Origin of the sequence: Paraburkholderia sp. D15 (assembly GCF_029910215.1) — a bacterium.
GTDB lineage: Bacteria > Pseudomonadota > Gammaproteobacteria > Burkholderiales > Burkholderiaceae > Paraburkholderia.
Genome location: NZ_CP110395.1, coordinates 3,330,525 through 3,387,427 on the forward strand (window position 1 = coordinate 3,330,525; position 56,903 = coordinate 3,387,427).

General features: G+C 64.2%; 52 protein-coding genes and 2 tRNA genes (2 of these 54 cut by a window edge). 34 read left to right on the forward strand and 20 right to left on the reverse strand.

The window, feature by feature from the left end:
* The 8 genes from fdxA to LFL96_RS14375 form a co-directional block, all read left to right on the forward strand.
* A protein-coding gene (gene fdxA / locus LFL96_RS14340; RefSeq protein WP_280995880.1) for a ferredoxin FdxA crosses the window boundary here: on the forward strand, positions 1 to 166 show its 3' portion. The gene continues 158 nt to the left of window position 1, outside the view; 166 of the gene's 324 nt are visible here — the last part of the coding sequence; the start codon falls outside the window, past its left edge; it ends in the stop codon at positions 164 to 166.
* Between the two features lie 140 nt (positions 167 to 306).
* A tRNA-Asn gene (locus LFL96_RS14345) sits at positions 307 to 382 on the forward strand.
* Between the two features lie 62 nt (positions 383 to 444).
* A tRNA-Asn gene (locus LFL96_RS14350) sits at positions 445 to 520 on the forward strand.
* Between the two features lie 265 nt (positions 521 to 785).
* The gene (locus LFL96_RS14355; protein ID WP_280995881.1) at positions 786 to 1,274 is read left to right on the forward strand and encodes a CreA family protein; all 489 of its coding nucleotides are present in this window, start codon (positions 786 to 788) and stop codon (positions 1,272 to 1,274) included.
* A 162-nt stretch (positions 1,275 to 1,436) separates the two neighbouring features.
* Positions 1,437 to 2,267: an AraC family transcriptional regulator gene (locus LFL96_RS14360; RefSeq protein WP_280995882.1), complete on the forward strand. Its 831-nt coding sequence runs from the start codon at positions 1,437 to 1,439 to the stop codon at positions 2,265 to 2,267.
* A 196-nt stretch (positions 2,268 to 2,463) separates the two neighbouring features.
* Positions 2,464 to 3,225: an AzlC family ABC transporter permease gene (locus LFL96_RS14365; RefSeq protein ID WP_280995883.1), complete on the forward strand. Its 762-nt coding sequence runs from the start codon at positions 2,464 to 2,466 to the stop codon at positions 3,223 to 3,225.
* A complete protein-coding gene (locus LFL96_RS14370; RefSeq protein WP_280995884.1) occupies positions 3,222 to 3,545 on the forward strand; it encodes an AzlD domain-containing protein in 324 nt (107 codons plus the stop codon). The genes LFL96_RS14365 and LFL96_RS14370 overlap by 4 nt, the downstream gene beginning before the upstream one ends.
* A gap of 265 nt (positions 3,546 to 3,810) precedes the next feature.
* Positions 3,811 to 4,581: a DUF4088 family protein gene (locus LFL96_RS14375; protein WP_280995885.1), complete on the forward strand. Its 771-nt coding sequence runs from the start codon at positions 3,811 to 3,813 to the stop codon at positions 4,579 to 4,581.
* A 45-nt stretch (positions 4,582 to 4,626) separates the two neighbouring features.
* Here the strand turns inward: LFL96_RS14375 and LFL96_RS14380 are convergent, their stop codons facing one another.
* From LFL96_RS14380 to LFL96_RS14390, 3 genes are all read right to left on the reverse strand, one after another.
* Complete coding sequence (locus LFL96_RS14380; protein ID WP_281000758.1) at positions 4,627 to 6,897, reverse strand: ATP-dependent helicase; 2,271 nt, start codon at positions 6,895 to 6,897, stop codon at positions 4,627 to 4,629.
* Positions 6,898 to 7,240: 343 nt separating this feature from the next.
* Positions 7,241 to 7,504: a hypothetical protein gene (locus tag LFL96_RS14385; RefSeq protein ID WP_280995886.1), complete on the reverse strand. Its 264-nt coding sequence runs from the start codon at positions 7,502 to 7,504 to the stop codon at positions 7,241 to 7,243.
* A 44-nt stretch (positions 7,505 to 7,548) separates the two neighbouring features.
* Positions 7,549 to 8,010 (reverse strand): hypothetical protein, encoded by a 462-nt coding sequence (locus LFL96_RS14390; RefSeq protein ID WP_280995887.1) that lies wholly within the window; start codon positions 8,008 to 8,010, stop codon positions 7,549 to 7,551.
* Positions 8,011 to 8,323: 313 nt separating this feature from the next.
* On the opposite strand from LFL96_RS14390, the gene LFL96_RS14395 reads away from it, so the two are divergent.
* The 5 genes from LFL96_RS14395 (at position 8,324) to fumC (ending at position 14,778) form a co-directional block, all read left to right on the forward strand.
* Positions 8,324 to 8,542: an RNA-binding S4 domain-containing protein gene (locus LFL96_RS14395; protein WP_281000760.1), complete on the forward strand. Its 219-nt coding sequence runs from the start codon at positions 8,324 to 8,326 to the stop codon at positions 8,540 to 8,542.
* A gap of 290 nt (positions 8,543 to 8,832) precedes the next feature.
* Positions 8,833 to 10,254, forward strand: a complete 1,422-nt coding sequence (locus LFL96_RS14400; RefSeq protein ID WP_280995888.1) for an MATE family efflux transporter — start codon at positions 8,833 to 8,835, stop codon at positions 10,252 to 10,254.
* A 309-nt stretch (positions 10,255 to 10,563) separates the two neighbouring features.
* Entirely contained in the window at positions 10,564 to 11,523 is a 960-nt protein-coding gene (locus LFL96_RS14405; protein WP_280995889.1) for a bile acid:sodium symporter family protein, read from the forward strand.
* 237 nt (positions 11,524 to 11,760) lie between these two features.
* Positions 11,761 to 13,362: a phospholipase D family protein gene (locus LFL96_RS14410; RefSeq protein WP_280995890.1), complete on the forward strand. Its 1,602-nt coding sequence runs from the start codon at positions 11,761 to 11,763 to the stop codon at positions 13,360 to 13,362.
* A 15-nt stretch (positions 13,363 to 13,377) separates the two neighbouring features.
* A complete protein-coding gene (fumC, locus tag LFL96_RS14415; protein ID WP_280995891.1) occupies positions 13,378 to 14,778 on the forward strand; it encodes a class II fumarate hydratase in 1,401 nt (466 codons plus the stop codon).
* A gap of 149 nt (positions 14,779 to 14,927) precedes the next feature.
* Here the strand turns inward: fumC and LFL96_RS14420 are convergent, their stop codons facing one another.
* On the reverse strand, positions 14,928 to 15,434 hold the full coding sequence (locus LFL96_RS14420; RefSeq protein WP_280995892.1) for an acyl-CoA thioesterase: 507 nt from the start codon (positions 15,432 to 15,434) through the stop codon (positions 14,928 to 14,930).
* 132 nt (positions 15,435 to 15,566) lie between these two features.
* On the reverse strand, positions 15,567 to 15,707 hold the full coding sequence (locus tag LFL96_RS14425; protein WP_280995893.1) for a hypothetical protein: 141 nt from the start codon (positions 15,705 to 15,707) through the stop codon (positions 15,567 to 15,569).
* Positions 15,708 to 16,038: 331 nt separating this feature from the next.
* Here LFL96_RS14425 and LFL96_RS14430 point away from each other — a divergent pair, with 331 nt between their 5' ends.
* Positions 16,039 to 16,752: a helix-turn-helix transcriptional regulator gene (locus tag LFL96_RS14430; protein WP_280995894.1), complete on the forward strand. Its 714-nt coding sequence runs from the start codon at positions 16,039 to 16,041 to the stop codon at positions 16,750 to 16,752.
* 321 nt (positions 16,753 to 17,073) lie between these two features.
* The gene (locus tag LFL96_RS14435; RefSeq protein WP_280995895.1) at positions 17,074 to 19,593 is read left to right on the forward strand and encodes a DUF6600 domain-containing protein; all 2,520 of its coding nucleotides are present in this window, start codon (positions 17,074 to 17,076) and stop codon (positions 19,591 to 19,593) included.
* Positions 19,594 to 19,793: 200 nt separating this feature from the next.
* On the opposite strand, the gene LFL96_RS14440 is transcribed toward LFL96_RS14435, so the two are convergent.
* From LFL96_RS14440 to LFL96_RS14455, 4 genes are all read right to left on the reverse strand, one after another.
* On the reverse strand, positions 19,794 to 20,399 hold the full coding sequence (locus LFL96_RS14440; protein ID WP_280995896.1) for a Fic family protein: 606 nt from the start codon (positions 20,397 to 20,399) through the stop codon (positions 19,794 to 19,796).
* A 22-nt stretch (positions 20,400 to 20,421) separates the two neighbouring features.
* Positions 20,422 to 21,408: a cell filamentation protein Fic gene (locus LFL96_RS14445; RefSeq protein ID WP_280995897.1), complete on the reverse strand. Its 987-nt coding sequence runs from the start codon at positions 21,406 to 21,408 to the stop codon at positions 20,422 to 20,424.
* A 240-nt stretch (positions 21,409 to 21,648) separates the two neighbouring features.
* Positions 21,649 to 22,620, reverse strand: a complete 972-nt coding sequence (locus tag LFL96_RS14450; RefSeq protein ID WP_280995898.1) for a thymidylate synthase — start codon at positions 22,618 to 22,620, stop codon at positions 21,649 to 21,651.
* 122 nt (positions 22,621 to 22,742) lie between these two features.
* Positions 22,743 to 24,137 (reverse strand): sigma-54 dependent transcriptional regulator, encoded by a 1,395-nt coding sequence (locus LFL96_RS14455; protein WP_280995899.1) that lies wholly within the window; start codon positions 24,135 to 24,137, stop codon positions 22,743 to 22,745.
* A gap of 537 nt (positions 24,138 to 24,674) precedes the next feature.
* Here LFL96_RS14455 and LFL96_RS14460 point away from each other — a divergent pair.
* The 9 genes from LFL96_RS14460 (at position 24,675) to LFL96_RS14500 (ending at position 33,529) form a co-directional block, all read left to right on the forward strand.
* Positions 24,675 to 25,223, forward strand: coding sequence for a hypothetical protein (locus LFL96_RS14460; RefSeq protein ID WP_280995900.1), 549 nt, complete (start codon positions 24,675 to 24,677; stop codon positions 25,221 to 25,223).
* A gap of 102 nt (positions 25,224 to 25,325) precedes the next feature.
* On the forward strand, positions 25,326 to 25,877 hold the full coding sequence (locus LFL96_RS14465) for a hypothetical protein (protein WP_280995901.1): 552 nt from the start codon (positions 25,326 to 25,328) through the stop codon (positions 25,875 to 25,877).
* Positions 25,878 to 26,014: 137 nt separating this feature from the next.
* A complete protein-coding gene (locus LFL96_RS14470) occupies positions 26,015 to 26,614 on the forward strand; it encodes a hypothetical protein (protein WP_280995902.1) in 600 nt (199 codons plus the stop codon).
* Between the two features lie 25 nt (positions 26,615 to 26,639).
* The gene (locus tag LFL96_RS14475; RefSeq protein ID WP_280995903.1) at positions 26,640 to 28,031 is read left to right on the forward strand and encodes a hypothetical protein; all 1,392 of its coding nucleotides are present in this window, start codon (positions 26,640 to 26,642) and stop codon (positions 28,029 to 28,031) included.
* A gap of 158 nt (positions 28,032 to 28,189) precedes the next feature.
* A complete protein-coding gene (locus LFL96_RS14480) occupies positions 28,190 to 28,903 on the forward strand; it encodes a C39 family peptidase (protein WP_280995904.1) in 714 nt (237 codons plus the stop codon).
* A gap of 7 nt (positions 28,904 to 28,910) precedes the next feature.
* Complete coding sequence (locus LFL96_RS14485) at positions 28,911 to 29,726, forward strand: peptidase C39 (RefSeq protein WP_280995905.1); 816 nt, start codon at positions 28,911 to 28,913, stop codon at positions 29,724 to 29,726.
* Positions 29,727 to 29,829: 103 nt separating this feature from the next.
* Complete coding sequence (locus LFL96_RS14490) at positions 29,830 to 31,278, forward strand: hypothetical protein (RefSeq protein WP_280995906.1); 1,449 nt, start codon at positions 29,830 to 29,832, stop codon at positions 31,276 to 31,278.
* 267 nt (positions 31,279 to 31,545) lie between these two features.
* Complete coding sequence (locus tag LFL96_RS14495) at positions 31,546 to 32,949, forward strand: sigma-54 dependent transcriptional regulator (protein WP_281000761.1); 1,404 nt, start codon at positions 31,546 to 31,548, stop codon at positions 32,947 to 32,949.
* A gap of 79 nt (positions 32,950 to 33,028) precedes the next feature.
* Positions 33,029 to 33,529: a dihydrofolate reductase gene (locus LFL96_RS14500; protein ID WP_280995907.1), complete on the forward strand. Its 501-nt coding sequence runs from the start codon at positions 33,029 to 33,031 to the stop codon at positions 33,527 to 33,529.
* 167 nt (positions 33,530 to 33,696) lie between these two features.
* Here LFL96_RS14500 and pmbA read toward each other — a convergent pair whose 3' ends face one another.
* The gene (gene pmbA / locus LFL96_RS14505; RefSeq protein ID WP_280995908.1) at positions 33,697 to 35,067 is read right to left on the reverse strand and encodes a metalloprotease PmbA; all 1,371 of its coding nucleotides are present in this window, start codon (positions 35,065 to 35,067) and stop codon (positions 33,697 to 33,699) included.
* A 293-nt stretch (positions 35,068 to 35,360) separates the two neighbouring features.
* On the opposite strand from pmbA, the gene yjgA reads away from it, so the two are divergent.
* The gene (gene yjgA / locus LFL96_RS14510; protein ID WP_280995909.1) at positions 35,361 to 35,972 is read left to right on the forward strand and encodes a ribosome biogenesis factor YjgA; all 612 of its coding nucleotides are present in this window, start codon (positions 35,361 to 35,363) and stop codon (positions 35,970 to 35,972) included.
* The gene (gene mog, locus LFL96_RS14515; RefSeq protein WP_280995910.1) at positions 35,953 to 36,621 is read left to right on the forward strand and encodes a molybdopterin adenylyltransferase; all 669 of its coding nucleotides are present in this window, start codon (positions 35,953 to 35,955) and stop codon (positions 36,619 to 36,621) included. Before yjgA ends, mog begins: the two co-directional genes overlap by 20 nt.
* A 63-nt stretch (positions 36,622 to 36,684) precedes the next feature.
* Here the strand turns inward: mog and orn are convergent, their stop codons facing one another.
* On the reverse strand, positions 36,685 to 37,293 hold the full coding sequence (gene orn / locus LFL96_RS14520; protein ID WP_280995911.1) for an oligoribonuclease: 609 nt from the start codon (positions 37,291 to 37,293) through the stop codon (positions 36,685 to 36,687).
* A 198-nt stretch (positions 37,294 to 37,491) separates the two neighbouring features.
* Between orn and LFL96_RS14525 the strand changes: the two genes are divergently transcribed.
* The 5 genes from LFL96_RS14525 to LFL96_RS14545 all read left to right on the forward strand — a co-directional run bounded on the left by LFL96_RS14525 (position 37,492) and on the right by LFL96_RS14545 (position 45,583).
* The gene (locus LFL96_RS14525; RefSeq protein WP_280995912.1) at positions 37,492 to 38,751 is read left to right on the forward strand and encodes a M48 family metallopeptidase; all 1,260 of its coding nucleotides are present in this window, start codon (positions 37,492 to 37,494) and stop codon (positions 38,749 to 38,751) included.
* Positions 38,748 to 39,737 (forward strand): ribosome small subunit-dependent GTPase A, encoded by a 990-nt coding sequence (gene rsgA / locus LFL96_RS14530; RefSeq protein WP_280995913.1) that lies wholly within the window; start codon positions 38,748 to 38,750, stop codon positions 39,735 to 39,737. The genes LFL96_RS14525 and rsgA overlap by 4 nt, the downstream gene beginning before the upstream one ends.
* A gap of 1 nt (position 39,738) precedes the next feature.
* A complete protein-coding gene (locus LFL96_RS14535; RefSeq protein ID WP_280995914.1) occupies positions 39,739 to 40,059 on the forward strand; it encodes a DUF2007 domain-containing protein in 321 nt (106 codons plus the stop codon).
* Between the two features lie 254 nt (positions 40,060 to 40,313).
* Positions 40,314 to 42,920 carry an antiviral RADAR system adenosine triphosphatase RdrA gene (gene rdrA, locus LFL96_RS14540; RefSeq protein WP_280995915.1) on the forward strand — a complete coding sequence of 869 codons (2,607 nt, stop codon included), beginning with the start codon at positions 40,314 to 40,316 and terminating at the stop codon, positions 42,918 to 42,920.
* A gap of 2 nt (positions 42,921 to 42,922) precedes the next feature.
* Entirely contained in the window at positions 42,923 to 45,583 is a 2,661-nt protein-coding gene (locus LFL96_RS14545; RefSeq protein ID WP_280995916.1) for a hypothetical protein, read from the forward strand.
* Between the two features lie 105 nt (positions 45,584 to 45,688).
* Here LFL96_RS14545 and LFL96_RS14550 read toward each other — a convergent pair whose 3' ends face one another.
* From LFL96_RS14550 to rpsP, 6 genes are all read right to left on the reverse strand, one after another.
* A complete protein-coding gene (locus LFL96_RS14550; RefSeq protein WP_280995917.1) occupies positions 45,689 to 46,627 on the reverse strand; it encodes a CobD/CbiB family protein in 939 nt (312 codons plus the stop codon).
* Positions 46,628 to 46,741: 114 nt separating this feature from the next.
* Entirely contained in the window at positions 46,742 to 47,479 is a 738-nt protein-coding gene (locus LFL96_RS14555) for a CoA pyrophosphatase (protein ID WP_280995918.1), read from the reverse strand.
* A gap of 91 nt (positions 47,480 to 47,570) precedes the next feature.
* Positions 47,571 to 47,957, reverse strand: a complete 387-nt coding sequence (gene rplS, locus LFL96_RS14560) for a 50S ribosomal protein L19 (protein WP_020069334.1) — start codon at positions 47,955 to 47,957, stop codon at positions 47,571 to 47,573.
* A gap of 156 nt (positions 47,958 to 48,113) precedes the next feature.
* Positions 48,114 to 48,881 (reverse strand): tRNA (guanosine(37)-N1)-methyltransferase TrmD, encoded by a 768-nt coding sequence (gene trmD, locus LFL96_RS14565; protein WP_280995919.1) that lies wholly within the window; start codon positions 48,879 to 48,881, stop codon positions 48,114 to 48,116.
* 24 nt (positions 48,882 to 48,905) lie between these two features.
* The gene (gene rimM / locus LFL96_RS14570; RefSeq protein WP_280995920.1) at positions 48,906 to 49,631 is read right to left on the reverse strand and encodes a ribosome maturation factor RimM; all 726 of its coding nucleotides are present in this window, start codon (positions 49,629 to 49,631) and stop codon (positions 48,906 to 48,908) included.
* A gap of 120 nt (positions 49,632 to 49,751) precedes the next feature.
* Complete coding sequence (gene rpsP, locus LFL96_RS14575; RefSeq protein ID WP_006050280.1) at positions 49,752 to 50,006, reverse strand: 30S ribosomal protein S16; 255 nt, start codon at positions 50,004 to 50,006, stop codon at positions 49,752 to 49,754.
* 301 nt (positions 50,007 to 50,307) lie between these two features.
* Here rpsP and LFL96_RS14580 point away from each other — a divergent pair, with 301 nt between their 5' ends.
* Complete coding sequence (locus tag LFL96_RS14580) at positions 50,308 to 51,405, forward strand: PQQ-dependent sugar dehydrogenase (RefSeq protein WP_280995921.1); 1,098 nt, start codon at positions 50,308 to 50,310, stop codon at positions 51,403 to 51,405.
* A gap of 162 nt (positions 51,406 to 51,567) precedes the next feature.
* Complete coding sequence (locus LFL96_RS14585; protein ID WP_280995922.1) at positions 51,568 to 52,035, forward strand: TM2 domain-containing protein; 468 nt, start codon at positions 51,568 to 51,570, stop codon at positions 52,033 to 52,035.
* A 50-nt stretch (positions 52,036 to 52,085) separates the two neighbouring features.
* Here the strand turns inward: LFL96_RS14585 and LFL96_RS14590 are convergent, their stop codons facing one another.
* A complete protein-coding gene (locus LFL96_RS14590; RefSeq protein ID WP_280995923.1) occupies positions 52,086 to 53,270 on the reverse strand; it encodes a PA0069 family radical SAM protein in 1,185 nt (394 codons plus the stop codon).
* A gap of 130 nt (positions 53,271 to 53,400) precedes the next feature.
* Positions 53,401 to 53,889 (reverse strand): Lrp/AsnC ligand binding domain-containing protein, encoded by a 489-nt coding sequence (locus LFL96_RS14595; protein ID WP_007180908.1) that lies wholly within the window; start codon positions 53,887 to 53,889, stop codon positions 53,401 to 53,403.
* Positions 53,890 to 54,057: 168 nt separating this feature from the next.
* Between LFL96_RS14595 and LFL96_RS14600 the strand changes: the two genes are divergently transcribed.
* A complete protein-coding gene (locus LFL96_RS14600) occupies positions 54,058 to 55,344 on the forward strand; it encodes a D-amino acid dehydrogenase (RefSeq protein WP_280995924.1) in 1,287 nt (428 codons plus the stop codon).
* A gap of 129 nt (positions 55,345 to 55,473) precedes the next feature.
* On the opposite strand, the gene LFL96_RS14605 is transcribed toward LFL96_RS14600, so the two are convergent.
* A protein-coding gene (locus LFL96_RS14605; protein ID WP_280995925.1) for an acyl-CoA dehydrogenase crosses the window boundary here: on the reverse strand, positions 55,474 to 56,903 show its 3' portion. It continues 361 nt past the right edge of the window; only the last 1,430 of its 1,791 coding nucleotides appear in the window; the start codon falls outside the window, past its right edge — the gene reads right to left on this strand; it ends in the stop codon at positions 55,474 to 55,476.

The following is a 56,903-nucleotide window of genomic DNA, read 5'->3' on the forward strand; positions in this document are numbered from 1 at the left end:
TGCCATTTATGCCGAGGAAGACGTGCCGGGCGACCAGCAGAACTTCATCGAACTGAATGCCGATCTGGCGAAGAGCTGGCCGAGCATCACGAAGACCAAGGCGCCGCTGCCGGAAGCCGACGAGTTCAAGGACATCAAGGAAAAGCTCGCCCTGCTCGCACGTTGAGCATGACGGTCTGCCCTGCGCATGGTTCGATCCAGTAAGTTCGGCCCGATAAAACGGGATACGAAAACGAGCTGCGCAGGGTATTGACAGGGTTCGAAGCTGCTTCTACAATTTCGTTTCTCTGCTGTTTGTTGTTCTGTTCCTCGATAGCTCAGTCGGTAGAGCGCCGGACTGTTAATCCGTAGGTCCCTGGTTCGAGCCCAGGTCGAGGAGCCAAGAATTGCAAAGGCCCGTTAACCAAGACGGGCTTTTTTATGTAGATCAAGTTGTACTGCTGTTCCTCGATAGCTCAGTCGGTAGAGCGCCGGACTGTTAATCCGTAGGTCCCTGGTTCGAGCCCAGGTCGAGGAGCCAAAATTTTGAAAGGCCCGCATCCGTGCGGGCCTTTTTGTTTTTACCTTGCGTGTTCTTCGTCGTGCGTTTTTGCGTCGTGCGTTTTTGTAGCGCGCGTCCCGCACGTCTTCGCGCTGCCGCTCGCGGATCTGCCACGCCTCGTCACTACGCCATCGCGCCGTTCGCCAGGTCAGCGCGCCGTTATACGATGTCGATTCCCGGCGCGCGCCGCACACGCGGCTTCGCGCCTCACCCACGCGCTCGTTTCCCGTCGCCACCATCGCCCATGAAACCGATCCTGTCGCGCATCGTTCTCGCCGCCGCTACCGCCGCCGTTGCCACTTCGATTCTGCCCGCCGCTCATGGCGAGGAAGTGGGCAGCGTCAACACCAACTTCCGCATCACCGGTTCCGACCGCGTGGTGGTCGAGGCCTATGACGACCCCATCGTGCAAGGCGTGACCTGCTATGTGTCGCGCGCCCGGACCGGCGGCGTCAAGGGCACGCTGGGCATTGCGGAAGATCCGACCGAGGCGTCCATCGCCTGCCGGCAGGTCGGCGCGATTCATTTCACCGGCCCCGTGAAGCAGCAGGCGGACGTGTTCTCGGTCAGCATGTCGCTGATCTTCAAAGCGCTGCACGTGGTGCGGGTGGTTGACGCGAAACGCAATACGCTCGTGTATCTGACTTACAGCGACCGGGTCGTCAGCGGCAGCGCGAAGAACAGCGTGAGCGCAGTGCCGATGCCGGCCGGCACGACGATCCCGGTCAAGTAACGGCTCGCGAACGTCCGTCCGCCTGCCCGTCTGCGCGTCCACCCGCTCATCCACTCGCTCCCCCACCTATCCATTCACCCGCCGACGCCCGCGCAGCCCTCGCCCAGCGGACCCGCCGCACTGGCGTCGCGCTACACTGAGCGGTCACGCAGAACCTTCGTCATGACCGCCGCCCATCGCTTCCAGGATTCCGCCCGCTACTGGCGCACGCCGCTTCTGCCCGGCGCGGATCTGCTCACCGCCGAATATCGCGACCACCAGTTCGCGCCGCATTGGCACGACGCTTACACGATTCCGGTGATCGTCGCGGGGGCCGAGGAGTACCGGTATCGCGGCTCGCACTACGTCGCGGAGGCCGGCAGCGTGCCGATCATCAACCCCGGCGAGCTGCACACGGGCTCGAAGGCGGTCGAGGACGGCTGGCGTTATCGCGTGATGTACGCGCCGGTGGCGTTCATTCACGATCTGGCCAGCGAGATCGCCGGCAAGCCGCACAGCCTGCCGTGGTTCGAGCCCGGCGTGATCCGCGATCCGGATCTGGCGCGCCGGCTCGCGCACGCGCACCGGCTGCTGGAAGCCGGCGACGATCCGCTCGCCGCCGAGGCCGCGATGCTCGACGCGCTGTCCACGCTGCTCGTCCGTTTTTCGCGGACGCAGCCCGAGCCCTCCCGCCTCGCCGCCGACGACACCCGCGTCGCCCTGATGCAGGAGCGGCTGACCGGCGACCTCACCACCGCCGTCGCGCTGGCCGACGTCGCGCAGGCGGCGGGGCTCTCGCCGTTTCATGCCGCGCGCCTGTTCACGCAGACGACCGGGCTCGCGCCGCACGCGTGGCGCAACCAGGTGCGCTTGCAGCGGGCGCTCGCGCCGTTGCGCGCCGGCGTATCGGTGACGGAAGTCGCCGCGGCCAGCGGTTTCACCGACCAGAGCCACTTCACGCGCCATTTCCGGCGGATGTTCGGCGTGCCGCCGGGCCGCTGGCAAGGCGATTGAGCGGGTGCTCCTGCTGACGGGTTGCGGGTTGCCGACGCGACCAGCGCGACCTGCGAGTTAGTTCGACCACGCGCATTCGGCCTGCAAGCGCATTCGATCCGCAGATCCGGCCTGCCGTCCGACGTCTTTCATAGCAAGAACGTACAAGCCCCACTCGCCGCCCTGCCGTTATGCTTCCCGCACCAAGGAGGCAAGATTGACCCATTCCACCCCAGGCCAGCCCACTAGCACCGGCCATCTCAAGGCATTCACCGCCGGCGCGCGCGACATCATTCCGATGATGGTCGGCGCCGCGCCGTTCGGCGTCATTTTCGGCACGCTCGTCGCATCCGGGCCACTGCATCTCTGGCACGGCCAGTTGATGTCGCTGGTCGTGTTCGCCGGCTCCGCGCAGTTCATCGCGCTCGGCCTGATCGCCGGGCACGCGAGTTTCGCGGTGATCCTCGCGACCACGCTGGTCGTCAACCTGCGGCACGTGCTGTACAGCGCGACGCTCGCGCCGCACGTCGCGCATCTGTCGACCCGCTGGCGCTGGGCGCTCGGCGCGCTGCTCACCGACGAAGTCTTCGCCGTCGCGTGGGAACACTACCGGCATCGCGAACCCGGCACGGTCGGTCCGCATTACTTTTTCGGCGCCGGTCTGGCGATGTATCTGAACTGGCAGCTCTGGACCCTCGCCGGCCTGCTGTTCGGCGCGGCATTCCCCGGCCTGCAGTCGCTGGGCCTCGATTTTGCGATGGTCGCGACCTTCATCGCGATCGTCGTGCCGCAGCTCGTCGCGCTGCGTTATCTGGCGGCGGCCGTCACGGCGGGCACGCTGGCGTTTTTCTGGCAGGCGTGGCCGTACAAGCTGGGCCTGCTCGGCGCGGTGTTCGCGGGCGTCGCGATCGGCGTGCTGCTGTCGACCTCGCGTCCGACCCTGCGCGGCACGCGCCATACCGCGGGGGCATCGCGATGAACTACGTTGCCTTGATTCTCGGCATGGCGCTGATTACGTGGGTGATCCGCGCGGCGGTGTTCGTGCTCGGCGACCGGCTGGTGTTTCCGCCGCTGGTGCGCACCGCCCTCGGTTTCGTGCCGGTGACGGTGCTCACCGCGATCATCGTGCCGATGGCGGTGTCGCCGCACGGCGGCGGCGCCGAACTGACCTGGCGCAATCCGCAGCTGGTCGGCGCGCTGGCCGCCGTGCTGGTGAGCGCGCTGACGCGCCGTCCACTGCTGACGATCGCGGTCGGCCTGGTGGTGTTTTTCGTCTGGCAATGCGTCGTGCTCCGGTAACGGTGCACCGGCCGGGGCGCGTATCGGCCAACCCGTCGAACGACGCGCCCCTCTAATCCCCCCGCCCCTCCCCGCCACACCCTTAAGTTTTCCCTGAATCCGCCGATATGAAGTCGAGGTCCGCTCACCGGGATATGACGTCCCGCTGATTTCGCGGCAACAGGCAGGAAGCAACCGCGCCGGCATCACGGGTCGCGTTTCATCGGGCTCGCGTGTGGCCGGATGACACGACGGGGCCGCGCGGCGGGACCAAACGGGATAACACATGGGTCAAATCACCCTCACGCTCAAAGACGAGACGATCGCGTCGCTGCGCAAGGATTTCGATGCGTTTCTGCGGGTATCGCTGAAGCTCGATCCGCAGTTCGCGACGCCGTCGTTCGAGGATTTCTTGCGCGCCAAGCTGCTCGACAACATGGTGCCGCTGACGGAACACGCGGTGCAGCGGATGTTGCAGGGCGGTCAGTACGCATGGGCGAAACGCACGCTGGACAAGGAATTCCCGGACGTCGTCGCGATTCTGATGCGGCAGGCCGGCGAATTCGGCTTCGGCTTCGCGGCGCGCTCGGAATGGACGCCGGAGGAACTGGCGAAGCAGTGCCGCGACTGGGCGGCGGCGATCGTCAAGGAAGCCGAGGGCGACGCCGCGCTGGTCGATCCGCTCGCCGCGCAGATCAAGAGCGCCGCGCAGGACATCCAGGCGCTGGAAGAAGTGATGCAGACGCCCGCGTGGCGGCTGGTGGAATCGCTGCGTCAGCGCGTCTACGAGGCGAAGGTCGCATGCGAGACGAGCGTGGGCAGCACCGCGCGCGAAAAGCTGGGCGAACTGCGCGGGCTGTTGCGGCTCGGCATTTCGCATGGCTCGTTCCAGAAACAGGAAGCGCAGCAGATCATGGAATATCTGCGTCTGCTCAAGCCGGAAATTTTCGTCGAGGAGCCGTACGACGTGTTTTCGCGGCTGGCGGCGTGGCTGCGCAATTTCTTCGTGCCGCCGCGTCCGGCGCCGCAACAGCAGCAACGGCAATCACGCGGTTGATCGCTCGCCAGGCGCCCGTTCTCTCCGGCCCTGGCCGCTTCCCGCTCAGTCCCACATCTTTCTGAGCTTCGCCCCGATCTCGATCTTCGCCCGCGCGGCGGCCGCCAGGCCCGCCGCGGTCGGCGCGCCCGGCAGCGTCACGCGCGGCCACGCATAGGCGTCGAACAACGGCATCAGATGGGCGGGGATGAAGCGCGTGCGCGACGCCCACACGTGGCGGTCGCCCATGTGCGTCTGGTTGTGCACGTAAAAGCGCTGCGGCACGACGATATGCAGATCCTCCCTGGCACGCGTCATCGCGACGTAGAGCAGCCGGCGCTCCTCGTCGAGGTCTTCGTCGCTGCCCGTGCCCAGATCGGACGGGATGCAGCCGTCGACACCGTTCAGCACGAACACGTTGCGCCACTCCTGCCCCTTCGCGGAATGGATGGTGGACAGGATCAGGTAGTCCTCGTCGAGCAGCGGCACACCGGATTCGCCGCTGGTGGCGTCGGGCGGATCGAGCGTCAGTTCGGTCAGGAAACGTTCGCGCGACGCATACGTACCCGCGATGCTCTCCATCTGCAGCACGTCCGCGTGACGGATCGCCGCGTCCTCGTGATTACGTTCGAGATGCGGCTCGTACCAGCGCCGCACCATTTCGAATTCGGCGGGCCACGGCGTCTGCCGGCCATACACGCTCGACATCAGCTTGACGAACGGATGCCAGTCCTCCTGCGCCCGCGCGGGCGGGGTGAACGCGGCTAGCGCGGCGGCGGCGGTGTCGATGGGATGGGTGGCCAGACCGCCGGTCGGATCGGTGGCGGCGTTGGCGTTCATACCACCACCCACACCACCCGCACGCGCGGCGATCTCGTCGAGCACTTTCGCCGCAGTCGCCGGCCCCACGCCCGGCAGCAGTTGCACGACGCGAAAACCCGCGACGCGGTCGCGCGGATTTTCCGCCCAGCGCAGCACGGCGAGCACATCCTTGACGTGCACCGAATCGAGAAACTTCAGTCCGCCGAACTTCACGAACGGGATGTTGCGCCGGGTCAGCTCGACCTCCAGCGCGGCGCTGTGATGCGCGGCGCGGAACAGCACGGCCTGCGACTTGAGCTTGACGCCCTGCTCGCGCGCTTCGAGCACCTGTTCGACGACGTAGCGCGCCTGATCGGCTTCATCGGCGACGGTGACGAGGCGCGGACGCTGCGCCGACGCCTTGTCCGTCCATAAATTCTTCGTGTAACGCTCGCTGGCCAGCTCGATCACCGCGTTCGACGCCGCGAGGATCGGCTCCGTCGACCGGTAATTGCGTTCGAGCGTGATCTGCCGCGCGGGCGGATCGAACTGCGCCGGGAAATCGAGGATGTTGCGCACCGTTGCGCCGCGAAACGAATAGATCGACTGGGCGTCGTCGCCGACCACGGTCAGACCGCGGCCGTCGGGCTTCAGCGCGAGCAGGATCGACGCCTGCAGCCGGTTGGTGTCCTGATATTCATCGACCAGCACATGGTCGAAGCGCGCCGACAGATCCGCCGCGATCGCCGGCTCGGCGGCCATATGCGACCAGTAGAGCAGCAGATCGTCGTAGTCGAGCACGCTCTGCTTCTGTTTCGCATCGACGTAGGCGGCGAACAGGCGGCGCAGATCGTCCTCCCATTCGCGGCACCACGGGAACGCGTGGTCGAGCACGTGCGTCAGCGACGCTCCCGTATTCACGACGCGCGAATAGATCGCGAAGCAGGTGCTCTTGGCCGGGAAGCGCCGCTCTTTGGCGGACAAGCCGAGCTCGTGTCGCACCAGGTTCATCAGATCGGCGGAATCCTCGCGGTCGTTGATCGTGAAGGCGGGCGCGAGACCGATCAAGTCCGCGTATTCGCGCAGCAGGCGCGCGCCGACGCTGTGAAACGTGCCCGACCACGTGAGCCCCTGCGCGAGCGCGGCGCGCGCGCCGAGTGCCGCCCCGGCGATGCGCGTGACCCGGCGCGTCATTTCCAGCGCGGCCCGGCGCGAAAAAGTCAGCAGCAGGATGCGGCGCGGATCGGCGCCCTTCACCACCAGATTCGCAACGCGGTGCGCGAGCGTATTGGTCTTGCCGGAGCCCGCGCCCGCGATCACCAGCAACGCGCCGGACGGCGCGTTCGGCGTGTCGGCGCCGTATTCGGCAGCCTCGCGTTGCGCGGCGTTGAGTTTGGCGAGCCAGTCGGCGGCGGGGTTGGCGTTGTCCGTGGCGCTGTGGGGTGCGTCGGGTGTTTCGGACGCACCCGCGGCATGGGTTGCGTTCGCCGTACGGGCGCTGGCGGACACGTCGAGCGTATCGGCCAGATTGGCCATATCGGCGGATGGCAGCGAGGGATTGGCGACGGGATGCACGTGGATTCAGGCGCGGGCGTGATTTCGGGATAGCGACGCACACTGTATATCCATACAACCCCGGCAGACAAGCGACCCTTATTTTCGCGATGCTGCGGCACATACTTCCGCTTCAACCGTTGGCCTAAAGCGGCCACGGCCGGCGCCTCACCACTCGATCAACCACTCGACCGCCCACGCTTCGCACAAGCATCCACGCAAAAAATGGCCCGTCACGCTTGCGCGTGACGGGCCATTTTTCTTTCCACCGGACACAAGGCAGTGTGCGAAGCGCACTCACATCATCCGCCCTGCTACCGCCGTCTTACTGCTTCTTCGCATCCTTCACGTTGGCGTCGGCGTTCGCCTTGTCGGCGTCAGCCTGCGCGTCCGTTTTCTTCTTGTCGGCCTTGGCCTGCGCGACGGACGACTTCTTGTCCGCCTTCGCCTGTTCCTTCGCGGCCTTCTTGTCCGCATGCGTGACCGGCGCGGCGGCCGGGTCGCTCGCCTGCGCGAACGCCACGGACGACAGACACCCCGCGATCAGCGCGGCGCAGATCTGGTTTCGGGTCGATTGAATCATGCTCATGCGGCACCTCCGTTCAAGGCCTTATCGATGACTAACAACGGCGATCAATGCTTCACATCGCTGCCGTCGGACTGGTCGCCCGTCTGGCCTTGCATGTTCATCTTCATTTCATTGTTGGCGGTCTGCTTGTCCGCCTTCTGGTTGATCTTGGCGTCGCGCACCTGCTCCTTGTACTGGGTCTTGGCGGCCTTCTGCTGATCCTTCAGCTCGGCCTTCGACGCCTTCTTCGACGCGCGGTAGTCGGCATTGGCCTTGGCGTTCGCTTCGCGCTTCTGCACCAGCGGATCGGTCGAGCCCGGCGCCGTCAGACGGGTCGGAGCGGGCGTCGGCGGCTGCACGCCGGCGGCGGCGGGCGCCATGGTCGTGGCGTCGGCGCCCGGCGCCTGCATCTGGGTTTGCGCCTGCACATCCGCGCCGGCGGCGGGTTGCGCGGTCTGCGCGACAGCCGCGGTCGCGGCGAAAGCGGTCACGGCGGTACCGATCAGGAGCGTACGAATCTGGGTCATGGTTCAATTCCTCTCTAAAGTTGTTGTGACCGGGGCGTCGTATCCGGCGCGGCGCGGCTCGATGACGACAACGCCTTGCCCTGCCTCGCCCGGTCTTCTCGCTTCGGAACATATCCAGCAAGCTTGCCTACAGAACCGAACTTTACGAGTGAATTTCCAAAGCAGCGATCGCTGTTACGGAAGGTTTCACTTTCCGACAATTGCACAACATCTGCTTGCAATTGCCTACACGTCGTCTGTCGTGCGGACGGGTTTCGTCCGCGGACAGCTTCTGGCTTATGATGCGAACCCTTTGCCTGAAGGTGCAAACGCCATGCCCAACCTCGATTTCACGCTGACCGGCGACTACGTCGAACTGCACAATCTCCTGAAGATAACGGGCCTCGCGGAGAGCGGCGGCCAGGCAAAAATGATGGTCGCGGACGGCGCGGTGACCGTCGACGGCCAGGTCGAAACGCGTAAAACCTGCAAAATCCGCGCGGGCCAGGCGGTGTTGATCGGCGATACGCGCATCGCGGTTCACGAAGGCTGAGGGCGCGGTTGCGCTCGCGAGGCTTCGGCCGTCCCGTCCGGAAATTCGGAGGACCGCGCGCACCAAAATCGTGCCTCGGTCATCGACAGCGCCGCGCGCAGGCAATAAGCTGTCTGTTTCGACAGATGACAAACGGCTGACACGATCGGCTCGCGACTGTCCGACGCTTCGCTGACGTGCCACGCGCCGGCCTTGCCGGGTCGCTGCCGCTCCTGCTGGCGCTGTCTTTCGCTGTCTTTCGCTGTCTGTCGCTGCCCCCCGTTCAGACGCTTTCGCCGCCAGGCGTTCCCATGACTCAATCCAGCTTCTCCCGGGCCGCCGCCCGGCCGCCGACGCTTTCCCGCCACGCCGCCGACACTGCGCGGCTCGCCGCTCCGCTCGCCATCGCGCAGCTCGCGCAAATGGCGATGGCCGTCACCGACACGATCCTGCTCGGCTCGCTCGGCCCCGACGCGCTCGCCGCCGGCGGTCTCGGCGCGAACCTCTTCTTCGTCGTGGTGACGCTGCTGCAAGGCGTGCTGACCTCGGTCAGCGTGAGCGTGTCGCACGCGCGCGGCGCGCAGGACGAAGGCCGCGTGCCGCATATCTACTGGACCGGCTTCGTGCTGTCGGTGCTGCTGTCGGTGCCGGCCTTCGCATTGCTGTCGTTCGCCACGCCGGTCCTGCTCGCCTTCGGCGAACCCGCGCTGCTCGCGCACAACGTCGGCGAATACGCGTCGGTGCTGCGCTGGGGCTCGCTCGGCAGCCTGATCGGCGTCGGTCTGATGCGCTCGTTCCTGCCGGCGATCGGCGCGGCCAGGCGCCTGCTGTGGGTGTCGCTGATCAGCGTCGGCGTGAACGGCTTTCTCAACTACGGGCTGATTCACGGCGCGTTCGGCTTGCCGCGGCTCGGCTTTCTCGGCTCGGCGGCGGCCACGTCGATCACGGTCTGGCTGAGCGCGTTGCTGCTGATGGCGCTGCTGCATCTGCGGCCGCGCTATCGGCATTTCGTCGTCGCGACGCGACCCAACGTGCCGCTGATGGGCGAGTTGTTCGGCATCGGCTGGCCGGTGGCGATCACTTATGGCGTCGAATCCACGCTGTTTCTCGCCACCGGCCTGATGGTCGGCCTGCTCGGCGAGTCGCAGCTGGCCGCGCATCAGATCGCCTTGAACGTGGCGTCGGCGGCGTTCATGGTGCCGCTCGCGATCGGCCAGGCGGCGAACGTGCGCGTCGGCTTCTGGTCCGGCGCCGGACAGCCGCTCGCCGCGCGTCACGCGGGTTTCGTCGCGCTGGCGCTGGGCGTCGGCTTCATGACGCTGTCGGGCATCGTGCTGATCGCGGCGCCGCACTGGATTGTCGGCCTGTATCTGCATCTCGACGATCCGGCCAACGCCGCCACCATCCAGCTGGCGAGTTCGCTGCTCGGCGTGGCGGCGATTTTCCAGATCGTCGACGGCATGCAGACGGTGGGCTCCGGCTGTCTGCGCGGCCTGAAGGACACGCGCGTACCGATGATCGCCGCCGCGTTCGGTTACTGGGTGATCGGCTTTCCGACCGGGTACACGCTCGCGTTTCACTTCGGGCTGGGCGCGCGCGGTTTGTGGTGGGGACTGGCCGCGGGGCTCGCGAGCGTCGCGTTGCTGATGACGCTGCGCTTTCACAGGCTGAGTCTGCGGCGTGTGCCGGATGCGGCGCAGACGGCCGGCACGCCGCCGAACGCGTCTACTTGAGTGAAGCGGACGGATCGGTGAAAGCGGCGGCTTGCCGGTCCGGACAGCAGTGCATCGGTGTAAGCGGGACCACGCCGGCATTAACGAACAGAACGCCATCTGGTTGCACGCGCAACCGTCCGCACACGGCAACCGCACGACAACCACACAGCAAGCGCACGGCAACCGCACCGCGCCAGCTAAAATGCGCGCTCGGCCGCCGCCGCGCCCACTCACGCCAACGCCAACGCCCCGTCATCCGACCGACCTCACTTCGCGCGATGAATCCATCGCGGCAAAGCGATAAAAAAGAATCAAGGACCACCCGTCATGCTCGCCCGCGTCACCCGTCTGTTTCCGCTCTGGGCCGTGCTCGTCTCGATCGCCGCCTACACCTCGCCCGCGTCGTTCGCCGGCATCGCGCCACACGTCACCACGCTGCTCACCATCATCATGCTGGCGATGGGCGTCACGCTGTCCGTCGCCGATTTCCAGCGCGTCTTCACGCGTCCCGCGCCGGTGATCGCCGGCATCGTGCTCCACTATCTCGTGATGCCGCTCGCCGCGTGGGTCATCGCCCGCGCGCTGCGCATGCCGCCCGATCTCACCGCCGGCATGGTGCTGGTGGGCAGCGTCGCGAGCGGCACGGCGTCGAACGTGATGATCTATCTGGCGCGCGGCGATGTCGCGTTGTCGGTGACCATCAGCGCGCTGTCGACGCTGGTCGGCGTGTTCGCGACGCCCCTGCTCACGCGTCTGTACGTGGACGCGTCGATCGTCGTCGACGTGCACGGCATGCTGATGAGCATCCTGCAGATCGTCGCCTTGCCGATCGTGGTCGGCCTCGTCGTCAACCATCTGTTCGGCAAGGCGGTGCGCAAGGTCGAACCGGTGCTGCCGCTGATCTCGATGGTCGCGATCCTGCTGATCATCGGCGCGGTGGTGGGCGGCACGCAGAAGAGCATCGCGTCGGTCGGTCTCGTGGTGATGGTCGGTGTGGTGCTGCATAACGGCATCGGCCTGCTCGGCGGCTATTGGGGCGGCCGTCTGCTCGGTTTCGACGAAGCCGTCTGCCGCACGCTCGCGATCGAGGTCGGCATGCAGAACTCCGGCCTCGCGGCGACCTTGGGCAAGCTGTATTTCACGCCGATCGCCGCGTTGCCCGGCGCGCTGTTCTCGGTGTGGCACAACCTGTCGGGCTCGCTGCTGGCGGGCTATTGGGCGGGACGTCCGGCGAAGGGCTCGACGCATCCGGATGGTGAACGCGCGTTGAACGCCGAACGCGGTTGATGAAAAAGCGCGGAGCGGGAATGACGCCCGCCCCGCGCACCCGCCTCGCCGGCCGGCGAACGAAACCCGCCGCCGTAATTCCCCTTAGAATGCTTTTCTCGACAGCGTCGGCCCGTTTTCGCACGCTGCCGCCATGAGAAGTCCGCCAACCAGGGAGAAGCGAGCGTGCCGTGGCATCGACAGCAAAATCACAATGAGAGTCGGGCTGCACTGCATCGGCAGCCAGCATTTAACGCGGTGCGCCACACCACCCGGCAATTTTTCCTGCTGTGCTTCGCAACGGCATGCCTGACCGCCTGCGCGACCCGGCCGCCCGCCACCGCCTTCGACCGTCAGGTCACCCACGCACTCTCTCCCACCGAGACCACGCCGCTGCGCACCGCGCTCGCGCCGCTCGAAGCCGCGCATCCTGACGAGTCCGGCTTCCGTGTGCTGTCGAGCGGCACCGACGCGTTGCAGATGCGCATCGCCCTCGCGCGCGCGGCGACCCGCACGCTCGACATGCAGTACTACATCGCCAACGAGGACACCACCGGCAAGCTGCTGCTCGGCGCCGCGCTCTACGCGGCCGATCACGGCGTGCGCGTGCGGATGCTGGTCGACGACCTGAACTTCAAGGACATCGATCAGATCATGGCGGGCCTGAACTCGCACGACAACATCGAAATCCGCGTGTTCAATCCGTTCGGCAGCGCGCAGGGCGGCGTGTTCGAACGCACCACCAACCTGTTCACGCAGATCGGCCACTTCACGCGCCGCATGCACAACAAGGCGATGATCGCGGACAACCAGCTGGCGATCGTCGGCGGCCGCAATCTCGGCGACGAATACTTCAGCGCGAGCGAAACGCTGCAATTCCGCGACCTCGACGTGCTCGCCGCGGGCCCGATCACCGCCGACGTCTCCGCGAGTTTCGACGACTACTGGAACAGCAGCATCGCGTATCCGCTGCGCGTGCTGAACAAGCAGAAGTTCGACCCGAAAGTGCTCGACCAGACGCGCGACGACCTGCGCAAGCACTGGCGCGAAAACGCCGACCCGTACAACGCGAAACCGCTGAACGCGACGCCGCTCGCCGCGCAGATCAGCGGCGATCAGCTCGGCTTGACGTGGGCGCCGGCCGAGTTCAAGGCGGACCTGCCGGAGAAGATCGCGCGCCCGTCGCCGGATTATGTGAGTCCGCCGATGCAGCGCCTCGCCGATCTGATGCGCGACGCGCGCCAGGACTTCCTGATCATTTCGCCGTACTTCGTGCCGCACGAATCCGGCGTGAAGGCGGCCGGCGAACTCACGCATCGCGGCGTCCGCATCGCCGTGCTGACCAACTCGCTCGCCGCCACCGACGCAGTCGCCGTGCAGGCCGGCTACAGCCCGTTCCGCGTGCCGCTGCTGAAGCAAGGCGTCGAGCTGTACGAGTTCAAGCCGCAGCAGAACACGCCGCGCGCGGGCATCGCCGGTTCGCGTTCGCGTGCCAGCCTGCACGCGAAAACCTACGTGATCGATCACAAGATTCTGGTGATCGGCTCGATGAATCTGGACCCGCGCTCGGCCAACCTGAACACCGAACTCGCGCTGGTGATCCACAGCCCGGCGCTCGCCGACCAGGTTGCGCAGATTTTCGCGCGCGCGACCTCGCCGGACGCGAGTTATCGCGTGACGCTCGCCGACAGCGCGCAACTCGCCTACCTGCGGTCGATCGGCGCGCCGCTGTCGCCGCTGGTGTGGACCGACGTCGAAAACGGCCAGCGCCGCACCTACATTTTCGACCCGCAAGCGGGGCTGTATCGCAACGCGCTCACGGGTCTATTCTCCCTATTGCCTGTCAACGCAGAACTTTGAAAAGCGGAGTGGATGATGACCGAAGACGTACGAATGGAGCGTGACACGTTCGGCGAAATCGCCGTGCCGAACGCGCGTCTCTGGGGCGCGCAAACCCAGCGCTCGCTGCAGAATTTCCGTATTTCGACCGAGAAGCAGTCGCCCGAGCTGATCAATGCGCTGGCCGTCATCAAGCGCGCCGCCGCCGAGGTCAACCAGGGGCTCGGCGTGCTCGACGCGAACAAGGCGAAGGCGATCGTCGAGGCCGCCGACGAGATCATCGCCGGCAAGCATCCGGGCGAATTTCCGCTGGCCGTCTGGCAGACCGGCTCGGGCACGCAGACCAACATGAACCTGAACGAGGTGATCGCGAACCGGGCGAGCGAACTGCTCGGCGGCGAGCGCGGCGAAGCCCGCAAGGTGCATCCGAACGACGACGTGAATCGTGGCCAGTCGTCGAACGACGTGTTCCCGACGGCGATGCACGTGGCCGCCGCCGACGCGATCGTCAAGCACCTGCTGCCGGCGCTGAAGACGCTGCGCGACACGCTCGACGGCAAGGCGAAGGCGTTCGCCGGGATCGTGAAGATCGGCCGCACGCACCTGCAGGACGCCACGCCGCTCACGCTCGGCCAGGAGTTTTCGGGTTACGTCGCGCAGCTCGAACACGGCATCCGTCACGTGGAAACGGCGCTGCCGCATCTGTACGAACTCGCCCAGGGCGGCACCGCGGTCGGCACGGGCCTGAACGCGCATCCCGAGTTCGCGGACAAGGTCGCGGCGGCGATCGGCAGACAGACCGGCCTGCCGTTCGTGTCGGCGCCGAACAAGTTCGAGGTGATGGCCGCCGCCGACGCGCTGGTGTTCGCGCACGGCGCCCTGAAGACGGTCGCCGCGAGCCTGAACAAGATCGCCAACGACATCCGCTGGCTGGCAAGCGGTCCGCGCTGCGGGCTGGGCGAGCTGTCGATTCCGGAGAACGAACCGGGCAGTTCGATCATGCCGGGCAAGGTCAATCCGACCCAGTCCGAAGCGCTCACCATGCTGTGCGCACAGGTGTTCGGCAACGACGTCGCGGTGAACATCGGCGGCGCGAGCGGCAACTTCGAGCTGAACGTGTTCCGGCCGATGATCGCGCACAACGTGCTGCAATCGGTGCGTCTGCTCGCCGACGGCGCGCTGAGCTTCAACGACAACTGCGCGGTCGGCATCGAGCCGAATCACGAGCGCATCGACACGTTGCTGAACGAATCGCTGATGCTGGTGACGGCGCTCAATCCGCACATCGGCTACGACAAGGCCGCGCAGATCGCGAAGAAGGCGCACAAGGAGGGCACGACGCTGAAGGCGTCGGCGCTCGCGCTCGGTTACGTGACCGAACAGCAGTTCGACGAGTGGGTGCAGCCGAAGGACATGGTCGGGCACACGGCCAGCTGAAAACGCGGGCCGAAAACGAAAAAGCCGGTCGAACGACCGGCTTTTTTTCTGACTCGTTGCGTCGACGCCTCAGAGCGGATTCGACATGAATTCAAAGCGAATTCGACGTGGACGCAACGCAATCTCAACGCCAGCGCATCACGCCCCGTTCACACCTTCCCCTGCGCCACCTCTTCCGGCTTCAGTTCGACGATCGCGTCGAGCGCGGCCTTCACGTCCATCGCGTATCTGGCGAGGCGCTTCTGCTCCTCCGTCTCCGGCACGAAGGCCGGCACCGGCACCGGATGCCCGTTCTCGTTGACGGCGACCATCACCACCAGACAGTCCGTGGTTTGCAGCAATTCGCCGCCTTTCGGATCCCCAGCCTGCACCGACACGTGGATGTGCATGCTGGTGCGGCCCGTCGCCACGACGCGCGCGCGCAGTTCGACGAGGTTGCCCACCAGAATCGGCCGGCGAAAACGGATGTTGCCGACGCTGACCGTCACGCAATAGCGACCCGACCAGACCGCCGAACACGCGTACGCGGTTTCGTCGATCCACTTCATCAACGCGCCGCCGTGCACCTTGCCGCCGAAGTTGACCGAAGTCGGTTCGGCGAGGAAACGGAAGGTGGTTTCGGATCGGTCCAACGGCGCTGCGGGAAGGGTGCTCATCTTGACTCCGGTCAATCGGACGCATTGAAAGGAGGCGATTATACGAGCGCAATATTGACTGCGGCGCGGGTTGAGTGCGCTTTTGGGGCGCTTACCGGCGCGTCCGGATGGACTTTTAATCGTTTTCGGCGCTTATTTCCGCACGGTGACGCCTTCGTCGATCGTGCCGTACATCGTGATGCTGCCCGTACCCGCGCCCGACGAATCGGCGCCGCCCTGCGCGCACGCGCCGAGCAGCAGTGCCGCGGTCAGCACGGCGAGAAGAATTTTCATGACTGCGTGTTCCTGCAAGGACGAGCTTCGATTCTAGCCTGGCGGGTCTGACGCGCTCCGCAACGCTCGGAGGATGCGCCGGCGATCATGGACGCATCCCGCGTCGAACCTGAGACCAAACCCAAGGGCGAAGCCTGCGCCGTCTTATCCGCCGGGATTCCGTAGCGGCCGCACGGTACATTTCACGCTAAGCTGAAACATCGAATGCGATGAGTGCGTAAAGTGGTTCGCATGCCGCGCCATGCCGCCCCTGCATGCCGGCCGTGAAACCCATCGCACGGCCGACGAGCCGGCGTGAACCGCTGACGCCCCGAGCCGACAGGAGATCCCGATGACAGCCCGACTCAACGACGAACAGAACCATTTCCCCGGCCTCAGCCGGATCGGCGCGCTGCTCGCCGACCCCGGCCGCGCCGCGATGCTGTGGGCGCTGATGGACGGCAGCGCCCGCCCCGCCGGCGAACTGACGATGATCGCCGGCCTCTCGCCTTCGGCGGCCAGCGCGCATCTTGCGCGCCTCACCGACGGCGGTTTGCTCGCGCTCGAAGTGCGCGGCCGGCATCGCTATTTCCGGATCGCGTCGCCGGATATCGCCGCCTCCATCGAAGCGCTCGCCAACGTCGCGCAGGTCAGCGCGCCGCAACTCGCGGTGCCGCGTCCGGTGCGCACTGTGCCGCTCGAGATGCGCTACGCGCGCACCTGCTACGACCACATGGCGGGCGAATTGTCGGTGCGCGTGCTCGAGCGGCTCGTTCAGCGGGGTCTGCTGACCGTGGATGGCACGTCGCTGGAAGCGACCGGCAGCGGGACCGCGCGCTTTGCTGAATGGGGCATCGACACGTCCGCGCAGAAGAGCCGCAAACGCCGCTTTGCCTGCACCTGCCCCGACTGGAGCGAACGGCGGCCGCACCTGGGCGGCGCGCTCGGCGCGGCACTGCTCGATTCGTGGTGCGCGCACGGCTGGGTCGAGCGGACCGAGCGGCCGCGTATTCTGCGCGTCACGCCGTCCGGGCAACGGCAGTTCGACGCGTTTCTGGCGGAGTGACGAAGACGAATCGCGATCACGTCGAACGACGCGCGAGCCGCCCGGATCGCGCGTCTTGTCCTGCTCTCCTGAACACGTGACATAGCGCGGCTGATGTCTCACCCGGCCACCGTCTCCCAAGCGGTCTCCCCACCCCCTTGTCCGCCCGTAACCGCCTGATCCGATTACAAAAAATCCCCAATCAGCTTACGAATCGCCTTATCGAGACCTTTTGTTACACGCTGTGGAGAGGGCCTTACAAAAGTGGGGCTCTTGAAACATGGCAGGCAGGTAAAGTGGGCTCCGGATGAAGCAAAATGCCGCGTCCGCCGGAGATAAAACATGAGAACACTGACCACACATCAAAACTCGAAACGCCGCAGCACGGGCTATACCCTCATCGCGGCCGCCGCGTTCCTGTTCGCCGCGCAGGCGGGCATCGCGCAGGAAATGCAGCAGCCGGCGCCGCAGGTCGCCGCCAGCCAGAACACCGATCCGCCAGGACGCGTCGCGCGTCTGAACTACATGGCCGGCACCGTCACCACCGAGCCGGCCGGCGCGACCGACTGGTCGTACGCGCAGGTCAACCGCCCGCTCACCACCGGCGACCAGTTGTGGAACGACCAGAACTCGCGCTCCGAATTGCACATCGGCTCGACCGCGGTACGCCTCGATCAATCGACCAGCCTCGACATCCTCAACCTCGACGACAACAGCGCGCAGCTGAAGGTCGCGCAAGGCACGTTGTCGATGCGGGTGCGCGAACTCGCGCCGGGCTCGTCGTATGAGATCGACACGCCGAACGCGGCGCTCGGACTGAATGGCCCCGGCGACTATCGCGTGGATGTCGCGCCGGACGGCAGCAGCACGCTCGTCACCGTGCGCAGCGGCAACGTGACGGTGTACGGCGACAGCGGTCAGGTGCAGGTCGCGGCCGGCCAGCAGATCCGCTTCGGCGGCACGAATCTGCAGCAACTCGCCGACAACGGCGTGCCGGGCCTCGACGGCTTCGACCAGTGGGCCGCCGCGCGCGATGCCGCGGAAGACCGCTCGGTGTCGGCGCGCTATGTGTCGCGCGACATCCCCGGTTATCAGGATCTCGACGCGAACGGCACGTGGCGCAGCAGCCCGCAGTACGGCGAGGTGTGGGTACCGCGCGCCACGCCGGTGGGCTGGGCGCCGTATCACGAAGGTCATTGGGTCTGGCAGGCACCGTGGGGCTGGACCTGGGTCGACGATGCGCCGTGGGGCTTCGCGCCGTACCACTACGGCCGCTGGGCCCAGGTCGACGACAGCTGGGCGTGGGTGCCGGGCCCGCTCGTGGTCAGCGCGCCGCCGCCCGTGTATGCGCCGGCATTGGTCGCGTTCGTCGGGGGCGGCGGTGGTGGCGGGATCAATTGGGGCGTGAGCCTGGCGATCGGCGGTGCGGTCGCGGCCGGTGTCGCGTGGTTCCCGCTTGGCCCGGGAGAAGCGTGGCATCCGCAATGGGGCGGCCACGATCACTGGAGCCCCGGCTACTACAACCGCGTCAACCAGACGACGGTGGTCAACAACTACAACCGCAACATCAACGTGACGAATGTGAATGTGACCAACATTCACAACACGTACATCAACTACCGCGCGCCGGGCGCGGTGACCGCCGTGCCGGCGACCGCCTTCGTGCACGGTCAGCCGGTCGCGCGCTTCGCGCAGAAGGTCGATCCGCAGCAATGGCGCAATGCGCGGATCAACCCGGGCGGCGTGGGCATCGCGCCGGTCAAGGAAAGCTTCGGTCCGGGTCTGCGCAACGCGAATTACCGGCCGCCGGCCGCGGTCGCCGCCCGTCCGGTGGTGGCGACGCGTAATCCGGCGATGCCGGCCGCGTATCACGACAGCCTCGCGCAGAATTTCGCGCAGAATGGCGGCCGGGTGGCGGGTGCGGGGCAACCGATCGTGCGGACCTCGGTGCCCGCGCATATGGCGGGTGGGCCGGGCGCGTTGCCGGTGCAGAACGTGCGCGTCGTGCAGTCGCATCTGGCGGGTCGCACGCCGGGCGCGGCGCCGGGCGCGCCGGGTGCGGGTGCGCCGGGTGGGGCTCACCTGCCCAACGGGATGCCGCAGACGGCACAACGCCCGGGTGCAGTGCCTGGCGCGCCCGGTCAGCCGCCGCGTGCCGGCGAGCCGCAGGCGCGGCCGGGTACCCCGCCGGCGATGGCCAACGCACGTCAGCAGCCTAACGAGGCTGGGCATCCGATGAACGGCGTGCCGCGTCCGCCGCAGGCGAGCTTCGGCAATCCGCAGGCCAATGCGCAGCAGCATGGTGCACCGATGCAGGCCGGTCAGCAGGCCGCCGCGAACGAGCGTCACGAACCGGCGTGGACACAGCCGCACACGCCGATGGCGCAGCAACGCGGTCAGCAGGAGCCGATGCATCAAGCGGGTCAAGCGGGTCAGCCTGGCCAGATGGAAGGCCGGCCGCAGGGACAGCCGCAGGCGCAAGCGATGCCGCGCCCGCAACAGGCCGAGCGGCAACCGGAAGCGCCGCGCGAAGCACAGCGTCCGCAGGAACCGCGTCCGCAGCCGATGCAGCAGGCTCAGCAACCGCGCGAGGAGGTTCATCCGCAGCAGGCGCAACAGCCGCGGCCCGAAGCCCGGCCGGAGCCGCGCCCGCAACCGATGCAGCAGCCGCGTCAGGAGCCTCGCCCGGAACCGCGTCCGCAGCAGGTGCAGCAACCGCGTCCGGAACCGCGCCCGCAGGCCGCGCAACCCCGACCGGAACCGCATCCGCAGCAGGCCCAGCGCCCCGAGCCGCATCCGCAACAGCAGCACGCGGAACAGCATTCGGGCGGTGGCAATCATGAGGAGCGCCACAAGGGGTAAGCGCGGTTGAACGCGTCAACCCTTCCCGACGGTGCGTGTGCGGACGCTGGATTCAGTTTCCGCACACGCACCGTCGGGAAAAGCAGCGATCGATTTATCGATCGAAAAAATCCCGCTGTCTTTTTAATGCAGCGGGATTTTTTTCATACGCCGAACGTTCGACCGAGAAACGCTGCCGCAGCTAACGTTGCAGGCTCGCGTCATGCCGCCAGATTGGCTGGTGGTGCAGTCCATTCGCCCGACTCCGGACGCTGTGTAATACGTTCGAGAGGCTGTGCCGCCTGAGATTGCACAAGTCCGCCGATCAGATCCGCAAAAGGGACGATATTCCCGTACGTACTCGCCTGCTCGAGCGCGGCAAGATAGAGACCGCGCGATTGAACCGTCACAATCGTCCACGGATACCCGCCAGTCGCAAGCATGAAGTTCATCAGGAAACGGCTAAGCCGTCCGTTTCCGTCCATATACGGATGGATGAAAACGAAGATGAAATGGCCGAGTACTGCCCGCACCGCCGGATTTTCTTCGGCGATGAGCAACTCGAACAACGCGGGCATGCAATCTCTCACTGCCTCGGGCGCGAGCGGTACATGCAAGGCATTTCTAATGAACACCTGATTGCTACGATAACCGGCAAGATCCGCTGGCTTGAGAATACCGGCTGCAACGCTTGGCGAGAACAACGTCACATACCACTGAAAGAAGTCTTGCTTAAGCGCATCAGCGGGGCTTTCCGAACGCGTCGCCACGCGCCGGATCAAATCGCGGACACGTTGGTGAGTTTCCGAATACCCTTTGGCTGCCATGGCCTCCTGGGTTTCCTTGTCCTCAATTGGTTAGCGGGTTCCAGTTACCGTTACGCACATTTTCGATAAGCGCTGCGTTCACCCGATAGCCCTCGATGGAAAGCGAGTGATACGCGTCGGCGACGTAGCGTGCAGAAATGTCGTCGATCAACGCGTCAACGTCGACTGGCACTTGTATCGGTATGTCCGCAAACCGGTCGATCACGGCGCTACGCATCGACACCCACATCGCCTGGATCCGTTGCACATAGGGCGATTCGTTACGCCTTCCGGAAATAGGCGCGAGAGGTTGTTCGAAGGGGTTAGCTTCGGAGACGACATAGTCTGCTGCGCTCAAGGTAGCAACAAGCTGGCTGGCGTCGTCTTCGCGGCCCACGGCGCGTAAAGCACCGGCCATTCTGCCGCCGATCACGCTATGACCACCCGCCAGTAACGCGGAAATGAGATCTGTCACGTCGACCTGACGCATAACGATCTGCGCCGCAAGCGGATGCTTCTCAAAAAATGACGGTCCCACTCGAACTAACGCTTCGGCGACGGGCACGAGGAGCAGGCCACTTGGGCTCGGGGTCCGGCGAGCGGCCAGAGCCGGACGCTTTACCTGATAGAGAAAAACCGAGCAGTCATGTGGAAGCTGCAAAAGCTGGTTGTTTGCCTTCGTCGCGTGCAGCACGATCTGCTTGCCAACACTGGCATGGCCGCTGTGACGCAGCAGAGAAAGCTCCGGACTGACCTCCCACTCGCTGCCAAAACGGGCGTTGGCATAAGCCGCGATGAACGTCTCCATACTCGCGTACCAAAGTGTCGAGTCGCCGGCATCGTCCGCGGGGTTGCTTGCCAGATACCATCCGGGAATAACCGCCTTAAGAAAATTCGCTCGAACGAGCCTTTCCCGATGGACCCGGGTGAGATCAGGCAATGCGCTCGCCTGGAAAACGTTGATGCCACGGTCCTGTATCTGCTTCAGGACCGAGAGCGAGGACGCGAGCTTTTCGTTGGTTGTCGCCATGAGCAATGGATAGGTGGCGCGCTATCGCAATAGTTTGATGACTTATCATAGCAATAATTTTATGCTTTGCCATCGCAATACTTTATTGCATTGTTATCGCAATAATTTGCCGCCCTCTACATACGTCATAAAAAACAAAATCCCCCGGCGACAAGACGCCCCGGGGGATTCGAAAACCATGCACTGTGTCGGAGACGCGGGACAACTCATACGCTCGCGCCCGGTACCGCTAGCCCTCGCTCAAACCGCCATCGACGCCGTCAACGGCTCATGATGCCGATACCCCACCAGCGAGAAATCCGCCGGTTCGATCTTCTCCAGCCACTCCGGCTCATACACGCCGGTCTTCGCATATTCCGGCACCCGGTCCGAAATCGCGAACGCCGGGCTTTCGTACGGCTCGCGCGTCAACTGCTGCTGCAGCATATCGAGCTGGTTTTCGTAGATATGCGCGTCGCCGATAAAGTACGTGAACCAGCGCGGCGTATAACCCGTCAACCGTCCGACCAGATGCAGCAGCGCCGCGCCCTCGGTCAGATTGAACGGCGTGCCGAGCCCGATGTCGTTGCTGCGGATGTACAGACACAGCGAAATCTCGCGCCGCGCGGCATTCGGCAGGAATTGGTAAAGCAGGTGACAGGCCGGCAACGCGATCTGATCCAGCACCGCGGGGTTCCACGCATGAAACAGAATCCGCCGGTCGCCGGGGTTCTGCATGATCGTGTCGAGGCATTGACGCAACTGGTCGATCGCCTTGTAAAGCAGCACCTTCGGCGCGCCGTTCTCCTCGAACTCCGTCACTACCTGGAAGCCACGCGAGGCCGCGTCGGCGAGCTGCGCGCTCGCGCCCGCGTCGAGCACCTTGTAGGCTGGCCACTCGCGCCACTGCACACCGTACACATCGCCGAGATCGTCGACACCCGTGCGGTACGGATTGGCCAGCCACTGCGCATTCTGGTTCGCGTTCGCGTCCCACACCTTGCAGCCGAGCGCGCGGAAATCGGCGGCGCTGCGCGACGCGCGCAGAAAGCCGACCAGCTCGCCGATCGCGGATTTGAACGCGAGCTTCTTCGTGGTGACGGCGGGAAAGCCTTGCTGGAGGTCGAAGCGCAACATCGCGCCCGGCATGCTGATGGTGCGGATGCCGGTGCGGTTCTCCTGCCACGTGCCAGTGTCGAGAATCGTGCGGACGAGGTCCAGATATTGTTTCATGCGGGTTCCTTCGACGACGCGCGCCGCGCAACGCGCCTCGCGCGCCACGGAGATTGAGAACGAAACCCGGATTTTAGCAAGGGCGGCCGGAGCACGTCCGGACGCCTCCCCGCTGCTGGTATTTACAGATGCGGCACCGACGCCGGCAAGTCCCCATGTGGCGTGGCGAGTGGCTCGCCTTCCATGTGCCGCATGCCATGCGAACACAACAGGCGATACAGCGTGACCCGCGAAATGCCGAGCTCCTGCGCCGCATCGCCGAGACGTCCGCGATGGCGCAGCAGCGCCAGCTCGATCGCCTGCCGTTCGGCCGCCTCGCGCGCCTGCGCAAGCGACACCGGCACGATCTCGACATACTCGGCCAGCTCCAGATCGCGCGCCGTGATCGCGCGCCCTTCCGACATCACGATCGCGCGCCGCACCCGATTGATCAGCTCGCGCACGTTGCCCGGCCAGCCGTAGTTATGCAGCGCCGCGATCGCGTCCGGCGCGAAGCCGCGCAAACGGCGGCTCGCATCTTTCTTGAAACGCTCCAGCATGTGCCGCGCAAGCAGCTCGATGTCCTTGCCGCGCGCGCGCAGCGGCGGCTCGTCGATCTGCAGCACGCACAGACGATGATAAAGATCGGAGCGGAAGCGCCCTTCGATCATCGCCGCCGTCATGTCCACGTGCGTCGCCGAGATGATGCGCACATCGACATCGATCGCGCCGTGGCCGCCGAGCCGTTCCACCTTGCGCTCCTGCAGAAAGCGCAGCAGGCTCGCCTGGCTTTCGAGCGGCAGATCGCCGATCTCGTCGAGAAACAGCGTGCCGCCGTTCGCCGCTTCGACCCGGCCGATCTTGCGTTGATTGGCGCCGGTGAACGCGCCGCGCTCGTAGCCGAATAGTTCGGATTGCAATAGATGCGGCGGGATCGCGCCGCAGTTGATCGGCACGAACGGCGCATTGCGCCGCGCCGAGCGTTCGTGAATCGCGACCGCCGTCAGTTCCTTGCCGGTACCCGACTCGCCGGAGATGAATACCGGCGCGTCGGTCATCGCGACTTTGCGGATCGAGCGGAACAGCGCGAGCATCGCGTCGCACGAGCCGACCATTTCGCCTTCGGCGCCTTGCGACCCATCGTTGGACGCGGTTTCGCCGAGCGAAATCATGCCGTACGCGTGGCCGACCGAATCGACGATACGGTCGCCCGAATACGGCACGGTCACATAATCGAAACAGTAGTCGCGCACGAGACGGCGCAAGGCGGCGTCCTGCAACTGGCCCGGCGTGGTGGCGGCGACCCAGCCGACATTCGGCATGGTCAGGCAGGATTCGAAAGCGGCGATTTCATGCGGCTGGAAGTCGCTGGAGAGATCGAGCAGGCCGCCCGCCGCCGTCCCGGCGCGAACCGCCCGGCGCACGTCGCGCGCCGATCCCACCACTTCCACGTGCCAGCCGCGCTGATGAAAGCGTGTGTTCAGCTCCGCGCTCGGGTCGCGTGACACGTAAATCAGTTGCCGCGTTGCGGGTTCCATTATTCAGATCCTCTCGTCAACGAACGTTAAGGATGACGCACGTACCTGAATCCTGATTCAGACACGCTGACTCGTTCGGGATTCGCGCAAAAGCAAACACCGAACGGCCATTCCATTCCGTACGGACAGCTGATCCCCAAGAAAGCGGCGTGTGTGTTTGAGACGGCCCGTAAGCGGGCTTTTTTAAATCTGAAGCTCTTTTTCGAGAGCTTACTATACGCGCGCCACCTGGAAAACAATTATGCGAATTTAATCGCAGATTCCATGCCCAGCAAGGCTTACAAGGCGATCGACGTGCTTTGAGCCGACAAATAAAAAGCCAGTGGAAGCGCTTTTCCTAGCGTAGACCCGAAGGTACTTCGTACCGCCGCCTTTAACAAATTATAGGTATTTTCTGCTTGCCGTTTCAGCGCTGAAACGTTTTTGTCCGATTTGTCATGGCTCTTGCCGGGGTATGCGGGTCGCATCCCGAGCCATCAACGGATTGCGACCGATGGCACACGTTTCGCTAAATGTCTCGCACCAAGGAGACACATCATGCGACTCGCTTTCCGCATCGAACTGAGCAGCCTCGCAGCCAGCACCGCACTGTGCGCCGCCGTCGCTCTGTTCGTGCTGCCCGCCGCAGCCGACGCTCAGCAAGCCGCCCCGCAGACGACCCAGGCGCAATCCGCCACGCTCACGGAAGCGACACTCGCGACGCCGGACACCGCCGACACCACGAACAACGCGAACACCGCAAATACCACCGACGCCACCAACGCCACCAACGCCACGAACGCTCAGGACGCCACCGCCGTCATCGCCGGCGCGTTCCGGCAACTCGCGGGCAACGCACTGCGGATTCCGGCCGATGGTGCATCCGTGAACGATTTTTCGCTCGACGACCAGATCCTGTCGCGTCAACGCGGCGGCGCGGTCGGCATGTTGATGGTGGCCGCGACGCCGCAACTGATGCGCGGCAATGGCGGCGGCAACGGCGTGACGCTGTGGGACGAAATCGCACCGCCCACCGCACCGCTGCCGGTACCGGTCGATGCCGCGCGCTCCGCGCAAGGCAACGTGGCCAGCTACCAGAGAAAGTAGCCGCACAGGATTACGAAGCAAACCGAAGCAAACGGAACGAAGACAGCGGCAGTGGCGTACCGAACTCACCACCCGCTCACAACGACAACGCAGGGGACCGACATGACTCACTCCATCCGGACGACGCGCGCGCTCAGCTCGCCGGCGACGTCGCCGGCGACGCAAGTCCGGCGCACCGCCGCCCTGCTCTCCGCCGTCTCCGCCGTCTCGGCGTTCACGCTGACCGCCGTCTTCGCCGTCGATGCCCACGCGCAACAAAGCACCAATCCCGGCGACATCGTCGTCGAACGCACGATCACGCCGCGCGACGCTTTCATCCCCGTGCCGAAAAGCCAGGACCCGGTCGCGGTGAATGCCACCACTTTCCCGGCCAATTCCTTCAATCCGGCGATCGCCCAGCTGGTCGGCGACACCGATCTGACGAATGCGCATGGGTCGAGCGGCGTCGCCGAAGGCGGCGTGCTCGGCGGCACCGGCATGCAGGCGGTCACGCAGATTCTCAGCGGCAAGGCCACCGGCAGCAACGTCGCGCTGAACGCCGGCGGCATCGGCATGCCGGGGCCAGGCATCGGCGGCACGATCACCTCGTCGGTGACGGGCGCGCTGGCGCCGCTCTCCAACGCGCTCAGCGGCTCGCTCGGAGGTTTGAAATGAAGCCGCTCATGAATTCGGCCAGCGCGGCCAGCGCGGCTAACGCAGCCAAGGCAGCCCGCCTGCGCGCGCCGACGCCCGCCTCGCTGCGCCCGCGCGCTCTGTACGCCACGCTGTGCCTGTGCTTCGGCAGCGCCGTGTTGCTCACCGCATCGCTCGACGCGCGCGCTCAATCCGTATCCAGCGTGCCGGGCGTAGCGAACGTGCCGACCGTCGGCGCCACCGCGACGATCGGCAACGGCGCCGGCGCGGGCGTGACCGGCGCATTCGCGGTCAACGAAACGGCCGGGCTCGACAACGCGCAGGCCAATCAGATCACGCTGACGAACGGCGGCGCGCTCGGCAATGCCAACGCCGGCACGCAAAGCGCCACGGTGGCCGCGAAGGTGACGAGCGCGCGGGCCGCGATCGAAGCCAACGCTTTTTCGAATACATCCGGCGCGGTACTGGTGAACCAGTCCGCCGGAGCAGGGAATCTGCAGCGCAACAGCACCCAGATCGGGACCGCCGCTGCGCTCGGAGTCGAGACCGTCTCGGATGGGGAGCTATCCGCGACGGCCCCGAAAAACGGCAGTCTGGGGCAATCCATCGGGGTTCATAGCGTCCGCGAGGCAAACATCTCCAACGATGCCTTCAGGAACGTCAGCGGGATCGTGCAGATCAACCAGGCAGCCGGCGCCGGTAATGCCACGGCAAACAGTTTTGTGCTCCGTCCCCCGGCGGGCACTTTTTTTAACTGACCACACTTAAGTATCGGAGCGAATCATGAAGCGCACTCTTATTGCCGCAGCCGTTCTCGTTGCCGCATCCGGCAGCGCCCTCGCCGCACCGCAGAAGGTCTATCTGTTCAATGCCACGATGGTCGGCGAAGCGGTCGGCGTCGAAGGTCTGGTGGGCCTGTACGGTTGCGTGCACGTGTCCAGCACGGCCGGCGCGGTGATCAACAACAGCCAGATGGTCAACGTGAACGCGTCGCTCGACCCGCAGGCGCAGAGCTACACGACCGGCCGCGTGACCACGTCGGTCAACAACAACACGTCGACGGCAGTCGGCGGCGGCTCGGCATGGGCCACGGTGTCGCAAAGCCAGTCGTCGAAATCGTCCGGTTCGCAAGGCTTCGAAGCATCCGGCGGCTACGCGTACGGCAATCAGAGCAGCGCGGTCAAGGGCGGCGGCTACACGTTCAGCCAGCAGGCAGCCGGCATCGAAGGCGGCTTCAGCCACACCAGCCAGAATTCCGGCGGCCATGTCGCGGCAGGCGGTTCGATCGGCGGCAGCTACGGCTACCAAAGCATCAACACGCCGCACTTCGGCGAAGGCTCGGCGCATGCCAGCGGCGGCTTCTCGGCCGGCTACAACGAATCGAGCTATGCGAATTCGTCGGGCGTGGCGGGCGGCTTCGAAGCGACGGAAGCGTCGGGCAAGGGCAAGGTGTGGGGCTACAGCGCCGATCAGGGCTCGGGCTACGCCGCCGTCGGCGAACAGTCGTCGGGCTACACGAAGAGCTCGTCGTCGTCGAAGGAAAGCTACGGCGTGGCGTTCGGCATCGACGCCGGCCTGACCACCACCGACGTCACCACCAAGGGCTCCGTGACGCAGCACACCAACACGCAGACCGCCGGCACGCTGACCGCGACGACCGGTTCGAGCGCCGCCAACGGGGTGTCGGGCAACCTCGGCATCAACATCACGGAAGGCATCGACAACGCGCAAAGCAACGACGTGTCGCTCGCCTCGGTCGACATCGGCAACGTGTTCGGCAATGCGCAGATCTTCAACTCGCAAGCCTCGGCCGGCACCGCCAGGATCAACAACTTCAATCTGAATGCGTCGATCGGCGACAACTCGCTGCAAAGCGTGTCGGGCAACGTCGGTGTGAACGTCTCCTCGGGTATCGGCAACGTGCAGAACAACAGCCTTGCCGGCGCCGTGACGACGACCACGCCGATGAACGCGGAAACCACGGCGATGGTCGCCACGGATGACAACTCGCAAACCGCCAACATGTCGGTCAAGGGTCAATTCCAGGGTACCGCGATGCTGGGTTCGGGCGCTCTGATGAACGCGTCGGGCAACATCGGCGTGAACATCGCGGGCGGCGCGGGCAACCTGCAGCACAACGGTCTGGCGATCGCCGCGCTGAACAGCGGCAAGTAAGCCGCCGATCGTTGCGACGGCGACCGTCGCAGCGGCGATCGTCGCAGCGGCGACCGTCGCATCGGCGACCGGTAGAAGTACAAGAAGCCTTAAGCAGCAGGGAGGACGCGCCGGCCGCCATCGCAGCGGCCGGCGCGGATAACAGGCAGGAGACCAGCATGTCCGGGTTCAAGGGGTTCCCGGCGCTACGCTTCGCCGTAGCGTTGGCAGGCTGCACGCTGTGCGCGGACCAGACTTACGCGCAGGCGAGCATCGACACGACGACCTTCGCCGGTGTACCGCTCACCAAGACGGTACGGTCGATGAAGGACATCCGCTACAGCCATATCGTCAACCAGCAGTTCGACTACAGCTGCGGGGCGGCGGCGCTCGCGACCCTCCTCAAGTTCGGTTACGGGATCGACATTCCGGAAACCGAACTGATCCGCCGGATGATGGTGTTCTCCACGCCCGAGGTGGTCGTCAAGAACGGCTTCTCGATGCTCGACATGAAGAAGTTCGTCGAGACCATCGGCATGCGCGGGCGCGGCTTTCGCGTCAACGTCGACGCGCTCCAGCATCTGCAGATTCCCGTGATGGTGCTGATGAACATCGACGGCTACGAGCACTTCGTGATCGTCAAGCATGCGCAGGACGGCCGCATCTTCATCGCGGACCCGGCGCTGGGCAATCGCATCGTGATGCAGGAGGACTTCGCGAAGACCTGGAACGGTCTCGTGTTCGCGGTCCTCGGCAAACCCTTCAGGGAGGATTCCCCGCTCTTGCAGGACAACGAGTCGCTCGCGCTGAAGCTGCGCGCCAATGCGCTGGCCAACGGCACGGCGGCGACTCCCTTCGTGGAATACGGCTTGATCAAGGCAGACCTGTTCTGACCCAACCATGAAGCTACACCTCACACCACTCGGGCTCGCCCTCTGCGCCGCGTTATGCGGCCCGGCAGGCAGCGCCCACGCGGCGCAGGGCGGCAGCCTGCCCGCGACGGACCCGGCGCTGACGGCGAATCCTGCCTCTCGCGCGCTGGAGCCTGCCGCCGTCAAGGTACAGCTCGTCGACGACGACGTGCTCGCCACCCAGACCGGCAAGTACGCCGGCGCCACGATGATCTCCGGCTTCGTGCTGAACGTCATTTCGCAATGGCAACTGCCGAACGGCGTGACCGCCCTCGCCCAAGGCACGTTGTCGGCCGCGCAGAATGCCGTGGGCCAGGTCACGACCGCCGTCAACACGCTCGCGAGCGTGTCCGGCGGCAACGCTGGGGCCAACTCGGGCGCCAATCCAAACGCTCAGGTCAACGGCGGCCAGAGCGTCTCGGTGAACGGCGTATCGCAGGTCACCCAGGTGGCGGGCGACCGGAACACCGGCACGAACTCGGCCGTCATCGACTTCAACAACAGCGCCGTGACGCTGGCGGGCGCCGCCAATGCTCCGTCAGCCGCGGCCAGCAATTCGACCGGCTCGGTCAAGGCCGGCATCACGTTCGGCAGCAACGGCATCAGCGTCGCACTACAAACACCAGCTGGGCTCGCCACCCAGACCATCACGCCAGGCAACGGGCAGATCGCCCAGTTGCTGCAGATTGCAGGCAATAACCAGCAAGTCGCCAACGCATTGCAACTGAGTCTGCAGACTCAGCAAATGTCGGCCGCGATGATCCGTCAGCTGGGCGTACTACAAGCGCTGCAAAACAGGAGATGAGGATACGGGCCGCCACCCGTCAACCGCAGGACCAGCAGCACACATAAGGCCGCGCGCCGCCCGGAAACGGACGGCGCCCGACCGAACACCGGGGGAAGACAAAATGAACCACATTTCATCGACGAGCGTGCCGCGCATGGCACTGGCGGCCATTCCGGCCGCCGTGCTGCTGTTCGCGTTCGCGCAGGGAGCCAACGCTCAGGCGCTGGCGGGGCAATCGGTCGAAGACCGTCTGAACACGTTGATGCGGGTCGTCGACGAACAACAGCGGCAGATCCACTCGCTCGAACGGCAGGTCACCGATCTGGAGATGGCGCAACGCGGCCGCGGCGTGCCGGGCTACGGCGCGCCCGCCGGCAGCGAGGCGGTCGCCGAACAACCCGGCGCCGACGGGCTGCCGGTGCCGTTGCCGCCGCTCGCCCAGGTCAATCCGGGCGTGCCCGCGCCAGGCGGCAACACCGGCACCGCGACCGGCGTGCCGGTCAATCCGCCGACGCCCGATGGCGGCAATGCGGGCAACAGCGCCGGCGGCCTGCCCGCCGCGACCGACGGCAGCGGCGCGATCGGCCAGACCCAGAAGGCGGCCGAACCGGTGCGCACGCAGGCCGAGGAAGCCGTCGTGCAGCGCGAACACGCACCGCTGTTCGATCACAAACTGACGCTCGACTGGGGTATCAGCGATACCTACTACGATCGCCGCCAGTTGCAGTTGTCGGGCTTCCTCGCGCTCGACGCGATTTTTCTCGGCAACATCAACCTCGGCGAGACCAAGTCGCACCAGGTGATGGCCGACCTCGATACGCGCTACGGTCTGACCGATCGCATGAGTATCGATGTCGACGTGCCGTACATCTACCGGCACAGCAACTTCATCGTCGGCGGCGCGGGGGGAGCGGCGAACACGCTGTCGGACGCGTCGGTGAACGGCAGCGCGATCGGCGACGTCAACTTCGGCATCTACTACCAGTTCCTGAAGGAGACCAACAGTCTGCCGGACGTGGTCGGCAGTCTGCGCATCAAGGCGCCGACCGGTACCTCGCCGTTCGGCGAGAAGCTGGTCCAGCTCGACACCAACAACACCAATCTGGTCGCGCCCAGCAAGCTGCCCACCGGCACCGGCTTCTGGAACATCACCGCGGGCGTGTCGCTGCTGAAGACCTACGACCCGGTGGTGCTGTTCGGCAGCATGTCCTACACGTACAACATCGCGCGCTCGTTCGCGGATATCTCGTCCGTGCAGGGCCAGACCGAACCGGCGACGGTCAAGCTCGGCGACATCGTGCAGTTCGGCGGCGGCGTCGCGCTCGCGTTCTCCGACAAGGACTCGGCGAGCATCTCGTACACCATGGCGCTCGAACCCGAATCGAAGACGCGCGCGCCGGGCGGTTCCTACACGAAAGTACCGGGCAGCGAGACCACGGCGGCCGCGCTGAACTTCGGGCTGAACCACGTGGTGAACAAACACCTGACCATCAACGGCTCGGTGTCGGTCGGCTTGACGCCGGACGCGCCGAACTTCGTGGTCGGCGTGCGCTTTCCCTATACCTTCTGACAAGCCAACGATACGAGGTCGACCGTGCGTGAATCACCTCATCTGACGAGTGTTGCACCGGCAGCGGGAGCGGGATCGCATCTCACGCTCGCGCTGCCGCGCAGGAACGCGGCGGGCCAGGCCGCGGATGTGCAGGCTGGAGGAGCGGCGGGCACGGCGGGCACGGCGGGCACGGCGGGCACGACGTTGGCCGCGGCGGCCCAGGCGGCGAGCGTCGCCACGCTCGTTCCCGCGCCCCCCGCCGCGCCCCTCGCCGCCGTCCCGCCGATGGCGCCCGTGACCCGCCTGCACGCCGAGCGCGCGCTGCTGTACGTCGCGCGCACGCCGGACGAGACCTTGATCGCGCATCTGAAAAGCCGCGGCTGGCACGTGGCGGCGGCACGCTCCGCGCACGAACTCGGCAAGCTGGTGAAACCGGACCTGGCGTGCGCCGGCATCGTCGATCTGGCGAGCTTTCCGCCGCGCGATCTCGCCGGCCTCGAAGCCAGTCTGCGTCAGCAGCAGGTCGGCTGGATCGCGCTCGCCACGCACGAGCGCCTGAACGATCCGGTGGTGCGGCGCCTCGTGCGTCACTACTGCTTCGACTTCGTGAAGATGCCGGTCGCCAACGCGACCGTCGATTACCTGGTCGGCCACGCGTTCGGCATGGTGACGCTGTGCGAGCCGGAGATCGCGCCGCCCGCCGGCGAATCCGGCGACGAGGAAATGGTCGGCACCTGCGAGGCGATGCAGCAACTGTTCCGCACCATCCGCAAGGTCGCGAACACCGACGCGAGCGTGTTCATCTCCGGTGAATCGGGTACCGGCAAGGAACTGACGGCGCTCGCCATTCACGAGCGTTCGCCGCGTCGCAAGGCGCCGTTCGTCGCGATCAATTGCGGCGCGATCCCTCATCATCTGCTGCAATCCGAACTATTCGGCTACGAGCGCGGCGCGTTCACCGGCGCCAACCAGCGCAAGATCGGCCGCGTCGAGGCCGCCGACGGCGGCACCGTGCTGCTCGACGAAATCGGCGACCTGCCGCTCGAAAGCCAGGCGAGCCTGCTGCGCTTTCTGCAGGAAGGCAAGATCGAGCGCCTGGGCGGCCGCGAATCGATTCCGGTCGACGTGCGCATCATCTCGGCGACCCACGTCGATCTCGAAGACGCAATGCGCGACGGACGCTTTCGCGCGGACCTGTTTCACCGGCTCTGCGTGCTGCGCGTCGACGAACCGCCGTTGCGCGCGCGCGGCAAGGACATCGAACTGCTCGCGCAGCACATCCTGCACAAGTTCAAGACCGACAGCGCGCGCAAGATTCGCGGCTTCACGCCGTCGGCGATCGAGGCGCTCTACAACTACAACTGGCCTGGCAATGTGCGCGAGCTGATCAACCGCATCCGCCGCGCGATCGTGATGGCCGAAAACAAGCTGATCTCCGCCGACGATCTCGATCTCGCGCACTTCACCGAGCAGCAGACCATGACGTTGTCGCAGGCGCGCGAGGCGGCGGAAAAGCGTGCGATCGAAGCGGCGCTGCTGCGGCATCGGCATCGGCTGAACGAGGCGGCGGCGGATCTGAATATTTCGCGCGTCACCTTGTACCGGCTGATGGGACTGCACGGCCTGCGCGAATTGAGTGCCGCCGAGGACAAGGCGGTGTTCGCCGACGAAGACGCCGCGCACGAGTGACGAAGGGGCGGGTCCACCCGCGTGGGCCCGCCACGGCGCGTCAGGTAGAATCGTCCGGTTACGTTCCCCTTTCCATTCGATGACGACGCTCACCTTGATCGTCGCTCGCGCCAATAACGGCGTGATCGGCCGCGACAACCAGTTGCCCTGGCGACTGCCCGAAGACCTCGCGTTCTTCAAGCGCACCACCATGGGCGCGCCCATCATCATGGGCCGCAAGACGCACGAATCGATCGGCCGGCCGCTGCCGGGACGCCGCAACATCGTCGTGACACGGGACGCAACGCGGCGCTTCCAGGGCTGCGACGCCGCCACCACGCTCGAAGACGCGCTCGTGCTGGCCGGCCAGGATCAGGCGCCGGAAGCGTTTCTGATCGGCGGCGCGCAGTTGTACGCCGAGGGGCTGCGCCAGGCGGACAAGCTGATCATCACCGAGATTTCCGCCGACTTCGACGGCGATGCGACCTTCCCGGAACTCGACGAAAGCGAGTGGGAAGAAGTCGCGCACGAAACGCATCGCGCGGACGCGCCGAACGACTTCGACTACGCGTTCGTCACATACCGGCGCAGGAACGTTTGAACGCACGCGGCGTTGATTAAACGTCCGGCATAAAAAAACGCCACGCAGTTCAGATCTGCGTGGCGTTTTCGTTTCTGGCGCTCAGGGCTTGCGAGACTCGCGTTTTTCGAGCGCCGCGATGCCGTGGGGCGTCGCGGCGCCCGCGCTTCGGCATCGCAGAGCGGCGCTTACTGCCCGGCGATCGTCATCCGTTCGATCAGCACCGAGCCGGTCTGCTTGGTGCCGCGCGTGATCGTATCCGCGCCGATCGCGACGATGTGACGGAACATCTCCTGCAACGTGCTCGCGACCGTGATTTCCTCGACCGGGTACTGGATCTTGCCGTTCTCGACCCAGAAGCCCGACGCGCCGCGCGAGTAATCGCCCGTCACGTAGTTCACGCCCTGCCCCATCAGTTCGGTGAGCAGCAGGCCGGTGCCGAGCTTTTTCAGCATCGCTTCGAAGTCGTCTTCCGGACGCGTGTTCGAGCTCTTCAACGACAGGTTGTGCGAGCCGCCCGCGTTGCCGGTGGTCTGCATGCCGAGCTTGCGCGCCGAATACGTGGAGAGGAAATAACCTTCCACCACGCCGTCCTTCACCACCGAACGCTGGCGGGTGCGCACGCCTTCCTCGTCGAACGGCGCGCTGCCCATGGCACGCGCGACGTGCGGATCTTCGACCACCTGCACATGCGGCGCGAACACCGGCTTGCCGAGGCTGTCGACGAGGAACGAGGTCTTGCGATACAGCGCGCCGCCGCTGGTGGCCTGCACGAACGCGCCGAGAATGCCGGCGGCAAGCGGTGCCTCGAACAGCACCGGCACCTTGCGGGTGTCGAGACCGCGCGCGCCGATGCGCGCCAGCGCGCGCTGCGCTGCGTAACGGCCCACCGCTTCCGGATCGGCGAGGTCGCCCGCGTTGCGGGTCGACGTGTACCAGTCGTCGCGCTGCATGTTGCGCCCACTGCCGGCGATCGGCGCGCACGCGATGTAGTGACGCGAGTACGGGTAACCCGCGAGGAAGCCGCGCGAGGTGGCCAGCACGAACTGCGAGTGCTGCGCCGATACGCTCGCGCCTTCCGAATTCTTGATCTGCGGATCGGTCGCGAACGCCGCGTCTTCCGCGCGGCGGGCGATCTGCACCGCCTCGTCGGCGGTCAGATTCCACGGATGATATAGATCGAGGTCGCGCGGCGCGGTTTCGAGCAGGTCCGCTTCGGCGAGGCCCGCGCAATCGTCTTCCGCGGTGAAACGCGCGATGTTGTAGGCCGCCGCCACCGTGTCCTTGAGCGCCTGCGTGGAAAAGTCCGAGGTGCTCGCGTTGCCGCGCTTGTTGCCGATGAACACCGTCACGCCGACCATCTTGTCGCGGTTGTGTTCGATCGTTTCGACTTCGCCGCGCCGCACGGAGACGGACAGGCCGTCGCCTTCCGAAATCTCGGTCGCCGCATCGGTGCCGCCGAGCGACTTCGCGTGACGCAGGATGTCCGAGGCGATTTCCTTCAGTTCATCCTGGGTATGCGGAAAATAGCGCTGCTTGACGTCCATGTCTGCTGCCATTGTGGTTGTCGTCCTGTTCGGGGCCGGGCGGCCCTATGTGTTCGTCCCTGCCATGCCGTTGCCGGTGCATGACGGTGGGCGCGGATGCGCCCTCACGCATCCCGCGATCATAGCAAGGTCCGCGTCGCCGTACCTGGCATTCGCGACGCGCGGGCGAGGCATCCGGTACGGCTGCGCGGCATCGTCGCCGGCAACCTGGATGGCCACGTGGAGGGCCACGTGAATGGCCGCAAGGCGCCCGCAGGGACGGCGATTCGGCGGGTTCGACCGGCGCGGCACGCTACAATATCGGTATGACACGCAAAACCCGCATTCAACCCATCGAATCCGCCGAGCCGGAAGTCGACGAGAACGGTTACGACCGTCCCAGCAAGTCCCAGCTCAAGCGCGAAATGCACGAGCTGCAGGTACTGGGCGCGGCGCTGATCGCGCTGCCCAAAGACGCGCTCAAGCGCATGCCGATGCCCGAAAAGCTCGACGACGCCGTGCGCGAGGCGCGCCGCATCACCGATCACGAAGGCAAACGCCGCCAGGTGCAGTATGTGGGGCGCGTAATGCGCTCGCTGCTGGACGAGGAAACCGCCGCGCTGCGCACCGCGCTCGACACGTACAACGGTGTCAACAAGGCGGAAACGGCCAAGCTGCACTGGATCGAACGCACCCGCGAAAAACTGCTCGCCGACGACGCCGCGCTGACCGACTTCATCCGCCAGCATCCGAACGCCGACCCGCAGCAGGGCCGCACGCTGATCCGCAACGCCCGCAAGGAAGCGCAGCAGAGCAAGCCGCCGCGCTACTTCCGCGAACTGTTCCAGTGGATCAAGAACGCCGACGGCCCGTCCGCCGCGAGCGATTCCGACGCCGACGACACCCTGGAAGACGACGATGACGAGCACGACGACTGACCGGCCGGCTTCGCCGCCGGGCAAGGCACAACGCCGGCATCCGGACGAGATCGTGATCGGCCTCGTGTCGATCAGCGACCGCGCGTCGAGCGGCGTGTACGAGGACAAGGGCATTCCGGCGCTGCAGGAATGGCTGGGCACGGCGCTGAGTTCGCCCTGGCAGGTCGTCACGCGGCTGATTCAGGACGACGCCGCGACGATCTCCGCCACGCTGACCGAACTCGTCGACGACGTGAACTGCGACCTGGTGTTGACCACCGGCGGCACCGGCCCATCGCGCCGCGACGTGACGCCGGAAGCGACACTCGCGGTCGCCAGCAAGCCCATGCCGGGCTTTGGCGAGCAGATGCGGCAGATCAGCCTGAACTTCGTGCCGACGGCGATTCTGTCGCGTCAGGTGGCGGTGATCCGCGAAACGGCGGACCACGCGGCATTGATCGTCAACCTGCCGGGCCAGCCGAAGTCGATCAAGGAAACGCTGGAAGGATTACGCGATGCGGACGGCGCGGTGAAAGTGCCGGGCATATTCGCCGCGGTGCCGTACTGCATCGATCTGATCGGCGGTCCGTATGTGGAAACGCATGCCGAAGTGGTGAAGGCGTTCCGGCCGAAGAACGCCGTGCGCGCCGCGCAGCCGGATCGAGGCTAGGGGTCGGGGAAGCGGGCGCCGTGTGCGACTGGCGCCCTTTTCCGCTGCCTCGCGCGTTAAGCGTTATTCCGCGCCGGCCGCCGCATCCGGTGCTGCCGGCACGAGGAAATGTTCGCGGTAGTACTTCAGTTCGTCGATCGACTCGTGGATGTCGGCCAGCGCCGTATGCATCGCGCGCTTCTGGAAGCCCTTGTAGATGGCCGGCTGCCAGCGGCGGCACAGTTCCTTCAGCGTGCTGACGTCGAGATTGCGGTAGTGGAAGAAGGTTTCCAGATCCGGCATCCAGCGCGCCATGAAGCGGCGATCCTGACAGATCGAGTTGCCGCACATCGGCGACTTGCCCGGCGGCACGTACCGCGCGAGGAAATCGCGAATCTGTTCGGTGGCATCGGCTTCGCTGACCGTGGACGCCTTTACGCGGTCGATCAGCCCCGAGCGGCCATGCGTGTTCTGATTCCACTGATCCATTTTCGCGAGCGTTTCGTCGCTTTGGTGAATCGCCAGCACCGGACCTTCGGCGATCCTGTCGAGCGTCGAATTCGTCACCACCACCGCGATTTCGATGATGCGGTCGGTATCGGGTTCGAGCCCGGTCATTTCCATGTCCAGCCAGACGAGATTCATGTCGCTGCGAACGAGCGGCTGGTCGGTGAAAGTGCTGATGTCAGTCATGAAGGTCAACCTCGAAAGCCCGGCGGACGATGGGCTGAGCGCTCGTCGGCCGTGGCGGATGTTCGTGTGGAATGGGTCTGGGCCGCGCGCCGCTCAAGACAACTTCCCGCGGCTTCCCGTTATTTCGCGCAGCTTCTCTCCCCGCCGGGATGCGCGAAGAAACATATAATTCTCGCATAGATACCACGGAATCCCCGGATGCCTACCCTGTACTTCACCGCCCTGTTCGTCGTCGCCATCGTGGCGATGGTTGGCACCAAACTGTGGCTCGCGTCGCGGCAGATCCGCTTCGTCGCCGCGCACCGCGAACAGGTGCCCAGCCAGTTCTCCGGCACCATTGCGCTCACCGCGCATCAGCGCGCCGCCGACTACACCGTCGAGCGCACCCGTCTCACCATGATCGAGATCGTCGTCGGCGCGGCCGTGCTGGTCGGCCTGACGCTGCTCGGCGGCGTGCAGACGCTCGATCTGGCGATCTCCGGCTGGATCGGCCGCGGTTACGCCGGCCAGATCGCGCTGGTCATTGCGGTGATCGCGATCACCAGCGCGATCGATCTGCCGTTCGAGTACTACCGCCAGTTCGTGGTCGAACAGCGTTTCGGCTTCAATCGCATGAGCCGCGGGCTGTTCTTCTACGACCGTCTGAAGGGCGTGGCGCTCGGTGCCGCGTTCGGCCTGCCGCTGCTGTTCGTCGTGCTGTGGCTGATGAATCGCGCCGGCGGCCTGTGGTGGTTGTCGGCATGGATCGTGTGGGTCGCATTCCAGCTGTTCGGGCTGTGGATTTTCCCGACCTTCATCGCGCCGCTCTTCAACAAGTTCGAGCCGCTGAAGGACGAGGCGCTGATCGAGCGCATCAAGTCGCTGATGCAGCGCTGCGGTTTTGCCGCCAAGGGTCTGTTCGTGATGGACGGCAGCCGTCGTTCGGCGCACGGCAATGCGTATTTCAGCGGCTTCGGCGCGACCAAGCGGATCGTGTTCTTCGACACGCTGCTCGAGCGTCTGTCGGGCAGCGAGATCGAGGCCGTGCTCGCGCACGAACTCGGCCACTTCAAGCGACGTCACGTGCTCAAGCGCATGCTCGTGAGCTTCGCGGTCAGTCTCGTGATGCTCGCGCTGCTCGGCTGGCTCACGCAGTGCGTGTGGTTCTACGAAGGGCTGGGTGTGCGGCCGTCGCTGATCGGCGGCAACAGCGGTCTCGCGCTGGTGCTGTTCTTTCTCGCGTTGCCGGTGTTCATGTTCTTCGTCACGCCGCTCAATAGCCTCAGCTCGCGCAAGCACGAGTTCGAGGCGGACGAGTTCGCCGCCGGCCAGACCGATGCGCGCGATCTGATCAACGCGCTCGTCAAGCTGTATGAGGACAACGCGTCGACGCTGACGCCCGATCCGCTGTACACCGCGTTCTACTACTCGCATCCGCCGGCCTCGCAGCGGATCGACCGACTGCTGCGTCACGCATGAGCGGCCGTTCCCCGAAGGCCAAGCGCGCCGCGCCGTCCAGCAGCACGCGCATCGGTGGTCTCGTGGTGGCCGCGCACGGCCGCCATTACCTCGTCGCGCCGGAAGACGGCGGCCCGATGCTCCAATGCTTCCCGCGCGGCAAGCGCAGCGAGGTCGCGGTAGGCGATCGCGTGCTGTATGAACCGACGTCGGCCGATCAAGGCGTGATCGTCGAGATCGGCGAGCGGCGCAACCTGCTGTATCGCTCGGATCAGTACAAGTCCAAGCTCTTCGCCGCCAATCTCGATCAACTGTTGATCGTGCTCGCCACCGAGCCGCACTTCAGCGAGGATCTGCTCGGGCGCGCGCTGGTCGCGGCCGATGCGAACGAACTGAAACCGCTGATCGTGCTGAACAAGACCGACGTGACTCAGGCGCTCGATGGCGCGCGCAAGCGGCTGGAGCCGTATCGCGCGCTGGGTTATACGGTCGTCGAGGTGTCGATCAAGACTCAGCCCGACGCGGCGCGCGCCGCGCTGATCGAACATCTTCACGGACATGCGACGCTGCTGCTCGGTCAATCCGGGATGGGCAAGTCGACGCTCGTGAATCTATTGATTCCCGATGCCGAGGTCGCGACGCGCGAAATCTCGACCGCGTTGAACAGCGGGCGCCATACGACGACGTTCACGCGGCTTTATCCGCTGCCGTCGGACGCCGAAGCGTCGGGTCGGGACGAGACAGCCGCGGTGGTCGGTCAGCACGGCGCGTTGATCGACTCGCCCGGCTTCCAGGAATTCGGCTTGCATCATCTGACCGAGGGCAAGCTCGAACGCGCGTTCCCTGAATTCCGGCCGTTGCTGCCGAATTGCCGCTTCTATAACTGCCACCACCTGCAGGAACCGGGTTGCGCGATTCTCGAAGCGGTCGCCGAAGGCAACATCCGCCGCGAACGGCATGCGCTGTATGCGCAACTCGTGCACGAAGCCAGCCAGATCGTCCGCTGACATGAAACTGATGCGTGCGCCGAACCTGATCATCGGACAGCATTGGGTCAATCTGCTCGCGACCGCGGGCATAGCCTGCGAGTTGCATAACCGGTATCTGAACGGCGCGCTCGGCGATATTCCCGCGGATCAGTGCGCACCGGAGTTGTGGCTGGTGGATGATCGCGATGAGGCTCTGGCAAGACGGTTGATCGAAGCGGCGTCGCAAGGGCCCGCGAAGGGGGCGCCTGAGTGGCGGTGCCGGCAGTGCGGAGAGACGCTGGAGGCGCAGTTTACGGTGTGCTGGCAGTGTGGGACGGCGCGGGATCCGTTGGATGGGTGAGGCGGGGTTGGGTTTTGCTCCAATACCATGCGTAACGAATAGATTTATTCGCCGCGCGCAAATCGCGCCGCGCACGAAATATTAAAAGTCGAGCAAAATACCGCGTGCCGCATCGGGAGCGGCGGATCGAGTCGTCGCGGGACCTTCCACAAATCTGACTTGCGCGCGGATGTGAGCCGCCGCGCGGCCGCATGAGCGATTTCAGCGTGAAGCCCGCGTAATAGAAAAAGAATGCACGTGGAGCCGTTTGCAGAATGAGTCAATTTATCTTGCTGCCTGTTTCTCAGGAAGAACAGGCGCTTCAAAGCGCGCAGTCATTGTTACCCAGAACGGTGTACAAGCAGATCCAGCGCTTACTGGAAGAACACGTTCAGCGCATGCTCGTCAGAGAGGGGAATGGCAAACCCAGGACACTCGACGAAGTTCGCGCTCACGAAGCCATCCTGATCGCGGGCAGCCGCGGTACGGGAAAGAGTTCCGTGCTGGTAAATCTGGAGACTTATCTCGCGAAAGAAGCGGCTGTACTCAGGGATCAGTTGCTGATACTGAAACCGGTCGACCCCACTCTTCTGGACAACGATCACGACCTGCTGCTGAACGTCATCGTCGCTGCCATCATTCGCAACGAGAAGGTCAAGACCTTGCTCGACGTGGGAGACCCCCAGGCGCAAAGATTCTATGAGAAGTTGCACGAACTCGGCGCCGCGCTCGAAGCCGTACAGACGCGCAGCGAAAAATATGGATTGGAGCGGCTGCGCTCGTTCATGGGCAATCACGGCCTCGCACAGAAGATCCACGAACTGTTCCGTGAAGCGCTGCTGCTGACTGGTAAGCAAGTGATCGTGCTGCCGATCGATGACGTCGACACGTCGCTCAATCACGCATTCGAGAATCTGGAGATTGTCCGCAAATATCTGGCAAGCCCGTACGTGCTACCGATCATCAGCGGTGATCTGAAGCTTTATCACGAGGTGATCTGGCGCGAGATGCACGGCCGCATCCTCAAAGACAGCACCGCAGAACGCCATCAGGCCGTCAGATATGCGCAGTCGCTCGCGCAGGAATACCAGATCAAGGTGCTACCCCTGCCGCGCCGGCTAACGATGCCGGAGATCGACGACTATTTGCGCGATGAAAACATCGTACTGGTGAAACCGGCGTCCAACGCGCAAGCAGAACCGACCAGACTGATGACGCTGCCTCAATACTCGTCATGGATCGAAGCGTTTCTGAACGAACGCGTCAACGGCGTGGAAAACAGCAGGCTCGCGCTGCCGGTTCGAACGTTGCGCGTGCTGACGCAGTTGATTTTCAGCACGCGTAGCGAAATCCCAGCGTTGTTCGAGCTTCAGCGGGACGCGGAAGTCGAGGAAGAACGGGACATCAGGCGCCTGCTTTTCATGTCGCGCGCTTTCGCAGGAGATCGAATCACCGCAACCATTCGTGAATGGGCGCTCCTGTTACGCAATGCGTTTCGACATCAGCACGATGCCGGCAATGCGTTCCTTGTACTCGACGCTTGGCTCGAATGGCTCAAGATGAATCTGCAAGCACCGAACGAGGAATCACACTCCTTAGCATCGGTGACAAGGAGCGTGCTTGATCTACCGCTTTTCAAGCCGATGGTGCAGCCGACGGCCACATATGATCATTTCGACCGGAAACATCCATTGCGCGACGAATGGCTAAGTCAGATCGCAGCCGATCAGGCGCCGGAACCTTGGCTGGCGCGCTTTCCTGAACATGCGATTCTGGCTTATCCGATGCCCGAACTGGGTCGACGGATGAGCGCGCTTGGCGCGCCGGTCAGCACGATCCAAACCGAAAGCGATACGGCTGCTGAGTTTCTGCGGCAGGTCATGATTCATCGCAACTTCTATTCGCGCAGCACCCGCTCGGCGATGGTGTTCTGCGGGCGCTTGTTCGAACTGGTCGTCAGCAGTCTGGTGCGCGATATCTCGCGTGCCGAGATTTCACGGATTCTTGCCGAGCATCCCTATCACTCACTGACAGCACTCGCCAACACCAAAGCCCTCACTCTCACTTCGGAAAATGAAGACAATGAGGAAAGCGTCGAGATGCATGAAGCCAACCGCGAAGCCGCGTCGATTCTCGATACGGAAATGGTCTACGAATTGATTGATTCGATCAATTCGTGGCGCAGAATACATCGCCTGACTGCTCCGCACCCTTGGTTGCTATACAACGTGATGAACAAGTTCTTCAATCAAGTGAACATCTTCAATTCGCGCCAATCCGGCAACAACGTTTCGGGCTCAATGCTCGACATGAGCCGAAGCGCGCTGAAAGCGTTCTATGCATTGTGGGCGACGATTGGCAGCTTCGAAAAAGGTCCTCTGTTCGGCTTCGACAACCGCATCGCCTATCAGAATGTCGGACGGGTCGAGGGTTTCAGGAACTCGTTGCTTTATAACTTCAATATTCTTCCGTTCATGGCTTTGGACATTGAGTACGGGTCGGTGACTAAAGCGCTCGGCTCTCATCCTTTGCTTTATCTGATCGAAAACGTTCATAAGGCGACGACATCAAGGAGAATTTTTCATCGCCGCACCTACGACCACAATAAAGCTCTCGATTTACAGGTGCCAACAAGCCTTGATCTAGCCCGCCGGTTAATCGGCAGCGAAGACACCAGGGAGACAATTCTCGCGATGTCGAGAGCAGACGCGATCAGGAACTTAAGGCAATTCAAGCAACAATTTTCAGCTCACGGTTTGTCCGAGGACTGGGCCTTGCTCGTTGAAGCCAGCGCCTTCGACGTGGGCTTCCGCGGCGCACTTGCCAAAATCGTTCAGATCATGCGGCGCGCCAAGGCCCGTCCGCACTCACGGCGAGGCTAGGCATGCTCGCGCAGACGCTCTATGAGCTCGCGGCCGCGACGGCACTCTCCAATGTCGCGCTGGCAGAAGTCTTACGCACTGAGGTGGTACAACTACTGGAGAGCAAAGGTGCAGAGCCTGGCACTTTCGCAGCGCGATGCCGCGAACTGCTCTACACCGAACTTGATCGCGACTTTTCGCGACAGTTCCGGCTCAACGATCTGGAAAGTGCATTCCATCTGATCGTGCCGGACGACCTTGGTACCAACGGACAACTGCCGTTGCTCGACGATCTCGTCGAAAGGGCTTTCGACGTGTCTTCTGGGCAAATTCACTATCGTGCCAATCGAATTGCCGACTATGCGAAGCTATGCAGCCGCCTCGATCCGGCCATGATCGCCGGCTGGCATCTGGCGACGCGAATCGAAAAAGCACAAGGGCTGAGCGACTCAGGGCTCATCAGCATCGTTGCGCAAGCGCGCGGTCTTTTCGCCCCGCCCCATGACGATGAGCCATACGGCGAAAATCACGTGCACATTTACGGCATTAGCGGGGTCGATCTTGGCATGGCCACGTTACTGTTCGACTCACCCAGCGGGTCCAAAGACAAGTCCGGAGATGATCGCCTGCCGGCATTGCAACGCTGGCTCGGCTGTCTACGTGGGTATAGTGCATTGCCCAACTCAGCAAAGGTGAGCGAAATGCTCATCGGGGAATTTATAGGTGGCGGCGCCACCGCCGCGCCCGTGGCTGGACTCTGTCCGACACTGCGAGGCCCCCAGCCCGCAAGCCTATCGCCACGTGATCCGCCATGGCTTAGCTGGCAAATGAACGAAGCCTGGAGTCGAAAAAACACCGATGAAGCGTGGCTCTGGTTCTTCACCTGGATTTGGACTTACTACAAGCTAGCGCCCTCACGCGTGTTGCGTCTTGCGCTGCTTCACGCCGTCGTTGTCTTGATGGACATCCGATATCGCTCAATCATGGATGGTCAGGGGCTGACTCGGTTCACCCACCGCTTTCCGGACGCCACCCGCCTTTATCCGAATCGGAAGGGCCGGCAGCGAAGCGCGGTTCAACGGATTTTTGCTGGAACGAGTGACGTGGCGGAAATCAAACTGGCCTATGAGAAAGATCCGCACGACGCGATCAAGAAAATCGGCTACGCGATCGCGGCCCATCTAAATCGGGCAGCGTGGCGTGACGATAAACCCGACGCCAGCCTTCTTGCGCGCTCGATGGACCGCTGGCACATCTGCGTCCACTTCAACCGCTTTCCCGTCTATCTGGCCAATGAGTCGCTCGTCTGGGACGAAATCGAGAAATTGGCAAAAGCGCTTGTCGTCACCCCCTCGTGGATTTCGGCTAACAGTCAGGACGTCGCCACAGGCGTATTGAGCAAACCACTGTCTCATTGGATCCGTGGCATTGACGTCGCCGGCGACGAAAACGCCGTGAAGATCGAAGTGTTTGCGCCAGCGCTGCGGCTGCTGCGATTTCAATACGCAAAAGGCTTCAGGTCAGAGAGTGCACCCGGCGTTCATCATGTTGCTCCCGAGTTGAACAGATCCTCTCCACGTGGCGGATTGCACTTGAGCGTTCACGCCGGTGAAGACTATGCGGATCTCCTGTCGGGCATGCGGCATGTCGACGAAACGGTCGTCTTTTGCGGCATGCACAAAGGTGACCGTTTGGGGCACGCCTTGGCGCTCGGCATCGAACCGGAACAGTGGGCTCGCCGGCAAGGCATGGTGCTCATCGACATTGACGAACACGTCGACAATCTGGTCTGGGCTTGGGGAATGGCTGCCGATCTCGCCGCCGCGATGCCGGTAAAGAAACGCCCGGACATCCACGCGATCAGGGTAAAGTTTGAACAGCGCGCACTCCACTTTGCCTCCATGCTGCCGTGGCTGACGCGGCCCTTGCCGGCCGCGACTCCCGTCCCAACCATTAGCGTGCTGTGGGAGGCATGGAAATTAAGGCGCAACTCTTTCTATCACCTGGACGAATTACGGCGAAGCGGCAGGCGGCCGTGCGAGATCACGACATTGATACCCGATCTGAGCATACTCACGTCGAGCGAAAATCATCCTGCCGCAGCGCTGCACATCAATCGCGCAAGGTGGCTGTCGGAAAACCAGTCCGTCACAACCGATGACGAACGCCCTCCCGCGATCAGACCGACAAAATTGATGCCCAAAGTTCATATCACGCTGGGCGGCAAGGATTTGCCAACAGGCGGCCATCGCCATGCGGCGTACGATCTGATTGAGGATACCTGTCCTGACAGCCAGCTCGAGTTTATGCATGCGTTGCAGGATCTGCTCGTCACGCGTTATGCGAAAACAGGCATCAGCATCGAAACCAATCCGACATCGAACGTGTACATTGCGCGCCTGAAAAATTACCAGGAACATCCGATATTTCGCTGGCATCCGCTGGACACGAGCACGCTGGCCAAAGGTGCAATACACAATCGATTCGGCCTGCGCAAGGCGCCGATTCCCATCACAGTCAACACCGATGATCCCGGCGTGATGCCGACCAATCTGCGCATGGAGTTCGCGTTACTGAAGGACGCGGCCCTTGCCCATCTCGACGACAGTAATGCGATCAACACTTGGGCGGAAACGTTGCGCAAAGAGGGCGTCGATGAGTTTTCCCGCAAGCATTTGCCGTAGGTGGCGCGACCTGTATCTCGCAGCTAGCGCTTACGTTAGAGGATGAAGTAAAAGGCCGAAGTCAGTTCCCCGACTCCGGCCTTCTCATTCGATTCCTTCGACCCCTCACGCCACCCACACCGCGATCGTCAGCATCAACAGCAAAATCATCCACAACACCACCGCGCGCCACACCAACCCCACCGCCGATTGCAGCGTGCGCGGCGTGCAATCATCACCCACCTGCATCGGGCCACCGTCGCCGGTAGTGAGAGCGTCGAGGCTCGACTGCTCCGCGAGCGGACCACTCAACCGCGCACCCAATGCGCCGCTGCCGGCCGCAAGCAACACACCGTCGTTCGCATCCGGCCACTGCCGCGCGTGATTGCGCCATGCATAAATCGCGTCCTCGAAGTTGCCGACGATCGCAAAGCCCAGCGACGTCAAACGCGACGGCACCCAGTCGATCACGAAGAACGCACGCTGTGCGAAGCTCGAAAACGCGGCGGTCCGATCGTCGGCCGGACGTGCCCACGTCCGCGCCAGATATTCGGCGATCCGATACAACACCGCGCCCGCCGGCCCCACCGGAATCAGGAACCAGAAGAACACGCCGAACACGTGGCGATGCGACGCAACCACCGCATGAATCAGCGTGTGACGCACGATCTCGCTGACCGGCATGTCGACGGTATCCATCCCGGTCCATTCGTTGAGGATTTCGCGTGCGCGCGGCACGTCGTCGTTATTCAACGCGAGGTGGATGTCGGTGAAGTAATGGCTGAACTGGCGGAAGCCGAGCGTGAAATACAGCACCGCGACGTTCCAGAGAAACGCCAGCGCGAAGTGGATGTGGTACAGCACGTAGTAGACGAGCGCGACGGCCAGCGTCCACGGCACCACCACCACGAGCCACGCGAGCAATCCATGCTTGGGCTTGCCCGCATCGAATCCGTGCGCCGCCGACTCCGCATGGTACTGAAGCAGCGCCGACACCGGATTATTCGGCGACAGCGCGCGTACCTGTTCAATGATCAGAGCCAGCAATACGGAGAAAAAAGTCATGCGATGCGCCGTGCTTTTCGAGTTTTACGATTGTTTTATAACGATAGCACAGGGTCGGATGGGACTGAGCGCGGACGTCGACAAACACCCGACACGTGCACAGGCCGCAACGCTTCAGGCCGCGAGAAAGCGATAGAAGTTGCGCAGCATCCCGGCCGTCGCACCCCAGATGAAGTGATGGCTGCCGACGGGGTTGGGTTCGACATCGGCCGGGTGCGCGTCCTGTGCCGTTTGCGCTGCTTGCGCGCGCGGATAAGGCATCGCGAAGAAGCGCCGCTCGCCGCCGTCGAATCGAAACACGCGCACTTCGTGGTTGGCAGGGTTCATCAAAAACGCGAGCGGTACTTCGAAGACTTCCGCGACTTCGAGCGCGTCCATCTTCAATGCAAATGGCGGATGTACGAGGCCGATAACCGGTGTCACGCGAAAACCGGTGCCCGTCAGATAGTCGGGCAATGCGCCAAGCACTTCCACGCGCGACGGCGCGAGGCCCACCTCTTCCTGTGCTTCACGCAGCGCGGTGGCCGTGGTATCGGCATCGGACGGTTCATAACGACCACCGGGAAAACTCACCTGCCCCGCATGATCGTTCAGATGGTCGGCGCGCTGCGTGAGCAGCACGGTCAGACCGTGTTCGCGGACCACCAAGGGTACGAGTACCGCGGCAATGCGCGGATCGATCGGCGCGCCGCGTAAGCGCGCTTCGACGATCGGCTCGGGCTCCCACGCCAGGCGCTGTTCGAAGCGGGCGCGCAGAGCGTCAGGCGTCAGACGCTCGCCGGTCAGGGCCGGCAGATCGGCGCCCGTTCCGATGACGGGCAAAGTTTCAGGCTCAAAGACGGGGCGGATCAACGGCTCTCTCGACTGTGCGGATGGTGACGTGCCGCTATTTTGACCTGGCCAAGAAAAAAGCACCCGCGAGGGGTGCTTTTTCTTACAGCATTTACGCTTGGGAAGCAGCGCGGTCTTTCGAGACCAGCTTTTCCTTGATCCGGGCCGACTTGCCCGAACGGTCGCGCAGGTAGTACAGCTTCGCACGACGCACATCGCCACGACGCTTCACGACGATGCTTGCCAGCAGCGGCGAGTACGTCTGGAACGTACGCTCGACGCCTTCGCCCGACGAGATCTTGCGGACGATGAACGACGAATTCAGACCACGGTTACGCTTGGCGATCACGACGCCTTCGTAAGCCTGAACACGCTTACGCGTACCTTCAACCACGTTCACGCTGACGATCACCGTATCGCCGGGAGCGAATTCGGGGATGGTCTTCTCGCCGAGCGCGCGCGCGATTTCTTCCTGCTCGAGTTTTGCAATCAGATTCATGACTGACTCCTGTATCCATCTTGTCGGCGTTCGTACCTGCCTCGCGCTAAGTTTCCTGTTGCGCCCGGCTACGGCCCCGATAGAGGATGGGTTCACATCTGGCGCCGTACACGCATGCACGACACCGCCTGGTGTCCGCTTGAAAGACCGCTGGCCTTACGCCTTCGACGCTTCCTTCGCGAGACTTGCGAGCCATGCCTCGTCGGCACGGCTCAACATCTTGTTCTTTCTGGCCTTCACGATCAGATCGGGCCGCTTGTTCCACGTATTGCGCAACGCTTCGCGCCGACGCCACGCCTCGATTTCCGCATGATGGCCGCCGAGCAGCACATCGGGCACCCGCACGCCGTCGTATTCCTCCGGCCGCGTGTAATGCGGACAATCCAGCAGCACATCGACAAAACTGTCCTGCACCGCCGATTGCGAGTCGTTGAGCACGCCGGGCAACTGACGCACCACCGCATCCATCAACGCCATGGCAGGCAATTCGCCACCCGACAGCACGAAGTCGCCAAGGCTGACTTCCTCGTCGACGACACGATCGAGCAAGCGCTGATCGATCGCTTCATAGCGTCCGCACAGCAGAATCAAACCGGGCTCGGCGGCAAACTGCATGACCCGCTCGTGATTCAGCGTAGCGCCTTGCGGCGACATCATCACGACGCGCGACGCGCCGATGCCCTGCTCCGCCTGCGCGGCTTTCGCCGCGCCGATCGCGTCTTCGAGCGGCTTGGCCAGCATGACCATGCCGGGGCCGCCGCCGTAGGGACGATCGTCGATCGTACGGTAGTTGTCGGTCGTGAAATCACGCGGATTCCACGTCCGCAGGCCGTAGCGTTCCTGCTTCGCCGCCCGGCTGGTGATACCCCAGTCGGTCAGCGCGCGAAACATGTCAGGAAAGAGCGTGACGACATCGAACTGCATCGCTCTCTCCGTTCAGCGAATGATTTAGTAATCGGCTTCCCAGTCGACGGTAATCTGCCTTGCCGCCTGGTCCACTGTTTTGACAAAGACGCCGACGAACGGGATCAAACGTTCGGCGGTGGCCGGCTTGCCGGTTTTGTCGGAAGCCGGATATTCGATGCGCAACACCGAGTGCGCACCGTTGTCGATCATGTCTGCAACCTTGCCGAGATGAACCCCGGCAACGTTCACCACATCCAGGCCGATCAGGTCGACCCAGTAGAATTCGTCGGCGTCGAGCGCCGGAAATTCGCTGCGGCTGATGTACACGCGTGTGCCGCGCATTGCCAGCGCCACATCGCGATCAGCCACGCCACCCAGCTGGGCAACAATGCTGTCGCTATGCGTTTTCGACTGCAATGACGGCGCCGACTTGCGCTCGCGGCCTTGCAACAGCCACCAGCGTTTAGCGCTCAGTAATGCATCGCCGCCGTGGCCGGCATCCGCGTGCGCGGCCACCTTGACCCAGCCCTTGAGGCCGTAAGCGTCGACGATTTTGCCGACCTCGACCGCATCGGCCGGCCAGCTTTCCGCCGTTTCCAGGCGCATTTCTGCGGCACCGGAAGCTGCGGCTGATACCTGGGCTTTCGCCTTGCCTTCGGCTTTTTCGACCGGCTTGCGGACGAATGCACCGAATGACGCCTGATCAGACGTCTTGGCGCGCGAAGTTGCCTTGGCGCGCCCTAGACTGCCGGAATCACGCTCAGACATGATTGAACCTCGCTGCTAACTTCGACGTCTGTTTCAGCACAACTTTTTGCATATCGGACTGCTCACGCAAGCTGCGCGAGCCGCCGGCCAAACCGACGACGATACGCGTGCGAGCTACCATTAAGCAGCCGGCTGCGCCTTTTGCGCTTCCTTCACGAGACGCTCGACGGTCGGCGACAGTTGCGCGCCAACACCTTGCCAGTACGTCAGGCGATCTTGAGCGATACGCAGCGACTCACCCTTCGTAGCGACCGGGTTGTAGAAACCAACGCGTTCGATGAAGCGGCCGTCACGACGGTTACGCGAATCGGTTGCGACGATGTTGTAGAACGGGCGCTTCTTGGAACCGCCACGAGCCAAGCGGATGATGACCATACTAGAATCCTTGAAAACCGGGGTTCGGAACGACTGAAACACGCGATTATAGCGGGAAACAGACGCCATAACAAACACTTACCGGGATAAACTGCATGACGGGGTTGCGCCGGGCATACGGAAACGGACCGCGAACCCCGCCGAAACGCCCGAACTACCTGACGGAGCGCCCGTGAAAGTCCTGCCGCGAAGCGTGTTTTTACCCTCTTTTTCTGCGCTTGTCCGTTACGTTGCCCGAGGCACCGCCGCCTGCCTCGCCTCGCGCAGGACTTCGTCGGCACGCACCTCGCGGCATCGGACGATGCACGTCGCGACGGCCTTCGTGCTCGCCGTGCAGGCCATTGGCGCGTACGCCGCGCTACCCGTCGACCGGATCAAACTGCCGCCCGGTTTCCATATCGACGTGCTGTCCGATGCCGTGCCCAGCGCGCGGGCCATGACGCTGTCCCCGCAAGGCATTCTCTATATAGGCAGCCTCGACGGCCACGTGTATGCGCTCGAACTGCAGAACGGCCACGTGACCGGCCGTCATGTGATCGCCTCCGGCCTCGAGATGCCAGCGGGCGTCGCATGGCGGGACGGCGCGCTCTACGTGTCCGCCGTATCGAAAATCCTGCGCTTCGACGCGATCGACTCGCATCTGAACGATCCGCCCAAGCCGGTCGTGATCACCGACTCCCTGCCGACCGAAACGCACCACGGCTGGAAATTCATCGCCTTCGGCCCGGACGGCAAACTCTGCGTGCCCCAGGGCGCGCCTTGCAACGTGTGCCTGAAGGACCGCGACCGCTATGGCCTGATCGGCCGCATGGACGCGGACGGCAGCCATTATGAAGTGGTCGCCCGCGGCATCCGCAATTCCGTCGGCTTCGCGTGGCATCCGGCGACGCATGACCTGTGGTTCACCGACAACGGCCGCGACCTGCTGGGCGACGACGTACCCGACGACAAACTCAACCGCGCGCCGCGCGCCGGCATGGATTTCGGCTTTCCGTATTGCCACGGCGGCGACACGCCCGATCCCCAGTACGGCAAGGACCGCCCGTGTAGCGCGTTCACGCCGCCGGCGGTCAAGCTGGGCGCGCATGTCGCGTCGCTCGGCATGCGTTTTTATACCGGCTCGATGTTCCCCGCCGCCTATCGCGACAACATCTTCATCGCCGAGCATGGTTCGTGGAATCGCAGCAAGAAGGTCGGCTACCGCGTCGTGCGCGTGATCACCAACCCGGACGGCAGCAACGCACGTCAGGAGGTCTTCGCCGAAGGCTGGCTGCAACCCGGCGAAGCGGTCTGGGGGCGCCCCGCAGACGTGCTACCACTACCCGACGGCTCGCTGCTGATCAGCGACGACACCGCCGGCGCCATTTACCGCGTAACGTATTCGGCGCCAGGCTCCTGAACATTCGCCCACGTTTATTGCGACCCCCGGTCACGTGACCGCCCCACCGCCCGGGCGTAGAATGCGCGACGGTCTGCGCCGTGTCACTCTGCGCCATTCGACGCGCCGCAACCTTCGATCGCCCCTTATTCCGCTTACACCGGGTACTCCGCCCTCGCCTACATGTCCACCCTCGCTTCGGCTTCACCGCGCTTCAGATCCAAGACGATTACCGCCGCGCTGGCCTTCCTGTTCGGCTCCCTCGGCGCACACCGCTTCTATCTCTACGGCACACGCGACATCTACGGTTGGGCGCATCTGCTCGGCACGCTGATCGGCATTCCGGGCGTGATGCTGGTGATCGCCAGCGAGCGCGCGTCGATGCCTGGCTGGGTGCTCGCATTCTTCGGCGCGGTGTCGCTGCTCTCGGCGTTTCTCGCCGCGATCGTCTACGGTCTGCGCCCGGACGAAAAGTGGGACGCCCAGTTCAACGCGCAAACCGGCCGCCACAGCAATTCCGGCTGGACGGTCATTTTCATCGTCATCTTCTCGCTGCTGATCGGCGCATTTCTGCTGATGACCGGCCTCGCCCTTTCGTTTCAAACCTATTTCGAAAGTCAGGTGCAGGCGGCCAAGGCGCTTTCGCAGTAAGCATTCGCGGCGGCGTTTTTGCAATGACGCCTGCCCAGCCGCGCACAAAGCTAGAAAAGATCCAACTGCGGATCGTCTCGCGCGGCCGCCGCGGGACGTGACGAATGCGGCGGCCCCGACGGATCGAGGCGGCGAAAATGCGACATATCCAGAATGCCGCGATCGCGCCGATTCAATCCCAACCGGGCCGCTGCATTGCGAAAACGCTGCCGCAACAGATCCGCCCACAAGCCCTCGCCCTTCATGCGCGTGGCGAAATTCGAGTCGTAGTCTTTGCCACCCCGCATATCGCGCACGCGACTCATCACCCGATCGGCCCGATCGGGAAAATGCGCGGCCAGCCAGTCCTTGAACAGCGGCGCGACTTCCCACGGCAAACGCAGCACGATGTAGCTCGCGTTGCTCGCACCGGCTTCCGCGCACGCCTCCAGCACCCGCTCCATGTCCGGTTCCGTCACGAACGGAATGACCGGCGCAATGCTCACGCCGACCGGAATGCCCGCCTCGCTCAGCGTGCGAATGGCGCGTAATCGACGCGACGGCGTAGCGGCACGCGGCTCCAGCGTGCGCGCGATGTCCGCGTCGAGCGTGGTGATCGTGATGGCGGCCATGAACTGCCCGCGCGCCGCCATTGGCGCAAGCAGATCGAGATCGCGTTCGATCAGCGACGACTTGGTGATCGCCGCGAACGGCTGCTGACGTTCGCTGAGCACTTCGATAACGCGCCGGGTGAGCCGCAACTCCCGCTCCACGGGTTGCCACGCGTCGGTATTCACGCCGAGCGCGATCGGTTCCGGCACATAGGATTGCTTCGACAACTCGCGTTCGAGCAATTCCGGCGCATTGATCTTCGCGTAGATACGGCTTTCGAAGTCGAGCCCCGGCGACAAGCCTAAATAACTATGTGTGGGCCTCGCAAAGCAATAGATGCAACCGTGCTCGCACCCGCGATAGGGATTCAGCGACACGCCAAAAGGAATGTCCGGCGACGCATTGCGCGTGAGAATGGTCTTCGCGCGCTCCTCGAAAACCTGCGTGCGCAGGACTTTGGGTTGGCCGTCGTCATCTTCCGATGTCGTGACCGTCAGCCAGCCGTCGTCCACCGCTTCGCGCTGGTCGACTTCGTAGCGGCCTTGCAGATTCGTCACCGCGCCGCGCCCCTTGCGTGGCGCAGGCGGCGCGATCGGATACTCGGGCGCGGAGTCGAAGTCGGGGTCAGGGGCAGGGGCGGTCACGGCTGGAATCAGGCAAAGCACGGCAATAAAAAACAGCAGCGCCAACAAAAAACGGCGCCAAACACCTGTATAAATATACAGTGTTTACGCCGTTTGTCGAGCCCTGCCCAGCCGTCAAACCATGCGCTTCTTAATCCCCGACCGCGATCGTCAGCGTCTCCTTGATTTCCTCCATCACCACATAGCTCTTCGACTGCACGGCGCCGGGAAGCTGCAACAGGATGTCGCCGAGCAGCTTCCGGTAATCGGCCATCTCGCCGATGCGCGCCTTGATCAGATAGTCGAAGTCACCCGACACCAGATGGCACTCCAGCACCTCGGGGATCTTCTGCACCTCGCGGCGGAACTGGTCGAACATGTTGCCGCTTTTGTGATCCAGCGTGATCTCGACGAACACCAGCAGCGCCGCACCGAGCTCGGCCGGATTCACGCGTGCGTGATAGCCGGTGATCACGCCGTCGCGCTCCATCCGCTTGACCCGCTCGATGCACGGCGTGACCGACAGCCCGACCTGCTCCGCGAGGTCTTTCATGGCCATCCGGCCGTCCTGCTGCAACAGCCGCAGGATCTTGTGATCGAGCTTATCGAGAGCCCGGACCGGCTGACGCTGTGTTCGCATGGTGTATTTGCTGAAAATCCTGAAAATACGATAACAAAACCTACCTGACTGTTAATAGTATAGCGGTTAACACTGGGCGACCCGCGTTACACCTCGTGAATCGAACGAATTCCAACGAATCCGCGAGCGCAGCGCCCTTCAACCTCTATTGAATCTGTCGGAGCAGTTATGCGAGTCGTCGTTTTGGGCAGTGGCGTCGTCGGGGTGACCAGCGCGTATTACCTGGCGCGTGCCGGTCACGAAGTGACCGTCATCGATCGCGAGGCCGGCCCGGCGCTCGAAACCAGCTTTGCCAATGCCGGCCAGATCTCGCCGGGCTACGCGTCGCCGTGGGCCGCGCCGGGCGTGCCGTTGAAAGCGGTCAAATGGATGTTCCAGAAGCACGCGCCGCTGGCGATCCGCCTCGACGGCACGCAATTCCAGCTGCAATGGATGTGGCAGATGCTGCAGAACTGCACGTCGTCGCGTTACGCGGTGAACAAGGGCCGCATGGTGCGCCTCGCCGAATACAGCCGCGACTGCCTGCAGGCGCTGCGCGCCGAAACCGGCATCCAGTACGAAGGCCGCACCGGCGGCACGCTGCAGGTGTTCCGCACGCAGCAGCAGTTCGAAGGCGCCGCCAAAGACATCGCCGTGCTGCAGGAAGCCAACGTGCCGTACGAATTGCTGTCGGCGGCCGAACTCGCGCAAGCCGAGCCGGCGCTCGCCGCGGTATCGCACAAGCTGACCGGCGGCCTGCGCCTGCCGGGCGACGAAACCGGCGACTGCCAGATGTTCACCACGCGCCTCGCCGCGCTGGCCGAACAACTGGGCGTGAAATTCCGCTACAACACGCCGATCGATTCGCTGGCGATGGCGGGCGACCGCATCGCGGGCGTGCAATGCGGCAGCGAACTGGTGCGCGCCGATTCGTTCGTGGTCGCGCTGGGTTCGTACTCGACGAAGTTCCTCTCGGGTCTCGTGAAGATTCCGGTGTACCCGCTCAAGGGTTATTCGATCACCGCGCCGATCGTCAACGAAGCGGCTGCGCCCGTGTCGACCGTGCTCGACGAGACCTACAAGATCGCGATCACGCGTTTCGACGACCGGATTCGCGTCGGCGGGATGGCGGAGATCGTCGGCTTCGACAAGTCGCTGCGCCAGGCGCGCCGCGAAACGCTGGAATTGTGCGTGAACGATCTGTTCCCGGGCGGCGGCGATACGTCGAAGGCCAGTTTCTGGACCGGATTGCGCCCGATGACGCCGGACGGCACGCCGATCGTCGGCCGCACGCCGGTCGCGAATCTGTTCCTGAACACGGGTCACGGCACGCTCGGCTGGACCATGTCGTGCGGGTCGGGCCAGTTGCTGGCCGACGTGATGTCGGGCAAGCAGCCGGCGATCAAGGCGGACGATCTGTCCGTGCACCGCTATCTCGGCGAGACCGGTGGCGCGCATCGTCCGGCTTACGCCTGAGGCCGAGCCGGCACACCCAGGCAACGCAAAAGCAAAAGCGCCCCGTGGGGCGCTTTTTTTTCATACCTGATCCGGACTAAATAAAGCAGGCTGAGCGCCGAGCCGCCCCGACGCTTGCCGCCCATCCGGTCAGAACTGATCGTCCGACAACGCCAGCACACCCTCGCCGCCCTTCGCGCTGACAATCGATGCCTCCAGCGCCGATGCGAGCGGCAACACATGCTCCGCGTAGAACTGCGCGGTCGCGATCTTCGCGCCGTAGAACGACGGATCCTCGTCGCGCTTCTTCGCGGCCACCAGCAACGCACGCGCCATCTGCCAGCCGCCGAGCACGACGCCCGCGAGCTTCAGATACGGCACGCTGCCCGCGAACACCGCGTTCGGATCGCCCTTGGTGTTCGCCACCACGAAATCGACTGCCGCGCTCAATGCCGCGTGACCTTGCGCCAGATACTTTTTCATCGAATCGAACGCCGGAGCTTGCTGCACGCCAAGCGCTTCGACGGTTTGCGCCACTTCGGCGAGCAGCGCCTTCGCGACCTTGCCGCCGTCGCGCAGCGTCTTGCGGCCGATCAGATCGTTCGCCTGAATCGCGGTCGTGCCTTCGTAGATCGGCAGGATGCGGGCGTCGCGGTAATACTGCGCCGCGCCGGTTTCCTCGATGAAGCCCATGCCGCCGTGCACCTGAACGCCGAGGCTGGTGACGTCGATCGACAGTTCGGTGCTCCAGCCCTTCACGATCGGCACGAGAAATTCGTAGATCGCCTGATGCTGGGCGCGAGTGGCGTCGTCCGGACGACGATGCGCGATGTCGCAATGCGCGGCCGCCACGTACGCGAGCGCGCGCGATGCCTCGGTCAGACCGCGCATCGTCGCGAGCATGCGGCGCACGTCCGGATGCTGGATGATCGCCACCGACTGTTTCGCGGAACCATCCACCGGACGGCTTTGCACGCGGTCCTTCGCATACGCGACCGCCTTCTGGTACGCACGGTCCGACACGCCGACGCCTTGCATGCCGACCGCGAAACGCGCGGCGTTCATCATGATGAACATGTATTCGAGGCCGCGATTTTCCTCGCCGATCAGATGACCGATCGCGCCGCCGTGATCGCCGAATTGCAGCACCGCGGTCGGGCTCGCCTTGATGCCGAGCTTGTGTTCGATCGACACGCAATGCACGTCGTTGCGCGCACCGAGCGAGCCGTCTTCATTGACGAGAAACTTCGGCACGATGAACAGCGAAATGCCCTTCACGCCTTCGGGTGCGTTCGGCGTGCGCGCCAGCACGAGATGGGCGATGTTCTTCGCCATGTCGTGTTCGCCCCACGTGATGAAAATTTTCGTGCCGAACAGCTTGAACGAACCATCGCCTTGCGGCTCGGCACGCGTGCGGACCAGCGCGAGATCGGAACCGGCCTGCGGCTCGGTGAGGTTCATCGTGCCGGTCCATTCGCCGGAAATCAGCTTGGGCACATAGGTTTGTTTCTGCGCTTCGGTGCCGGCGGTCAGGAGCGCCTCGATCGCGCCATCGGTCAGCAGCGGACACAGCGCGAACG

What these genes read in the sequence shown, in the direction of transcription:
- LFL96_RS14355 (WP_280995881.1), top strand. Translation starts at nt 786, where the DNA reads ATGAAACCGATCCTGTCGCGCATCGTTCTCGCCGCCGCTACCGCCGCC.
- LFL96_RS14360 (WP_280995882.1), top strand. Translation starts at nt 1,437, where the DNA reads ATGACCGCCGCCCATCGCTTCCAGGATTCCGCCCGCTACTGGCGCACG.
- LFL96_RS14370 (WP_280995884.1), top strand. Translation starts at nt 3,222, where the DNA reads ATGAACTACGTTGCCTTGATTCTCGGCATGGCGCTGATTACGTGGGTG.
- LFL96_RS14375 (WP_280995885.1), top strand. Translation starts at nt 3,811, where the DNA reads ATGGGTCAAATCACCCTCACGCTCAAAGACGAGACGATCGCGTCGCTG.
- LFL96_RS14380 (WP_281000758.1), bottom strand. Translation starts at nt 6,897, where the DNA reads ATGGCCAATCTGGCCGATACGCTCGACGTGTCCGCCAGCGCCCGTACG.
- LFL96_RS14385 (WP_280995886.1), bottom strand. Translation starts at nt 7,504, where the DNA reads ATGAGCATGATTCAATCGACCCGAAACCAGATCTGCGCCGCGCTGATC.
- LFL96_RS14390 (WP_280995887.1), bottom strand. Translation starts at nt 8,010, where the DNA reads ATGACCCAGATTCGTACGCTCCTGATCGGTACCGCCGTGACCGCTTTC.
- LFL96_RS14395 (WP_281000760.1), top strand. Translation starts at nt 8,324, where the DNA reads ATGCCCAACCTCGATTTCACGCTGACCGGCGACTACGTCGAACTGCAC.
- LFL96_RS14400 (WP_280995888.1), top strand. Translation starts at nt 8,833, where the DNA reads ATGACTCAATCCAGCTTCTCCCGGGCCGCCGCCCGGCCGCCGACGCTT.
- LFL96_RS14405 (WP_280995889.1), top strand. Translation starts at nt 10,564, where the DNA reads ATGCTCGCCCGCGTCACCCGTCTGTTTCCGCTCTGGGCCGTGCTCGTC.
- fumC (WP_280995891.1), top strand. Translation starts at nt 13,378, where the DNA reads ATGACCGAAGACGTACGAATGGAGCGTGACACGTTCGGCGAAATCGCC.
- LFL96_RS14420 (WP_280995892.1), bottom strand. Translation starts at nt 15,434, where the DNA reads ATGAGCACCCTTCCCGCAGCGCCGTTGGACCGATCCGAAACCACCTTC.
- LFL96_RS14425 (WP_280995893.1), bottom strand. Translation starts at nt 15,707, where the DNA reads ATGAAAATTCTTCTCGCCGTGCTGACCGCGGCACTGCTGCTCGGCGCG.
- LFL96_RS14430 (WP_280995894.1), top strand. Translation starts at nt 16,039, where the DNA reads ATGACAGCCCGACTCAACGACGAACAGAACCATTTCCCCGGCCTCAGC.
- LFL96_RS14435 (WP_280995895.1), top strand. Translation starts at nt 17,074, where the DNA reads ATGAGAACACTGACCACACATCAAAACTCGAAACGCCGCAGCACGGGC.
- LFL96_RS14440 (WP_280995896.1), bottom strand. Translation starts at nt 20,399, where the DNA reads ATGGCAGCCAAAGGGTATTCGGAAACTCACCAACGTGTCCGCGATTTG.
- LFL96_RS14445 (WP_280995897.1), bottom strand. Translation starts at nt 21,408, where the DNA reads ATGGCGACAACCAACGAAAAGCTCGCGTCCTCGCTCTCGGTCCTGAAG.
- LFL96_RS14450 (WP_280995898.1), bottom strand. Translation starts at nt 22,620, where the DNA reads ATGAAACAATATCTGGACCTCGTCCGCACGATTCTCGACACTGGCACG.
- LFL96_RS14455 (WP_280995899.1), bottom strand. Translation starts at nt 24,137, where the DNA reads ATGGAACCCGCAACGCGGCAACTGATTTACGTGTCACGCGACCCGAGC.
- LFL96_RS14460 (WP_280995900.1), top strand. Translation starts at nt 24,675, where the DNA reads ATGCGACTCGCTTTCCGCATCGAACTGAGCAGCCTCGCAGCCAGCACC.
- LFL96_RS14465 (WP_280995901.1), top strand. Translation starts at nt 25,326, where the DNA reads ATGACTCACTCCATCCGGACGACGCGCGCGCTCAGCTCGCCGGCGACG.
- LFL96_RS14475 (WP_280995903.1), top strand. Translation starts at nt 26,640, where the DNA reads ATGAAGCGCACTCTTATTGCCGCAGCCGTTCTCGTTGCCGCATCCGGC.
- LFL96_RS14480 (WP_280995904.1), top strand. Translation starts at nt 28,190, where the DNA reads ATGTCCGGGTTCAAGGGGTTCCCGGCGCTACGCTTCGCCGTAGCGTTG.
- LFL96_RS14485 (WP_280995905.1), top strand. Translation starts at nt 28,911, where the DNA reads ATGAAGCTACACCTCACACCACTCGGGCTCGCCCTCTGCGCCGCGTTA.
- LFL96_RS14490 (WP_280995906.1), top strand. Translation starts at nt 29,830, where the DNA reads ATGAACCACATTTCATCGACGAGCGTGCCGCGCATGGCACTGGCGGCC.
- LFL96_RS14495 (WP_281000761.1), top strand. Translation starts at nt 31,546, where the DNA reads ATGGCGCCCGTGACCCGCCTGCACGCCGAGCGCGCGCTGCTGTACGTC.
- LFL96_RS14500 (WP_280995907.1), top strand. Translation starts at nt 33,029, where the DNA reads ATGACGACGCTCACCTTGATCGTCGCTCGCGCCAATAACGGCGTGATC.
- pmbA (WP_280995908.1), bottom strand. Translation starts at nt 35,067, where the DNA reads ATGGCAGCAGACATGGACGTCAAGCAGCGCTATTTTCCGCATACCCAG.
- yjgA (WP_280995909.1), top strand. Translation starts at nt 35,361, where the DNA reads ATGACACGCAAAACCCGCATTCAACCCATCGAATCCGCCGAGCCGGAA.
- mog (WP_280995910.1), top strand. Translation starts at nt 35,953, where the DNA reads ATGACGAGCACGACGACTGACCGGCCGGCTTCGCCGCCGGGCAAGGCA.
- orn (WP_280995911.1), bottom strand. Translation starts at nt 37,293, where the DNA reads ATGACTGACATCAGCACTTTCACCGACCAGCCGCTCGTTCGCAGCGAC.
- LFL96_RS14525 (WP_280995912.1), top strand. Translation starts at nt 37,492, where the DNA reads ATGCCTACCCTGTACTTCACCGCCCTGTTCGTCGTCGCCATCGTGGCG.
- rsgA (WP_280995913.1), top strand. Translation starts at nt 38,748, where the DNA reads ATGAGCGGCCGTTCCCCGAAGGCCAAGCGCGCCGCGCCGTCCAGCAGC.
- LFL96_RS14535 (WP_280995914.1), top strand. Translation starts at nt 39,739, where the DNA reads ATGAAACTGATGCGTGCGCCGAACCTGATCATCGGACAGCATTGGGTC.
- rdrA (WP_280995915.1), top strand. Translation starts at nt 40,314, where the DNA reads ATGAGTCAATTTATCTTGCTGCCTGTTTCTCAGGAAGAACAGGCGCTT.
- LFL96_RS14545 (WP_280995916.1), top strand. Translation starts at nt 42,923, where the DNA reads ATGCTCGCGCAGACGCTCTATGAGCTCGCGGCCGCGACGGCACTCTCC.
- LFL96_RS14550 (WP_280995917.1), bottom strand. Translation starts at nt 46,627, where the DNA reads ATGACTTTTTTCTCCGTATTGCTGGCTCTGATCATTGAACAGGTACGC.
- rplS (WP_020069334.1), bottom strand. Translation starts at nt 47,957, where the DNA reads ATGAATCTGATTGCAAAACTCGAGCAGGAAGAAATCGCGCGCGCGCTC.
- trmD (WP_280995919.1), bottom strand. Translation starts at nt 48,881, where the DNA reads ATGCAGTTCGATGTCGTCACGCTCTTTCCTGACATGTTTCGCGCGCTG.
- rimM (WP_280995920.1), bottom strand. Translation starts at nt 49,631, where the DNA reads ATGTCTGAGCGTGATTCCGGCAGTCTAGGGCGCGCCAAGGCAACTTCG.
- rpsP (WP_006050280.1), bottom strand. Translation starts at nt 50,006, where the DNA reads ATGGTCATCATCCGCTTGGCTCGTGGCGGTTCCAAGAAGCGCCCGTTC.
- LFL96_RS14580 (WP_280995921.1), top strand. Translation starts at nt 50,308, where the DNA reads ATGCACGTCGCGACGGCCTTCGTGCTCGCCGTGCAGGCCATTGGCGCG.
- LFL96_RS14585 (WP_280995922.1), top strand. Translation starts at nt 51,568, where the DNA reads ATGTCCACCCTCGCTTCGGCTTCACCGCGCTTCAGATCCAAGACGATT.
- LFL96_RS14595 (WP_007180908.1), bottom strand. Translation starts at nt 53,889, where the DNA reads ATGCGAACACAGCGTCAGCCGGTCCGGGCTCTCGATAAGCTCGATCAC.
- LFL96_RS14600 (WP_280995924.1), top strand. Translation starts at nt 54,058, where the DNA reads ATGCGAGTCGTCGTTTTGGGCAGTGGCGTCGTCGGGGTGACCAGCGCG.